The organism is Butyrivibrio sp. NC2007 (assembly GCF_000421405.1).
Taxonomy (GTDB): domain Bacteria; phylum Bacillota; class Clostridia; order Lachnospirales; family Lachnospiraceae; genus Butyrivibrio.
The window spans coordinates 1-57,671 of the sequence record NZ_ATWY01000017.1 but is presented as its reverse complement, the minus strand read 5'-3'; the positions used below and the strand labels follow the sequence as shown (position 1 = coordinate 57,671).

General features: G+C 45.1%; 51 protein-coding genes, 2 pseudogenes and 1 riboswitch (1 of these 54 running past the window's edge). Of the genes and pseudogenes, 8 read left to right on the top strand and 45 right to left on the bottom strand.

What is annotated here, in order from left to right; all coding sequences use genetic code 11:
* From feoB to G632_RS20140, 9 genes are all read right to left on the bottom strand, one after another.
* Positions 1–1,923, bottom strand: partial view of a ferrous iron transport protein B gene (gene feoB, locus G632_RS0113520; protein WP_022769884.1) — the 5' portion only. 93 nt of this gene lie to the left of the window's left edge; the window shows 1,923 of its 2,016 coding nt (coding positions 1–1,923); its start codon is at positions 1,921–1,923; its stop codon lies off the left edge, out of view.
* A complete protein-coding gene (locus tag G632_RS0113515; RefSeq protein WP_022769883.1) occupies positions 1,920–2,147 on the bottom strand; it encodes a FeoA family protein in 228 nt (75 codons plus the stop codon). The genes feoB and G632_RS0113515 overlap by 4 nt, the downstream gene beginning before the upstream one ends.
* A 36-nt stretch (positions 2,148–2,183) precedes the next feature.
* A complete protein-coding gene (locus G632_RS0113510) occupies positions 2,184–2,810 on the bottom strand; it encodes a class I SAM-dependent methyltransferase (protein ID WP_022769882.1) in 627 nt (208 codons plus the stop codon).
* Positions 2,811–2,832: 22 nt separating this feature from the next.
* Positions 2,833–3,597 carry a class I SAM-dependent methyltransferase gene (locus G632_RS0113505; RefSeq protein WP_022769880.1) on the bottom strand — a complete coding sequence of 255 codons (765 nt, stop codon included), beginning with the start codon at positions 3,595–3,597 and terminating at the stop codon, positions 2,833–2,835.
* A 98-nt stretch (positions 3,598–3,695) separates the two neighbouring features.
* Positions 3,696–5,231, bottom strand: coding sequence for a methyltransferase domain-containing protein (locus G632_RS22525; protein WP_022769879.1), 1,536 nt, complete (start codon positions 5,229–5,231; stop codon positions 3,696–3,698).
* A gap of 52 nt (positions 5,232–5,283) precedes the next feature.
* A complete protein-coding gene (locus tag G632_RS0113495; protein WP_022769878.1) occupies positions 5,284–5,976 on the bottom strand; it encodes a DUF6796 family protein in 693 nt (230 codons plus the stop codon).
* The gene (locus G632_RS0113490; protein ID WP_196802293.1) at positions 5,973–6,704 is read right to left on the bottom strand and encodes an L-2-amino-thiazoline-4-carboxylic acid hydrolase; all 732 of its coding nucleotides are present in this window, start codon (positions 6,702–6,704) and stop codon (positions 5,973–5,975) included. Before G632_RS0113490 ends, G632_RS0113495 begins: the two co-directional genes overlap by 4 nt.
* A gap of 11 nt (positions 6,705–6,715) precedes the next feature.
* Positions 6,716–7,315 carry a class I SAM-dependent methyltransferase gene (locus G632_RS0113485; RefSeq protein ID WP_022769875.1) on the bottom strand — a complete coding sequence of 200 codons (600 nt, stop codon included), beginning with the start codon at positions 7,313–7,315 and terminating at the stop codon, positions 6,716–6,718.
* Positions 7,316–7,341: 26 nt separating this feature from the next.
* Positions 7,342–7,719, bottom strand: coding sequence for a heavy-metal-associated domain-containing protein (locus G632_RS20140; protein WP_022769874.1), 378 nt, complete (start codon positions 7,717–7,719; stop codon positions 7,342–7,344).
* 104 nt (positions 7,720–7,823) lie between these two features.
* Between G632_RS20140 and G632_RS0113475 the strand changes: the two genes are divergently transcribed.
* Positions 7,824–8,246, top strand: a complete 423-nt coding sequence (locus G632_RS0113475) for a flavodoxin (protein ID WP_022769872.1) — start codon at positions 7,824–7,826, stop codon at positions 8,244–8,246.
* Positions 8,247–8,335: 89 nt separating this feature from the next.
* Here G632_RS0113475 and G632_RS22015 read toward each other — a convergent pair whose 3' ends face one another.
* The 33 genes and pseudogenes from G632_RS22015 to pfkA all read right to left on the bottom strand — a co-directional run bounded on the left by G632_RS22015 (position 8,336) and on the right by pfkA (position 39,958).
* Positions 8,336–8,485, bottom strand: a complete 150-nt coding sequence (locus G632_RS22015; RefSeq protein ID WP_155828892.1) for a hypothetical protein — start codon at positions 8,483–8,485, stop codon at positions 8,336–8,338.
* 8 nt (positions 8,486–8,493) lie between these two features.
* A pseudogene (locus G632_RS0113465) lies at positions 8,494–8,679 on the bottom strand (ATP-binding cassette domain-containing protein); the annotation flags it as partial.
* A gap of 42 nt (positions 8,680–8,721) precedes the next feature.
* Positions 8,722–10,260: an ABC transporter ATP-binding protein gene (locus G632_RS20135; protein WP_051154950.1), complete on the bottom strand. Its 1,539-nt coding sequence runs from the start codon at positions 10,258–10,260 to the stop codon at positions 8,722–8,724.
* Complete coding sequence (locus G632_RS0113455; protein ID WP_022769867.1) at positions 10,257–10,958, bottom strand: energy-coupling factor transporter transmembrane component T; 702 nt, start codon at positions 10,956–10,958, stop codon at positions 10,257–10,259. Before G632_RS0113455 ends, G632_RS20135 begins: the two co-directional genes overlap by 4 nt.
* A complete protein-coding gene (locus tag G632_RS0113450; protein WP_024865489.1) occupies positions 10,959–11,546 on the bottom strand; it encodes an MptD family putative ECF transporter S component in 588 nt (195 codons plus the stop codon).
* 29 nt (positions 11,547–11,575) lie between these two features.
* On the bottom strand, positions 11,576–13,312 hold the full coding sequence (locus G632_RS0113445; RefSeq protein ID WP_022769864.1) for an ABC transporter ATP-binding protein: 1,737 nt from the start codon (positions 13,310–13,312) through the stop codon (positions 11,576–11,578).
* A complete protein-coding gene (locus tag G632_RS20130; RefSeq protein ID WP_022769863.1) occupies positions 13,313–15,091 on the bottom strand; it encodes an ABC transporter ATP-binding protein in 1,779 nt (592 codons plus the stop codon). It lies immediately after the preceding gene.
* A gap of 98 nt (positions 15,092–15,189) precedes the next feature.
* Positions 15,190–15,309, bottom strand: coding sequence for a cation transporter (locus tag G632_RS21775; protein ID WP_207640362.1), 120 nt, complete (start codon positions 15,307–15,309; stop codon positions 15,190–15,192).
* 285 nt (positions 15,310–15,594) lie between these two features.
* The gene (locus G632_RS0113435; RefSeq protein ID WP_022769862.1) at positions 15,595–15,888 is read right to left on the bottom strand and encodes a hypothetical protein; all 294 of its coding nucleotides are present in this window, start codon (positions 15,886–15,888) and stop codon (positions 15,595–15,597) included.
* A 2-nt stretch (positions 15,889–15,890) separates the two neighbouring features.
* A complete protein-coding gene (locus G632_RS0113430; protein ID WP_022769860.1) occupies positions 15,891–16,958 on the bottom strand; it encodes a DUF6017 domain-containing protein in 1,068 nt (355 codons plus the stop codon).
* Positions 16,959–16,982: 24 nt separating this feature from the next.
* Positions 16,983–17,969 carry a ParB/RepB/Spo0J family partition protein gene (locus G632_RS0113425; protein WP_022769859.1) on the bottom strand — a complete coding sequence of 329 codons (987 nt, stop codon included), beginning with the start codon at positions 17,967–17,969 and terminating at the stop codon, positions 16,983–16,985.
* 11 nt (positions 17,970–17,980) lie between these two features.
* A complete protein-coding gene (locus G632_RS0113420) occupies positions 17,981–18,763 on the bottom strand; it encodes a ParA family protein (protein ID WP_022769858.1) in 783 nt (260 codons plus the stop codon).
* Positions 18,756–19,061, bottom strand: a complete 306-nt coding sequence (locus tag G632_RS20125; RefSeq protein ID WP_022769856.1) for a DUF6462 family protein — start codon at positions 19,059–19,061, stop codon at positions 18,756–18,758. Before G632_RS20125 ends, G632_RS0113420 begins: the two co-directional genes overlap by 8 nt.
* Positions 19,058–19,330, bottom strand: a complete 273-nt coding sequence (locus G632_RS20120) for a DUF6462 family protein (protein ID WP_022769855.1) — start codon at positions 19,328–19,330, stop codon at positions 19,058–19,060. The genes G632_RS20125 and G632_RS20120 overlap by 4 nt, the downstream gene beginning before the upstream one ends.
* Before the next feature lie 13 nt (positions 19,331–19,343).
* Complete coding sequence (locus tag G632_RS0113405) at positions 19,344–19,544, bottom strand: hypothetical protein (RefSeq protein ID WP_022769853.1); 201 nt, start codon at positions 19,542–19,544, stop codon at positions 19,344–19,346.
* 232 nt (positions 19,545–19,776) lie between these two features.
* Entirely contained in the window at positions 19,777–21,345 is a 1,569-nt protein-coding gene (gene lysS / locus G632_RS0113400; protein WP_022769852.1) for a lysine--tRNA ligase, read from the bottom strand.
* Positions 21,346–21,432: 87 nt separating this feature from the next.
* A complete protein-coding gene (gene greA, locus G632_RS0113395) occupies positions 21,433–21,918 on the bottom strand; it encodes a transcription elongation factor GreA (protein ID WP_022769850.1) in 486 nt (161 codons plus the stop codon).
* An 87-nt stretch (positions 21,919–22,005) separates the two neighbouring features.
* Positions 22,006–22,998, bottom strand: coding sequence for a tRNA dihydrouridine synthase DusB (gene dusB, locus G632_RS0113390; protein ID WP_022769849.1), 993 nt, complete (start codon positions 22,996–22,998; stop codon positions 22,006–22,008).
* Between the two features lie 13 nt (positions 22,999–23,011).
* Complete coding sequence (locus G632_RS0113385; protein ID WP_022769847.1) at positions 23,012–23,482, bottom strand: DUF6145 family protein; 471 nt, start codon at positions 23,480–23,482, stop codon at positions 23,012–23,014.
* A gap of 12 nt (positions 23,483–23,494) precedes the next feature.
* Positions 23,495–24,310: a type III pantothenate kinase gene (locus G632_RS0113380; RefSeq protein ID WP_022769846.1), complete on the bottom strand. Its 816-nt coding sequence runs from the start codon at positions 24,308–24,310 to the stop codon at positions 23,495–23,497.
* A gap of 15 nt (positions 24,311–24,325) precedes the next feature.
* Positions 24,326–25,201, bottom strand: a complete 876-nt coding sequence (locus G632_RS0113375) for a biotin--[acetyl-CoA-carboxylase] ligase (RefSeq protein WP_022769845.1) — start codon at positions 25,199–25,201, stop codon at positions 24,326–24,328.
* Complete coding sequence (gene argF, locus G632_RS0113370; protein WP_022769843.1) at positions 25,201–26,190, bottom strand: ornithine carbamoyltransferase; 990 nt, start codon at positions 26,188–26,190, stop codon at positions 25,201–25,203. Before argF ends, G632_RS0113375 begins: the two co-directional genes overlap by 1 nt.
* Before the next feature lie 153 nt (positions 26,191–26,343).
* Entirely contained in the window at positions 26,344–27,462 is a 1,119-nt protein-coding gene (locus G632_RS0113365) for an SH3 domain-containing protein (RefSeq protein ID WP_022769842.1), read from the bottom strand.
* A 143-nt stretch (positions 27,463–27,605) separates the two neighbouring features.
* Complete coding sequence (gene proC, locus G632_RS0113360; protein ID WP_022769841.1) at positions 27,606–28,400, bottom strand: pyrroline-5-carboxylate reductase; 795 nt, start codon at positions 28,398–28,400, stop codon at positions 27,606–27,608.
* Between the two features lie 5 nt (positions 28,401–28,405).
* Positions 28,406–29,221: a TrmH family RNA methyltransferase gene (locus G632_RS0113355; protein ID WP_022769839.1), complete on the bottom strand. Its 816-nt coding sequence runs from the start codon at positions 29,219–29,221 to the stop codon at positions 28,406–28,408.
* A 261-nt stretch (positions 29,222–29,482) separates the two neighbouring features.
* Positions 29,483–30,676, bottom strand: a complete 1,194-nt coding sequence (gene mmsB / locus G632_RS0113350; RefSeq protein ID WP_035776176.1) for a multiple monosaccharide ABC transporter permease — start codon at positions 30,674–30,676, stop codon at positions 29,483–29,485.
* Positions 30,666–32,219: a multiple monosaccharide ABC transporter ATP-binding protein gene (gene mmsA, locus G632_RS0113345; protein WP_022769836.1), complete on the bottom strand. Its 1,554-nt coding sequence runs from the start codon at positions 32,217–32,219 to the stop codon at positions 30,666–30,668. The genes mmsB and mmsA overlap by 11 nt, the downstream gene beginning before the upstream one ends.
* Before the next feature lie 113 nt (positions 32,220–32,332).
* Positions 32,333–33,475, bottom strand: coding sequence for a multiple monosaccharide ABC transporter substrate-binding protein (gene chvE / locus G632_RS0113340; protein WP_022769835.1), 1,143 nt, complete (start codon positions 33,473–33,475; stop codon positions 32,333–32,335).
* Between the two features lie 214 nt (positions 33,476–33,689).
* Positions 33,690–34,745 carry a sugar ABC transporter substrate-binding protein gene (locus tag G632_RS0113335; protein WP_022769834.1) on the bottom strand — a complete coding sequence of 352 codons (1,056 nt, stop codon included), beginning with the start codon at positions 34,743–34,745 and terminating at the stop codon, positions 33,690–33,692.
* Positions 34,729–36,339 (bottom strand): helix-turn-helix domain-containing protein, encoded by a 1,611-nt coding sequence (locus G632_RS0113330; RefSeq protein WP_022769832.1) that lies wholly within the window; start codon positions 36,337–36,339, stop codon positions 34,729–34,731. Before G632_RS0113330 ends, G632_RS0113335 begins: the two co-directional genes overlap by 17 nt.
* Positions 36,327–37,814 (bottom strand): sensor histidine kinase, encoded by a 1,488-nt coding sequence (locus tag G632_RS0113325; RefSeq protein ID WP_022769831.1) that lies wholly within the window; start codon positions 37,812–37,814, stop codon positions 36,327–36,329. The genes G632_RS0113330 and G632_RS0113325 overlap by 13 nt, the downstream gene beginning before the upstream one ends.
* The gene (locus G632_RS0113320) at positions 37,807–38,892 is read right to left on the bottom strand and encodes a substrate-binding domain-containing protein (protein ID WP_022769830.1); all 1,086 of its coding nucleotides are present in this window, start codon (positions 38,890–38,892) and stop codon (positions 37,807–37,809) included. The genes G632_RS0113325 and G632_RS0113320 overlap by 8 nt, the downstream gene beginning before the upstream one ends.
* A 97-nt stretch (positions 38,893–38,989) precedes the next feature.
* Positions 38,990–39,958 (bottom strand): 6-phosphofructokinase, encoded by a 969-nt coding sequence (gene pfkA, locus G632_RS0113315; RefSeq protein ID WP_022769828.1) that lies wholly within the window; start codon positions 39,956–39,958, stop codon positions 38,990–38,992.
* A 179-nt stretch (positions 39,959–40,137) separates the two neighbouring features.
* On the opposite strand from pfkA, the gene G632_RS0113310 reads away from it, so the two are divergent.
* On the top strand, positions 40,138–43,677 hold the full coding sequence (locus tag G632_RS0113310) for a DNA polymerase III subunit alpha (RefSeq protein ID WP_022769827.1): 3,540 nt from the start codon (positions 40,138–40,140) through the stop codon (positions 43,675–43,677).
* Positions 43,678–44,192: 515 nt separating this feature from the next.
* Here G632_RS0113310 and metK read toward each other — a convergent pair.
* The gene (gene metK, locus G632_RS0113305; protein ID WP_022769826.1) at positions 44,193–45,383 is read right to left on the bottom strand and encodes a methionine adenosyltransferase; all 1,191 of its coding nucleotides are present in this window, start codon (positions 45,381–45,383) and stop codon (positions 44,193–44,195) included.
* A gap of 147 nt (positions 45,384–45,530) precedes the next feature.
* Positions 45,531–45,663, bottom strand: a riboswitch (SAM riboswitch).
* An 851-nt stretch (positions 45,664–46,514) separates the two neighbouring features.
* On the opposite strand from metK, the gene G632_RS0113300 reads away from it, so the two are divergent.
* Complete coding sequence (locus G632_RS0113300; RefSeq protein ID WP_022769824.1) at positions 46,515–47,306, top strand: hypothetical protein; 792 nt, start codon at positions 46,515–46,517, stop codon at positions 47,304–47,306.
* 1,221 nt (positions 47,307–48,527) lie between these two features.
* Here G632_RS0113300 and G632_RS20115 read toward each other — a convergent pair.
* Positions 48,528–50,933 (bottom strand): annotated as a pseudogene (locus G632_RS20115) (Tex family protein); the annotation flags it as partial.
* Between the two features lie 207 nt (positions 50,934–51,140).
* On the opposite strand from G632_RS20115, the gene G632_RS0113290 reads away from it, so the two are divergent.
* The 4 genes from G632_RS0113290 to G632_RS20110 are packed head-to-tail and all read left to right on the top strand — an operon-like array spanning position 51,141 to position 54,784.
* Positions 51,141–51,491 carry a hypothetical protein gene (locus tag G632_RS0113290; RefSeq protein WP_155828891.1) on the top strand — a complete coding sequence of 117 codons (351 nt, stop codon included), beginning with the start codon at positions 51,141–51,143 and terminating at the stop codon, positions 51,489–51,491.
* Between the two features lie 31 nt (positions 51,492–51,522).
* Positions 51,523–52,047: a hypothetical protein gene (locus G632_RS0113285; protein WP_022769820.1), complete on the top strand. Its 525-nt coding sequence runs from the start codon at positions 51,523–51,525 to the stop codon at positions 52,045–52,047.
* Positions 52,048–52,083: 36 nt separating this feature from the next.
* Positions 52,084–52,815, top strand: coding sequence for a DUF975 family protein (locus G632_RS0113280; RefSeq protein ID WP_022769819.1), 732 nt, complete (start codon positions 52,084–52,086; stop codon positions 52,813–52,815).
* A 13-nt stretch (positions 52,816–52,828) separates the two neighbouring features.
* A complete protein-coding gene (locus G632_RS20110; protein WP_022769818.1) occupies positions 52,829–54,784 on the top strand; it encodes a glycoside hydrolase family 2 protein in 1,956 nt (651 codons plus the stop codon).
* Between the two features lie 36 nt (positions 54,785–54,820).
* Here G632_RS20110 and G632_RS0113270 read toward each other — a convergent pair whose 3' ends face one another.
* Entirely contained in the window at positions 54,821–56,188 is a 1,368-nt protein-coding gene (locus tag G632_RS0113270; protein ID WP_022769816.1) for an MATE family efflux transporter, read from the bottom strand.
* Positions 56,189–56,347: 159 nt separating this feature from the next.
* Here G632_RS0113270 and arcC point away from each other — a divergent pair, with 159 nt between their 5' ends.
* Positions 56,348–57,286, top strand: coding sequence for a carbamate kinase (gene arcC / locus G632_RS0113265; protein WP_022769815.1), 939 nt, complete (start codon positions 56,348–56,350; stop codon positions 57,284–57,286).
* The last annotated feature ends 385 nt before the right edge of the window (positions 57,287–57,671 follow it).

The window sequence follows — 57,671 nt, the reverse complement described above, 5'->3', positions numbered from 1 at the left end:
TGAATGTGTCTCCTGATATGTAGCCGCGAGGGCAACGACGCAAGGCATGTTGAAGGTCATGGCAAAGATAAATGCTAAGGCCTCCGGCTTTGTTACGTTCGCAAGAAGAACAGAACTAAGATTTGCGGTAGTTCCTGCACCACTCATAGCCTCTGTAAATGCTGTGCTATATGAACCACCACTATAAAGTGCACTTATGACACCGATAGCACCTTCTTTTCCAACAGCAGATGCAATGTAGGAAAGGAATAACTGCCATGGCATTCCGAAGAACTTTGTGACAGGCTCTATTGCTACACCGATTGTGTAAAGGATTCCTCCTGTTCCGGATGGAGAATAGCTAAGAAGCCAGAATACTCCGCAAACAAGTAGAACCACCTTTGTTACTCTGATAAATGTTTCCTTTGTTCTTCCGAATACATATCTGAAAAGAGCTCCCCACTTTGGTTTGTGGTACGGAGGAAGCTCCATGATCATTCCGTAGCGGTCTTCCTTCTGAACAAGCTTAGCTCCAAAGACTTTGGCCGTGACATACATGTGCAAGAGCATAGTAAGAAGGATTACAGCCACCACAAGAACTGCTCCTGGACCGAAGAAAATAGATGAAAGCATAGGAATGGTTGCCCAGGCTGCGCCGCAAGGCACTGCCCATGCCAGAGCGATCGTGAGAACCTTCTGTCCCCAGTTATCTATAACTCTTGCGCCCGCTGCGCCTCCCATGGTACATCCAAAGCTTACCAGGAATGGCATGACTGACTTTCCCTGAAGCCCAAGCTTACCCATGGTGTTGTCAAACACATAGGAGATACGGGCCATGATGCCCACTTCCTCAAGAAGTCCGAATACAAGGGTTACACCAAACACAAATCCCAACATCTTGAAAATATATGAGAATGACTGAATTATTACATCTGTAATGATGAGCATAACGAATTCAGGACATCCTATAGCTGATAATCCTGCAGTAATCGGAGCTTTAGTCATAAGAACCAGCTCGCCCAGAAACATGGGCGGAAGAGCAGGAACAAATGAAGCAATAAGACCTAATAGAACAGTAAGTATAACCGCAGGCTTTCCCCAGACTTTACTTGTATAGATACGGTCAAGTTTTCCAAGGGTTACCTTTACAGACTTAGATTGGATTGCACCGTCTATCACATCATCGATCCAGGCGAATTTGCAGCCGCCGACAGCCACAGCGCCCTGGGATGAATCTTTGATACTTTCAATTTCTGAAAAAACAGATGCATCCAGTGTATTTTTAAGCTTCGCAACAACTACCTTGTCATTCTCAAGCACCTTTGAAGCAAGCCACATTGAAGAATAGCCGGGAATAACGCCTTCAGGAATCAGGTTGCAGATTTCCTGAAAACCTTTGATACTCTCGTACTGTTCTTTTAGCTTGGAAACATCAAGCCTTGAGTCTTTCTTGATAGCCTTTTCAAGAGTTTTATAGAACTCGTCATAAGACTTCACATCTGTCGCAGAAAAAGGGATGACAGGAATGCCAAGCTTTTCCTCTATAGCCTTGGCATCAATCTTTTTTCCCTGATCGGCGGCTACATCTGCCATATTGAGCAATAAAAAGCATGGTGCATTTATTCCCGCATAATCAGCCAGCATGAAAAGGCTTCTCTGAAGCTGTGAACTGTCAGCAAGGATGCAGACAACATCAGCTTTTCCTGATGTAATAAAATCTCTTGTGATAACCTCTTCATCTGAATTGGCAGAAAGGCTGTAGGATCCCGGAAGATCCGCCACATTGTATTCTTTTCCTGCATAGGTAAAAGATCCTTCTTTTTTCTCTACTGTCTTGCCTGGCCAGTTTCCCACATGCTGGCGAAGTCCGGTAAGCGCATTGAATAAAGTTGACTTGCCCGAGTTAGGCTGTCCAAGGAGGGCTATAGTTGCAGCTGCACTCATGCTGTCACCTCCTCGACTGTAATACCACTGCACTCCTTACGGTTCAGTGCGATCATGGTATCTCTTGAATAAACCAGCATAGGTCTGTTCTTATCGTTCTTGATAACGCTAACCTTACAGCCCGGTGTAAGTCCTATCGAGGTGATACGGCTCATAAACCTTGTATCGCCTTGAATAGCTGTGATCACTGCATCTTTGTTTTCCCTTACTTCACTTAAACTCATAACACTTCTCCTCTCATATACTTTGTTTAATAAACTTTATTTCTCTGCCATTACAGTAATCCATGGCTTAGATTCATGGTGATCTGTCCTCACTTTTGAAAAGCCTGCGCTTTTTAAAGCTTTTTCTATCTCATCAGGAGTATGACACCTCATCCCATCGATGATCTTCTCAAAGCTCAGGCTCGCTTTGTCTGTACCATCTGATTCGTTTACAATCATGAAGGTTCCACCCGGCTTTAAAACCTTTGCCACTTCTGAAAAGCATTTCTCCAGTCCCGGCCAGAAATATATAGTTTCAAATGCAGTTGCCAGATCATACTTTTCTTCCGGAAGAGTTAGATTTGATACATCTCCCTGCTTAACCTGGCACCTTCCTTTATCGATCATTACCTTGTTGTATTCTGTTGCTTTTTCGACAGACAGCGGCGAGTAGTCAATTGCTGTCATATTTGCCGAAGAGTATTTTTCCATGAGTACCCCGGCATTTCTTCCCCCACCACAGCCAAGTTCGACCATCTCTTTGGGTGCACTGACTTCAAGATGTGATATTCCCCAGTCCGCCATCTTAGCATGACCACTGTTCATACCATTGATCATCATTTTCCCGAGAACCCCTTCCGGTTTTCTTGTCTGACTTACATAATTCTTGAATAATCCCATCATTGTATCCTCCTCATCACTCATTTTATTTTTTACCCATAAGAATCGTTGATCCACTAAGTCCCATCCAAGTGGCTTCAAACTTATTCATGAACATTCCGCTGGTAGTATCAACAAGCCGCACTTCCTCGTAGCCCATGTCTTTAAGCTTTTTGGCAAAACTCTCTATATCTCCGTATTTGCTCTTTGACATGATGTCATGGATAGCAAATGTTCCACCCTTTTTCAGTGTTCTCAGCGTCTCCAGGAGGATAGCCTGCCTGTCCCTGCTGGGGATGTTGTGATATACATAGTTGCTTGTCACTGCGTCAAAAGTCTCATCTTCAAATCCAAGCTTTGTAGCATCTCCCTGACCAAAAGAAACATTTGCTGCTCCTTCAGCTTCTGCATTGCTTTCGCAAAGAGTCTTGCTGAATGACGCATATTCTTTTCCCCATCTGTCTATTCCAACCATCTGTGCATTTGGATTCTTCTTGGCACATGCGATTGTAAGCGCGCCGCTGCCACACCCGACATCCAGTCCTTTCCCTCCATCAGGAATCTTCACATAGGCTGAAACACCATCAATTATCTGCCTGGACATCTGCCTTGAGCCATTGTAAGAAAATGCCCTGTGCATCAGAAACATCCAAAGCGTCATTAGCGCAAGAACTATAGTTATTACCAATAGTACCTTTCCAACTATTCCTTCCACGCCAAAGATCAAGGTCAATATAAGTGCCCCACCGGTAGCTCCCAAAAATCCATATACCATCCCATTTGGCACCCAGTTCTTATAGTCCGGTTTCATTACTTTTTTTCCTCCTCTTTTCTGATTAGTCATTTATATAAAGTTAGCATTTGCTAACAGCACATCAGACTTCATTCATGTTTTTACGATGCTACTCTTCATTCATTTAAAGATCTGCTCTTCACGCATTTAAAATACACCATAGAACCATCCACATGATATTCAACCTGAGAATATAGCTTATGAAGAATACGAAGCAGCTGATCTTCTGTAGGAAATGGCGGTGTAAACCAGCCCTTTTTAGATAGAATGTTCTTTACAAGCCAGTCTGTTCTCTTGGATTTACCCTTGATATAAAAGCATGCTACAAACATTCCACCTTTCTTAAGAACGCGGAATGTCTCCTTAAAAGCCTTCTTCTTATCGGGGAAAGCATGAAATCCATTCATACTCATGACTATATCCTGGCTGCCATCAGCAAGAGGAAGTTTTCCCACATCTCCCTGAATAAATGAGATATTCTTACAATCCTCAAGCCTTTTCTTTGCCTGTTCCAGCATATCGACGCTGTAATCAAGGCAGGTAATACCAGCTTTTGAAAGCCTTCTCCACTTCTTTTCTGTAAAAACCGCAGTTCCTACAGGTACATCAAGTAGTGTCCCGGAGAAATCATCTGGAACATAAGCAAGTATTTTCCTTGCTATTTCATTGTCATCAGTACCGCTCCAGAAAAAGCGAATGTACTGCCTGCTAAGGAAACTTCCCTGTGTCAGAACATCATCATAGATATTTTTTGAATCATGATAGGCGCTCTGGATTCTGTCAGATACAGGAACTGCCTTTTTTAGCCGTTCGGTTCTTGCCCTCTCTTCGTTATCTTCCCTCTCGTCATATCCATCATAAGGAGCATTAGGATCATGAGGTTTTTGTCTCTTCAAACTATTGCAGATCTGGTCTCTGTGCGCAAATACAAAATCCAGATCATCAGACCATCCTGTATGGCCTGTTATCACCTTCGGCCTGATACCCCTGTCGCGAAGTAGCTTCTCAAGCTTTGCCAGGGACTTCTTTGACAGTTCGTTATCCTCTGCCAGTGCGTTTATAAAACTGTAGCCGCCATCTGCGCCGAACCAGATCGTGTCTCCGGTGAAAAGATAAGCGTCATCTACCAGATAGACCATATGCCCCCAAGTATGACCCGGAACCAGGATTGCTTCCACCTTGATGTCCTCAATGTAAAACACATCGCCATCTTTAAGAAGTTTTCTCTCATTATCACTTTTAACCATCGGAAGCTTATACAGCCCAAAGATTACCTTGCGCCGCTTCTCGCCAGTCATATATCTATTTTCAATTTCACTGATATACAGTCTGGCATTCCTGAACAGTCCATCAGAGTCTCTCTCCACAGCGCCGACATGATCAGTATCCTGATGTGTTATCAGGATGTCTTTTATGCTCGATGGCTCTATATCAAGCCATTTCATCTTCTCTGCAAGCCGCTCATAGTTATATCCGGCATCAATCATGATTGTTGTGCCATTCTTGGTATAAAAGAAGATATTGGCAATCCATTCCCGGACACAAGCCACATTTTCATCAATCCATCCCGTATTCAGCGGTTTAAATATTTCTTTTCCGCGATACCCCCAGGACATTACTACTTTCTGAAAATTTGATGCCTTTTTAGACATAAAGCTCCTCCAAAAATCTCCCTCTTAATAGAAATACATTCCGCCTACTATCTCATTTCCCTCTGGTCATAATGAGCAGCCCGCCCATCATCCATAAATTACCAACGCTGATCCATGCTGCAGCAAGAGCATTGGTAATTGGATAATCTCCTACGACTCTCATTAAAACAATCCATGGTATCCCAATCATAATATTAAATACCCAGCACCACTTCGGTAATGGCGTGTTTCCTTTGATGAATGCTCTTATCTGAACTACTGCTGTAAGTATAAAGAAGATCAGAAATATCATTGTCGCAGGTAACAGGAACCAGATCAGAAATGGTTTCATGTTTTCGACCACAGTATCAGGATTCAATTGATAGAATCTCTTCAATAAAAAAACCGCCATGCAGCATGGGACATGCACTCCACATCCTCCAAACGCAAGGCATCCTATGAGCCCAGCTCTGTAATCATGTGCATTCTTTTCAGAAAAGGGCTTTATCATGCGATAAACAGCAAACCAGCACAGACATTCCAACGGAATCCCTATAAGCCCCAGAAGCGCTGATGCAATTATCCTTCCATCTGATACTAAAAGGAATCTTGCCCACATGGGTGGAAGACCGGGTACATCCCTGTAAAATGTTCCCCATCCCAGAATCATATCCGCTGCCAATACCATTAATGCTGCAAAACATCCAACCTTTAACAGATGCCTTATTCTTTCCCAATCAATTCTTTCAGTTTCTCCGCTAGTCATTCTGCTTTAAACTCCACCCGTCTACTTACTACAAATCCGTCCTTATCGGTTACCGTCTCATATTCGGATGCCAAGGGGTTCTTATCCCCTATTACAAGATAATCGCACCTCGAACTGTTTCCGCAGGTACCTTCCCTGACAAGCTTTCCATGTATTTGTGATATTCCATAAAAATCACAGTTACACATAAGCGGAAGTACATGTAATAACCCATATCTCTTTGCGATTTCAGCGTTAGGGCATTGTGTAAAGTAATATCTCGAAGCAAGATGTTCTTTATCATAACCTTCCGTTACATTTATGAAACCATCCGGGTACTTTAATATATCTTTCCTATCCCTGTCCCCAACCCTGGTAAACACATAGTTTATGAGCTTCATGTAAAATGGTTTATTAAGATCTACCACCTTACCCAGTTTTGTAAACGGCTCCATGAAAAGATTTTGTACGAAGTCCTGCAATTCTTCTATCTTCGGTTGATCTGGCAGGGCCTGATACAATGAAAAAATCAGAAAACCTCCATATATCGCTGATGCATGTCCGTTTTTCGCACCGCCATAATCCGGAAGTTCATTCAGAAACCGAAGATAGTTTTCCTGAAGGCACCCCCATATTCTTTCAGCCTTATCCTTACCATACCTTTCAACAAGCCATTTCTTCACTTTCTCGTTATATTTCCTGGGATATAATCCTTTTGTACTTCTACTAAAACCAGCTTTATCATTCATAATAATCATGTTTACACCTTTGTGATCACCGCAATAGCGCATGGCATTCTGCCATCAACTACTGTGTACTCCACGCCCTGATATCCCAGGTTCTCGAAGAATTTCTTGTAAGAATCAAGATCAAACTGCTGCTTAAAGTCTGCACCGAGCAGCGTGACAAACTTTACTGCCAGTCCTGCAGACTGTTTTGACTTATTGATGTATGTTGGGATGATTATCTTGCCTCCCGGTTTAACCACACGCCACAGCTCAGCAAAAGCCTTTCCCGGATCAGGAAGCAAATGGATCACGTTGCCCGCAACAACCTTATCAAACCATGAATCCCTGCATTTGATATTTGTGATATCTGCTTTTTTGAAATAAACATTATTATAAGTACTGCATTTCCTGGAAGCCTGTTTTAGCATTCCGGATGAAAAGTCTGTAGCAATCAGCGTCTTACAATTCTTCGCAATATAAAAACTGATAGCTCCTGTTCCGCAGGCACACTCCAAAACCTCATCGGTGCTCTCTATGAAGTCAGCGACTCTTTTTCCTGTGTCAGCGTATACCTTATGATTATAGATATTCTCAAAAAGATCATATAAAGGTGAAATCTTATCCCAAAACATATTCGACTAATATCCCTCTCTTGACGTTACTTTTGAGCAAAACTCATTATTGTATACGGAAGTTCTTTAACATACCCAAGCACTTCTTCTTTGCTTAGCGCTCTCTTGGCATGAATAACTGCCTTTTTATTTCCCAGATCGGCCTTTGCATAAATGCCCTCATTTCCGTTAAGAGCGTTCTCTACTCTCGTAGCACAGTTACTACATACCATGCCTTCAATACTCACTTCATAATGATAGTCGTAATGACTAATATTCTTATCGGCCACCTTCACTTTAGATTCAGGCGCTTCATGTCCTCCGCAGCATGAGCCTCCATGAAGAAGCTTTTTCTTCATCATGATTATTAAAAGAATTATTGCTGCGACAAATATAGCAGCTGCAACTATTGTCTGAATATCCATAGTCTGTCACCTCTTGAGACATTTTCTCAGTGATAAATATTGACACTGTAGCACTGTCAAATACAATGTTAGCATAAGCTAACTTAAACGTAAAGGAGGAAAGTATGAGTAAAATAGCAATTGTTTATTGGAGTGGTACAGGAAATACTCAGTCAATGGCTGAGGCAGTAAAAGCAGGTGCTGAAAGCAGTGGTGCTTCAGTCGATATGTTCTCACCTTCTGAGTTCAATTCTTCCCTCGTTTCAGGTTACGATGCAATAGCATTCGGTTGTCCTGCAATGGGAGCAGAGGTCCTTGAAGAAACTGAGTTTGATCCAATGTTCACATCAGTAGAAAACTCTTTATCCGGTAAAAAGGTAGTACTTTTCGGTTCTTATGGTTGGGGTGATGGCCAGTGGATGCGTGACTGGGAGGAAAGATGCAAATCCGATAACGCAAATCTTGTAACAGACAGCGTTATTGCCAACAATGCACCTTCTGATGATGATCTGAAGAACTGCTCTGCGCTTGGAAGAGCCATTGCATAAATCATTCTCAGAAAACAAATTGAGGCAATTATCATATGATTGCCTCAATTTGTTTTCGTATCTATTTTAATTGGCGACAACTATAAGCCTCACTCAATGTTCTTAAGCGCCACATCCAGTGGTATCCGTTTAATTCTCCTAAAGTCAATCAGTGATACGAATGCATATCCTATCAGCATATAGACTACTGACATCACCATCGATTCCCTGCTCATGAAGAATGCGAAATAACCATCCATCTGCATCAGGAATCCGGGGTATCGATTCCACCTATGATATTAAGCAGCGTAGACTTTCCGGAACCGGAAGGACCAAGGAGGACACAAAACTCTCCTTTTTTTACAGTAAAATTCATGCCCCTGAGGACATCCTGCCTGGCTTCACCACTTCCAAAGCTCTTTTTTATATCATTAATCTCAAGAAACTCTTTCATAACTTCTCCTCTTTATGCAGTTTTCATTCTCTGCCAATACAACTATACACTTTCTTTAATCTCATTTCTTTTCAGAATTTTCTCTGCTATTCCGCCAAACGACTCTACTCTGCCATTTTTTATGTACAATTCGTAATCACAGCATTTCTCTATAAGCTCCGGATCATGTGTTGATACCAATACAGTTTTCCCCGACTGCGCCAGCCCCTTCAAGAGCAGTCCAACTTTCATCATATGATCAAAATCAAGCCCTGAGGTCGGTTCATCAAAAAGAAGGATCTCTGCACCTGCAGCTATAGCAGACGCTATTGCAACCCTCTGCTTCTGTCCGCCTGATAGCGCCATTGGATGTGTGTCTTTATACTCAATTAGGCCAAGATTTTTAAGTATTTCATGGCATCGTATCTCATCCTTATCACTCATAGAGAGCAGCACTTCACTCTCTACACTGTCTGTAAAAAGCTGATGGTTCACGTCCTGCATGACCATATAGCTTAGCCCGATCCTGGCATTTCCACGATATACTTTTCCATCTGTTTCTATGATTCCTCTACAGTCCTTCTCTAAGCCACATAAACATCTAAGAAACGTCGATTTTCCTGTTCCGTTTTTTCCAACTATTCCTATTACTTTCCCCTTAGGCAGTTTAAGCTCAGGAATGCAGAGTTCGAGTCTATCTCCATCACTCTCCGCGAAATGTCTTTTTCTAAACAGATATGGCGAACTTCGATACGAGAAAAAGAAATCCTGCAGTAATATACTATTTGACATGCCTGACTCCGATGTCTCTTTTTCACTGCTCCTTTCATTAAAAAGCACCGAGAAATATGAGGGCACTTCCAATGGTCTTAGCTTCAAATTCTCTATAGTGGCAGTGTCGAGCTTCAAAAACTCTTCCTTACTCCACTGCTTCTTAATCCTGCCTTTGTCCATATATATCACGCGATCAAACAAATCTTTTAAATACCAGAGTCTGTGCTCAGAGATAATGATTGTTTTGCCTTGCTTTTCCCACTTAAGAATAATGTCATGGAGCTTTTCTATGGCATCACGGTCAAGGTTTGATGATGGTTCATCAAGAAGTATAATCCCAGGTAAAAGAGCTGCCACCGAAGCACAGGCTATCTGCTGCTTTTCGCCGCCGGATAATTCAAAGAGACTTCTCTCCATAAGCTTATCTATTCCCATCTCATTGATGATCAGTTCTTTTCGCCTCTTTATCTCTTCCGGTTCAAGGCCAACATTCTCAGGTCCAAATACAATCTCTCCATCTGTATCAACTGAGAAAAACTGGCTTCTCGGATTCTGAAAAACTGTGCCCACAACACCGGCAAGCTCATATAACGGAGTTTTTGAGATATCCCTTCCCGCAACCATAACTTCTCCCGTAAGCTCACCTTGATAATAATTTGGAATCAGACCATTTATAAGTCTTAATACTGAAGTCTTACCTGAGCCCGATGCTCCGCACAGCAAAAGAGTTTCGCCCTCCTTTATGTAAAGCGAAACATTCTGCAGTGATTCTTTTGCCCCTTTATAGTGAAACCTGACATTTTTAATCTCTATAATATTCTTCATCATTTCATGTATTTTGAGGCCACAAATATCACAGCCGCAGCAGTAAAAACGAAAATAAAAACGTAATCCAGTGCCTGCATTTTAAGCTGCTCTATACTGGTTCTCTTAACCTTTCCTCCAAGACCTCTGGTGATTGCCGCAGCGGACAGTTCATCGCCAATATTCACGCAGGAAAACAAAAGAGGTATCATCCTGTACTCCACCATTTTCACTGCACTGCCTCCGCCCAGCATAACGCCACGCATTTTCATGGCATCCCGTATGGATGCATACTCTTCCTTGATGGTTGGAAAAAATCTCATCACTACCGCCAGGGAAATTGTTATTCCATCGGGCACATGCATCTTTTGCATTGCTGATATAAACTCATCTATCTTAGTAGTCCTGACCACATACCATGCGGTTATCATTGCAGGCATAAACTGAGCAACAATACTGCAATAGCCCACAAGAAATGCCGTCAGAAATCCGGTGGCTTGTGCCGTAAGATAGTAGAAAGTAAGCCCTAACGCAGCCAAATACAATACAAGAAAACGCAGCGCTGATGCATATTGTTTTTCCACTATCAAAAGAGCTATTGGAACCATAGTTATTGCTATCCTTAGCCCCCATAAAAAGGGCGTAGTTGCACTCATCATTACAACTGCCGACACAACAAATATCATATACAGTTTTGTCCTTGGGTCTAGTTTTAATTCCATTTATGCAATACCGGCTTTCTCAAAATGCTTTCTGACCACTGCTTTTCCAAGGAAAGCTCCAAGAAATCCAAATAACAAACAAAGGACAAGCAAAACTGCAATGGTTTTTGAATTGATAGCTCTAAAGAGACTGTCGCAATACTCAGCAGTGTATCCCCCATCAAGAAGATCCTGTCTGTATGATTTAGCGCTTACGATCACAGGAAAATAGTTAGCACAGATCCAAAGACAGAATATTCCATAGCTGATGGCAATCTTCTTAAAATCCTTATAATCTCCGCTTTTGGCAACGAAATCAGCTATCACTCCTGCCGCGATGATAAGTGGAGCTCCAAGATACCCCATCCCGGTGACAAACATAATAATAGCCAGAAGAACTGACATTATACTGATCATTCCAAACTTATCGATCTTTGTATAGAAAAGCATCATCGGAATGGCACCTACCAATGGGATCATCACCACGTATGATGCTACGATATAAGGGTGTATAAATCCGAGGATTCCACATGCAAACTCAACCACAAATAACAGTGCTGTAAAAAGTCCTACGGTAATAAAATCTTTAGCTTCCAATTTCTTGTTCACTTTTTTCTCCTCCACAACTCCTCTAAATTTCATGCAATCTTCCAGCTTACTGCCTGTTTTCTGCCGGTAATAAAGTTCTTATATATACCATCCTGTTCCATTAGTTCTTCGTGTCTACCCTTCTGGACGATCTTGCCCTTATCGACAACGATTATCTGATCTGCATTTCTTACAGTTTTAAGTCTGTGCGCGATCATGATTATCGTCTTTTGCTTGGTAAGATTCTCAATTGCCTGCGTAAGCTCTTTTTCATTCTCCGGATCCACGTTGGCTGTAGCTTCATCGAGGATGATGATCGGAGCGTCCTTCATAATGGCACGGGCGATGGCTATTCTCTGCTTTTCTCCTCCTGAAAGAGTAGCTCCGCCTTCACCTACTACAGTTTCATATTTATCCGGAAGCCCCATGATAAACTCATGGCATGCAGCTTTCTTGGCAGCTTCAATGACTTCATCCATTGTCGCCTCAGGCTTTCCAAAGCGAATATTATTGGCAATTGTATCTTCAAAAAGATATACTCTCTGGAATACAAAGCTGAAATTTTCCATAAGGCTGTCAAAGCTGTAGTCCTTAACATCCCTGCCACCAAGTGTAACCTTACCCTCCTGAACATCCCAGAAGCGGGCGATCAAGGAAGTGATGGTCGTCTTTCCACCTCCCGAAGGTCCTACAATAGCGGTAGTCGTATTCTCTTTTATATCCAGAGTTACATCGTCGATGATCTTTCGATTCTCGTAAGCAAATCCTACATGTTCCAAATGGATATCCCTGTTTTCAGGCTTAAAATCTGCGCCATCAATATCCATCTGCTCGATATTTAGGATCTCATTGGCAAGATCTACTCCCTTACCGATTACCTTGAGAAGCGCAGTGTAAATACCGCAGGTATCCAGTGATTCAAAGATCATGAAGGAGCTAAGGAGCATGACGATTGTATAAACAAGCTCCATAGTACCTGTCAGGTAGAAATACACAGATACGCCGGCAATCACTACTCCGATAAGTTTGCAGATAAGATTCTGTACTCCAACTGCCGGGATTGCTGCGATTTCAGCTGCTATATCAGCTTTCTTTTTTCTCTCAATAGACTTTTGAACTTTGGACTGATTCTGTCCTATGATGTTATAATTCCTGATCTCGGCAATGCCCTGAATATACTCAAGGATCACTCCAACCATCTCCCGGTCAGCAGAAAGCTTCTCATCAGCAACTCTTGCAACGCTAAGATTTGTCCACTTGTTCACCAGGAAAAAGACTCCTATGCCGGCCACTGATATAAGTCCAATCCTCCAGTCAAAGGCGAACATGAAAAGCGCAATAACTATAGTTGTCAGTCCGCCCTGAAGTACCAGCATTATTGCTCTTGTAGCAATATCACCGGTCTGCTCCATGGTATTTGTTGTCACAGAAGTGATATGTCCAAGGCTGGTATCGTTGAAATATCCCATAGGAAGATACCGAAGATGCTCACCTATCTCGATTCGTTTCATGGCGCAGGTATCATAGCCTGCTTCCGTCTGAAGCATATATGCAAAGCGGTTTATGACCATTTTGCCAAGAGTACTGACAAGCATGAGTCCGATAACTGTGAGTATTGTAGTGTTTGTAAGATTGTTCTCAAGAATTGCCTTGATTGCTACAAAAGCTGCAGGTATCTTCATTGCAGCAAACATTGCATCTATTACTCCAAGTACAACTGATTTATAAAACTTATTCCTGTTCTTTTCATTGCAGAAGTCAAAGAACTTTTTTACCATACTAAGCATTTAGGCCTCCTTCCTGGTCAGTTCCTGACCTGATGCATTCTCTATATCTTCATCTTTCGACATGATGTGAGCATCCCACATCTTTCTGTAAAGTACGCATGACTTAAGGAGTTCCTCCTGTGTTCCGCAGGCTTCCACGTTACCGTTATTGATCACGAAGATCTTATCAGCATCCACGATAGTTGAAAGACGGTGTGCAATCACAATAAGGGTTCTGCCCTGAACGAGCCTCGCTACACTGGCCTGAACCAGCGCTTCATTCTCGGGATCTGTATAGGCAGTAGCTTCGTCAAGAATTACTACAGGAGCATTCTTGAGCATTGCTCTGGCAATACAGATTCTCTGTCTCTCGCCGCCGGACAGATGACCTCCTGCTCCGCCAACCACTGTGTCATAGCCGTTTTCAAGCCCCATAATGAAGTCGTGGCATCCTGTTGCCTTCGCGGCATTTATCACATCTTCGTCTGTGGCTCCAGCTCTGCCAAGTCTTATATTTTCTTTTACAGACAGATCAAAGAGGTAGTTATCCTGCGCAACGTAGGATATCTGTCCCATGTAATAATCAAGAGGCAGTTCTTTTATATCGACTCCACCATAAGTGATGGTTCCCGAATCAGGATCCCACAAAGAATCAATGAGCCTGGCGATTGTGCTCTTTCCTGAACCTGAAGGGCCAACCATAGCAACAACTTCGCCCTGATTAATATCCATGTCGATTCCGTGAAGAACTTCTTTATCTTTGTAAGTAAATCTCACATTCTTAAGACAGATATCAGACCCCTGAGGCTTTTTGGTTATTGCAGCCGGTCTCTCCATGTCTTTTCTCTCAAGGATTTCAGTAACTTCTCCAAAGATTGTTCCCATCTTCAGGATGTCATCCATGTAAGAGAATGCGATCACAAGCGGTGTGATAAGTCCCGCAGACAAAATGATTCCTGTTATAAACTTTTCCGGAGTAATAGCGCCATTCTTTACCAGTAAAAGACCTATCGGAAGAACTCCAAGGAAAGTTGCAGGCAAAAAGGCCATCATTCCAGCCTGAGGCCAAATGCATTTTCTCATCCAATCAATGAAGCAGTCCGCACCTTCTCTTGCAGCAACTACAAACTTTTCGTAGGAACTGCCTGTTTTACCAAAGGCCTTTATTACTTCTATTCCGTTGATGTACTCTACTGCAGTATCGTTGAGCTTCTTTGTCTTTTGAACAGAGACCTCATATCCGCCACGGCTCTTTATCATCATCACCGTGCAGAACACAAGACCAATTGCGGCTCCTACAAGGTTGCTAAGGCCAAGCCTCCAATCCAGAGTTAGCAGATAGATAAACATAACTGCAGGCAACAGAATATTTGCCGTGAACTCCGGAACAATATGTGCCAGAGTGGTCTCCATGGCATCTATTCTTTCAACTATGATGTTCTTGTAGCTTCCACTGTTATCATCGAGAACCGAGCCAAGTGGAATTGTCGCAAGCTTTTCGCAGACCTGCTTTCTAATTGTTCCAAGAACAGTAAATGTAGCTATGTGTGATAGGGATGTTGACACAGAATGCAGTGTCACTCTGAGAATCCAGCAGACGCCCATGATAATGGTCTGCGTCAGATAAAAACTCCAGTCTTTGTTTCCTGATAAAAGTTCTGAAACAATCCTGGCAATAATAAGATAAGGTGCAAAAGATGCAGCTACTCCAAGCATAGCAAGAAGTACACTTCCGACGAAGAACACCCTCTTTCTTCCGGCAAACTCAAGCACCCAGGATATAACACTTCTTTTTTTCATGATACCCTCCTCATATAAAGTTACCTAATGCTAACACGATTATAGTACGTTGTAGTCTGGTTAGCAATAGCTAACTTTTAGAGGGTTCAGTCTTCGACTTATATTCCTCTCTTGGCATGAATAACAGCCTTTTTATTTCCCAGGTCGACTCTGGCATAAATACCATCATTTCTGTTAAGAGCGTTCTCTACTCTCGTAGCACAGTTACTGCACACCACGCCTTCAATGCTCGCCTCAGAATCCCGTGAATGTCTTCTGATGAAGGTAATATTTGAAAACTGTCACTGTTACTCGAAAGCTTTTAGTTCGTATTATGGTGAATAATGCGAACCATCGAGGAAGGAAATTATATTCCAATATAACACGCCAACTTCAGCCCGAAACCGGAATTTATCAAGCGCTATTCCTAAACAGGCAGCTCGACAAACACCGATTTGTCTTTCTCAGTTATACCGCAAGATATAATTCCGAGATATCGTTTCACAGCACTTCCACTATTACCTTTATGATGCTAAAAACTCCCCAATCTTATCTCCAATCCCTTCAAGGGCCATTCCCACAGCCACAGCTGAGAAGCTTACAAGGAATGCCGCAAAAGACATTCCCAGAGCAATCATCACGCACTCCCACATATGCTGGCAGGCATACATGATGATAATTGCCAGCATGATGAGGTAGAACAGTCCCAAAATCACGCAGCCGATCTTTGAAAGAACACCTACCCAGGTCCTGATGAAGCAAACCATCAGGAACACCGGGAACATTATTATCTTCGCAAGTAACTTGATCATAAACATATTCAACCCTCCATATACTCGTCATCATCTGTGTTATTGGTTTCTTCCACGCTCCGGAAGTTATTCCTGGCGTCTTTGTTTATCACTGCCTTAAATTGCGCATCAGCTGTTGTTGATACGTTGTAAAGCATTGCCAGGAGATACTGCCTTGGATTTATTGGCGGCTCTGCAAGTTTGTTCCAGTTATCAAGAACGTCCTCGATGTGGAATCTTGTGAGCTTCATGAATCTTCCCTTAACCACATTGGTGCTCCTCTCTTCACCTCCAATGACCATTTTCTCCTTGGATGAAGTCAGGACATCAACCATGAGATCAGCTATTCCTCTGATAATCCCTGCGTTCCCAGGATAATTCCGGCAAAGAGCTTCCGTCTCGATATTTTCATCAACACACTCTCTATATGCCCATGCATCTTCATCCAATCCTATCCCATCAACCCTTTGTTTATTACTGTTACTGGGATAGATAGGGATGAGATTATTATTAATATTTTTTATATTTTTATTATTATATGGGTCCAAATTTTGAACGGGTTTAGATTCAAAATTCACACTACCCCCATCCAAATTCTGTACTCCATAGTTTAAATTTTGGACTGGTGTGAAGTTATCCACATCTGTAGATCCAGCAGATTCAAGGATTCTCTTTTTATCAATCGCTCCAAAAGTTTGTTTTTTGTACTTCTGCATATCGTTGATAAGGAAGTTTTTCACATAGAATCTTGAGACACTTCCTGGGCATCTTGTATCTTTTTCAATCATCCCTCTGGCCTCAAGGCTCTTAAGAGCTGTTATAGCTGAGCTTCTTTTACAGTGGCCAAATTGCTGTGCCATTTCCAATGAACAGTAGACATATGCTCTCCCCAGTTCATCATGTCCGCTAATATTTCCGCCCAGCTTCATTCTTTCAAGGAGGCTTGAATATATCAGAATCTCTGATAGCTTAAGCCCTTCATATTCCTTGTCATACAGAATTGCTTTGGGAACCATGAGAAAAGCATATGTCTCCGACTCCTTTCCATTGAAATACTTCAAATTCAGTTTTTTGATTTCTTCTTCCTTGTAACCCACTTGGATCTTCCTCCCATTTCCATATTATTGTTCATTTTCCTGTTGCCACTTCTCCAAAAGCCCCAGGATAACCATTTCTCTCTCCTTAGCACTAAAGTGTGGAGGGAAATACTTATCAAGTTTTTTCTCTGACAGTGAAACCTTTCTTGATGGCTTATTCTCTGGAAGTGCATCTCTCATAATCTGTGTCATGACTGTATGAGAAATGTTTTCTACATTCTCAGTATTCTTAAGTGCTTCTATCTGAACAGGCCTTAAGAAACCTGTCTCACTGTAGTATTCATAAATCCAGTTCTGCAGTTCTCTGTCAAAATGAGAAATATCGACAGCGGTATTTAAACCTATTTTCTTGGCATCCACTAAATCAAGAAGATCAGGAATAAGTTCTGTAAGGCTAATGTATTTTTGTACCTGACGGCCGCTTATGCCTGCTTCCTTTCCAACTGTGTCCCTTGCTTTCTTATTCTCATGTTCTAACTTGTGGAACTCGGTTCCACATGTTACTTCGTCCTCATATATAGCATCAAGGTCTTCATCATCTTCTGACTTGTGGAACTCAGTTCCACAAGTTAAGTCATTTCTCTTTCCCTGCTTTTTCAAAACGTCATATTTCATCTTGAAAGAAAAGGCTCTTTCACTAGGTAAAATCTCTTCTCGCTGTACATTAGAATCAACCATTGCCACAACAGCGGTATCATCATCCATTTCCTTGACAACAGCAGGAATCGTTTTTAGCCCTGCAAGCTTAGCGGCATGCATTCTTCTGTGCCCAGAAACCATCTCGTAACCGCCATCAGCACAGGGTCTAAGCATTACCGGAGTAAGAACACCATTTACTGCAATACTTTTTACAAGATCTTCCATACGACTATCATCAATAACCTTGAAAGGATGGTCCTTGAACGGTCTGATCTGACTAATCTGTATTTCTTCTGTAACATCTTTTGTAATAGGAGCACCAAGAAGCTCCTCAACTGACTCAAAATGTATTTTCTGTCTCTTTGCTGCCATAATGCTCCTCCTTATGAATTCTTCATGACAACCTCTGTAAGTGTCGAATAGGCTGCTGCTACTTTTCCTTTGGGATCATATTCAAAAATGCTCTTACTCATAGCGCTGGTCTCTGTAGCCCTTACTGAAATCGGAATTTGAATTGGAAATACCGGAATACTTTTTCCATAAACCTCATTAACCTCTGCTATAATGTCTTTAGCGTAGTTTGTTCGGTTATCTACCATAGTTAGGAGAATTCCCTCAATCTCCAGTTTTGGATTGAGCCTGCGTTTTACTGTGTAGATAGTTTTAATAAGAGCCTGTAATCCTTTCACAGGAAGGAATGCTGCCTGAACAGGAACGAGACAGGTGTCAGCACATGCCAACGCATTAACAGTCATGACACCAAGTGAAGGCATACAGTCGATAACAACGTAATCATAGTTTTCTTTTACACTTTCGATATATCCCTTAAGAACCAGCTCACGGCTCATTACGTTTACAAGAGAAACTTCAGCGGCAGAAAGACCTATATTAGAAGGAAGAAGGTCTATATTCTCGCTATGACGGATTATTGCATAGCCATCAGGTATTTCTTCCTCATTTACAAGCTTTTCGATAATATCCACGATAGTAGGCTCCAGCTTATCCGGTTCCTGCTGTCCCATACATATGGACAGACTTGCCTGAGGATCAGCATCTATGACCAGGACCTTATTCCCCATATTTGCGAGGCCTGCTGCTAAATTTACTGTAGTTGTGGTTTTTCCCACACCACCTTTCTGATTTGCGATTGCAATAACTTTACTCATACGATTCTCCTTCCACCTCTTTAGCGAGGGCTTTTAATAATTTGTCTTCATCACCATCAATAAGATCTTCAACAATCTTCTGATGCTGTCTTAGATACTCTTCAAAGATGTCACGCCTTATCAGAACCTTTTTGCCGATCTTATAAACCGAGCCTGAGGCCCAGGCCATTCTGATAATAGGTTTCATTCCAAGTCCGTAATAATCCTGGGCCATTCGATACGACACCATGCATTTACGACTGAACATGACATCTTCATCATCCAAGTACTGGGAGAACTTCCAAATAATTCCGCTCATTTTTTACGTCCTCCGGTCTTTGTCATTTTAGGTGGCTGATGAAAGGTCTCAAGAAATCTCTCAAATATTTCCCTTTCAATGAGAACAAATCCATCAACCCTGTAAATTGCTCCAGCTTTATCAGCAAGCTCCAGAAGCTTCTTGTGCTCGATACTGTAAACATATTCTGCTTCCTTGTACCTGAAGAACTTCCTGCGAAGCTTCCTCACACCCCTCGTTACTTCATCTTTTCTCTCAATATCCATGTACTCATCAACAATGTTACTCATCCGATTGCTCCTTTCAGTTTGCAGGGCTAAGATCAAAGAATCTTTTGAGCTTTTCATAGTCGTAGTAAACAGCTCCATTGACCTTCCTCTGGGCATCACACTGTTTGGCAATAACACGAACAGTGTCTTCACAACAGTTAAACTTGAATACCGCCTGATCAATCCTTATATAATCAGGATCACCGAACTCTCTTGGCCTTTTAATTCTTCCCATGTCTTGCCTCCTTATTTTGTTGTTGATGAACGCCCTACTACATGTCATGGCTTCTGAGTAAACAAAAAGAGCCATCTTTGAATTTCTTCAAAAATGACTCTTAATTCCATTATATTTTATTTGCCAAATCACAAAACGTACTGTATTTTACTACATTGCACGCTCTATATGCTGTCAAATTTGCTGTCAAATATCATTTCAACTCTTGAAACCCGCATGAACACTGAGTTTTTTACTTCATGCTCTTAAGTGTCGGGAACAGCAGCACGTCTCTGATAGTAGCACTATCAGTCAGCAGCATGCAAAGTCTGTCGATACCGTAGCCAATACCACCTGTAGGAGCCATACCAACTTCGAGGGCATTGAGGAAGTCCTCGTCTGTGTGCTCAGCCTCTTCGTCGCCGGCTGCTGCGTTGGCATCCTGAGCTGCGAAACGCTCACGCTGATCGATAGGATCGTTGAGCTCTGAGTATGCGTTGCACATCTCCCATGTGTTGATGAAGAGCTCGAAACGCTCAACCTTCTCAGGATCTGTAGGCTTCTTCTTGGTAAGAGGTGAAATAGCAAGAGGATGATCCATGATGAATGTAGGCTGGATCAGGTTCTTCTCGCAGAACTCCTCGAAGAAAAGATTGATGATGTCGCCCTTGGTGTGGCGGTCCTCAAACTCGATGTGGTGCTCCTTGGCAAGAGCCTTGGCTTCCTCATCTGTCTTAACTGTATCGAAGTCGATGCCTGCGTACTTCTTGATGGCATCGTTCATTGTAAGACGCTCGAAAGGCTTGCCGAGGTCGATCTCGTTGTCACCGTACTTGATAAGTGTTGTACCGCAAACCTTCTCAGCGAGGTAACGGAACATGGACTCTGTAAGCTCCATCATTCCTTCATAATCTGTATATGCCTGGTAGAGCTCCATAAGTGTGAACTCAGGATTGTGTCTTGTATCTACACCCTCATTTCTGAATACACGGCCGATCTCATATACTCTCTCAAGGCCGCCGACGATAAGTCTCTTAAGGTAAAGCTCAAGAGAGATACGAAGCTTACGCTCCTCATCCAGGGCATTGTAGTGTGTTACGAATGGTCTTGCAGCTGCTCCGCCTGCGTTCTCAACAAGCATAGGAGTCTCAACTTCAAGGAAGTCACGCTCTGCAAGGAAGTTACGGATCTCACGAAGGATTGCACTTCTCTTCTTGAAAGTCTCCTTAACCTCTTCGTTCATGATAAGGTCAACATAGCGCTGTCTGTATCTGATCTCTGTATCTGTAAGTCCGTGGAACTTCTCAGGAAGTGGCATAAGAGACTTGGATAAAAGAGTCAGCTCTTTTACATGGACTGAAATCTCACCGGTCTTGGTTCTGAAAGCAAAACCCTTAACACCGATGATGTCACCGATATCCATCTTCTTGAAATCAGCATAAGCCTCATCTCCAAGATCGTTTCTTGAAACGTAGAGCTGCATGCGTCCGTCTCTGTCCTGAAGGTTGGCAAAAGATGCCTTACCCATTACACGCTTGCTCATCATACGACCTGCCAGGGATACAAGCTTATCTGCAGGGATATCTGACATAGGAACTACTACTGCCTTGCCTTCTTCGTCTACAGGAGCTACAAACTCGAGAGCCTCGAAGTTATCTCTTACCTGCTGTGTGTGATGTGTCTGGTCGTATTTAACGATCTGGAAAGGATCTCTTCCCTGAGCCTGGAGCTCAGTAAGCTTATCTCTTCTTACCTGACGAAGACGTCCAACGTCCTCTGCAGGTGCATTCTGCTGATTGTTCTGCTGATTATTCTCTGCCACCTTTTTTCCTCCGTAATATGTGTCTTTCATATTGTACAAAGAGCCGACGAATTGCTATCGCCGGCTCGTGTTATCTAAAGTCTCTTATCAGACCTCTGATCTCTGAATGCCAAGTACCTTATACTTGAAGACGCCAGCCTGTGTCTCTACAGAAACTGTCTGTCCCTTCTTGGCACCGATGAGCGCCTTACCAACAGGTGACTCGTTTGAGATCTTGCCCTTAAGGCTGTTTGCCTCTGATGAACCAACAATCTTGTATTCAATCTCCTCGTCGAACTCAAGATCTTTAAGCTTAACTGTGCATCCGATGCTGATCTTGTTTGTGTCAACATCTGAATCATCAATAACTTCTGCATTCTTGAGGATCTTCTCGATCACTTCGATCCTTGCTGCGATATCACGCTGCTCATCCTTAGCTGCGTCGTACTCAGCGTTCTCTGAAAGATCGCCCTGCTCTCTTGCTTCCTTGAGCTTCTCAGCAACCTCTTTAAGCTTGACTGTCTTGAGCTCGTGGAGCTCTTCCTCGTACTTAGCAAGTCCTTCTTTAGTTAAAATGTTCTTTTTAGCTTCCATAATACTCTGCCCTACCCTTCATAAAAAGATATATCTGAAAAATAGTTAATTTCATTTTTTAACTTTGCTATTATACTGTTATTTATTTTATGTGTCAACACTAGGCGGGAGCATTATTTTAGCGCATGCTTCTTTGAGTGTATCCATGTCCGTCATCTGGTTTATCTCGTTTCTAAACCTCGCACTTCCGGGCATCCCATAGGTGTACCAGGACACGTGCTTACGCATCTCGCGGATTCCGATGTACTCACCCTTGTACTTGAGCTGCATATCGGCATGCCTTATGACTGTGTCGTAGACCTCTTTCCTGCTTGGCCTCTCACAGGCTGCGCCTTTTTCAAAAAAGCTTTTGATCTCCCTGAAGATAAACGGATTGCCCTGGGCTGCCCTTGCCACCATGACTCCGTCGCACCCTGTCTGCTCAAACATAGCCTTGGCGCTCTCTCCGTCAACCACGTCTCCGTTACCTATAACGGGGATCTTCACAGACTCTTTTACCTGTCTGATGATATCCCAGTCGGCCTTTCCTGAGTAGAACTGCTCTCTGGTCCTTCCGTGAACAGCCACAGCTGCTGCCCCTCCGGCTTCTGCTGCCAGGGCACACTCAACGGCGTTAACGCTGTTTTCGGTAAAGCCCTTTCTTATCTTAACTGTAACAGGCCTGTCAGAAACCTGAACCAGTGCCGACACTATTCTTTCAATAAGAGCCGGATCCTTCATAAGAGCAGAGCCTTCACCATTGCTTACAACCTTCGGCACGGGACACCCCATGTTGACGTCCAAGATGTCGTAGGGCCTGTCCTTTATCATCTCAACTGCCTGCTGCATTATCTCGGGCTCTGAGCCAAAGAGCTGCAGCGAAACCGGATGCTCATCCGGATGGATCTCCAGCAGCATGTTGGTGTTTCTGTTCTTATAAATAATAGCCTTGGCGCTGACCATCTCCATGCACACAAGGCCGGCTCCCATCTCGCTGCAGAGCACACGAAAAGGCAGGTCGGAAACGCCTGCCATGGGTCCTAAGATTATGTTGTTATCAAGTGTTACGCTGCCAATCTGCAGCTTACCATATCCTGCCATAAAGTCTTTCTAATTAAAACGCGCCGTTTTCTTCTTCCTCATCCAATGCATCTGCAGCCTTCTCGCCCAGCACATAGATCTTATAATATATTCCCAGCGCCTCGAACAGGTCCTGTCTCTTTCTCCTGACCTCTCCCACTAAAAGCCCTGCTGTGATCTCATCGTAGGTGATATCCTCTTCATCAGCATTGGTCTCGATTGAAACGCTGCCGTCCTCCTCAAAGACAATGGTAAAGATACCGCCTGCCTCCTGGGTAAAGAGGACGCTGATGATGTTGAGCTCCTTCTTGATGCTGTCAGGGATCTGCTTGAACAGCGGGTTAAAATAATACTTCTGCTCGTAGGCGTTGGCTCCGCACAGAACTATCCTTCCGCCTGCTGCCTGCTCAAAGACGCGTCCCTTGTTGGTCTTTTGCATCTCATCTATATGGAGGTCTTCCTCAAACTCTTTGTTATATTCTTCTTCAAATTCCTTGGCACTCATTAAATAAACTCCTTATTCGGGCTGATTCTGATCATCAAATTCCTTGTTCTGTGGCTTGTTCCTACGGTTCTTTTCATAGAGGATCTGAAGGCCCCTGAGGGTCAGTATAGGATCGTAGATATCGATCTCCTCCGTAAGCTCTGAAATAAGCCTTCCAAGGCCGCCCGTTGCCACAACCTTCATATCCTTAAGGCCTGATTCTCTCTTCATCTCTTCGATGATGTATTTGGACTGGCCGATCTGTCCATAGATAAGTCCCGCCTGCATACTGGAGATGGTCTCCCTTGCAAGGATTGAATCGGGCTTTTTGATCTCGATCTCAGGAAGCTTGGCTGTTCCCTCCCAGAGGGCCTTGGCTGAAATCCTGATTCCCGGTGATACAACACCCGCGAAGAACTCGCCCTTTTCATTGATCGGAACATAGGTAGTTGCTGTACCGTAGTCAACCACAAGCACAGGTCCGCCGTAGATCTCATAGGCAGCAACTGCGTCAACAATAAGGTCAGGTCCGATCTCTCTTGGGTTATCGGTTGTGATCTTGATGCCGGTCTTGATTCCGGGGCCCACAATATAAGGCTTCCTGCCTATGTATTTAACGATGGCATTGACCAGAGCGTGCATGACCTGCGGAACAACGCTGGCGATCATAACGCCCTCTATCTGCTCCTTATCAATGCCGTTATGGCCCATCATCTCCAGCATCTGAATTCCGTACTCATCCGAAGTGTGATCGGTCTTGCTCATCATACGGAACGAGCTCTTTAGCTCCTCTCCTTCAAAAACGCCGAATGTAATATTCGTATTTCCTACATCAACGACTAAGATCATATCCATAGCCTCCTGTTATACATATCCGTACAGTCCTCTGACAGAAACGTCCCCGGCGGTAACTTCGCGCACCTCTCCGGTATCCATTCTGACAATGAGCTCGCCCTTATCTGTTATTCCAAGAGCTTCTCCCTGCTCATTTTGGGGCTCTGCAAATTTTTCTTCTACTTCTTCTCTGCCTTTTACTTCCGAAGGCTTTTTGGTATCAAGGAGCATCACTCTCTGTCCCTTGTTTACCAGTCTCTTTTCATATTGATCCTTAAGAAGCGATAAGTCATGGGTCTTTTCAAACTTCTCGTAGTTCTCCTCAAACCTCTCCATGACCCGGGCCACCACAAGGCTCCTGTCGATAGGACGTCCGCATCCGGTCAAAAGAGATCCTGCCACATCCTTAATTTCTTCCGGAAAGCGCGCCATGTTGACGTTTATGCCAACACCTATGACCACGTCCGACATCTCGCCCGAAGGCTCCATGTGAAGCTCCGTCAGGATTCCGCAGATCTTCCGCTCCGCCAGGATCACATCATTGGGCCATTTTATATTACAGGTAAAAGAGCTTTCGGAGATGCTCTCATTTATGGCCTGCTCTGCGCCTTCTGCCACGGACAGTCCCATGACCAGAGTGAGCATTGATACGCACTCTATGGGTACCTTGGGACGTACTATAAGGCTCATGGCGATATTGGCTCCGGCGGGAGTCTCCCAGCTTCTTCCGCGTGAACCTCTGCCCTGTTCCTGCTTGTCTGCAACCACCAGCATTCCGTGGGGCGCACCTTCTTCTGCAAGGCGCTTTGCGTCATCGTTGGTGGAGTCCGTTATGTCTTTATACCAAATGTTTGCAGCTGCCCATCTTGTGTGCAGCTGCTCGCTTATATGTTCTTTACTTAGCATTATTTCTTGAGGGTCGCATACATTACTGCCTTGATGGTGTGCATGCGGTTCTCAGCCTCCTCAAATACGATAGAGCGATCTGATTCAAATACTTCATCTGTAACTTCCATCTCGTCAAGACCATACTTCTTCTTGATGTCTTTTCCAATGCCTGTGTTGAGGTCGTGGAAGGATGGCAGGCAGTGCATGAATACGCAAGAATCTCCGGCGTTCTTCATTATGTCCATAGTTACACGGTATGGCTCAAGGTCTTTTATCCTCTCCTCCCATACGCTGTCGGGCTCGCCCATGGATACCCAGATGTCGGTGTAGATAACATCAGCGCCCTTGGTTCCCTCGATGGCATCCTCGGAAAAATCAATTACTGCACCTGTCTGTGCTGCGATCTCCTGACAGATCTTAACAAGATCCTCAGATGGGAAGTACTTCTTGTTGGATACTGCTGTGAAGTGCATGCCCAGCTTAGCACAAAGAACCATCAGTGAGTTACCTGTGTTGTATCTTGCATCACCCATGTAAACCAGGTGGATTCCCTTAAGGCGTCCGAAATGCTCTTTTATTGTAAGGGCATCAGCAAGCATCTGTGTTGGGTGGAACTCGTTGGTAAGACCGTTCCATACCGGCACCTTGCTGTGCTTAGCAATAGTCTCAACTATCTCCTGCTCAAAGCCCCTGTACTCGATTCCGTCGTACATGCTTGCAAGAACGCGCGCTGTATCTGCGATGCTCTCCTTCTTGCCGATCTGGGAATCTGTGGGATTAAGATAGGTTGAACCCATTCCAAGGTCGTGAGCTGCAACTTCAAAGGAACATCTTGTTCTGGTACTGGTCTTCTCAAAAATCAGGGCAATGTTTCTGCCTCTTAGCTCGTCGTGAAGAATACCGTTCTTTTTCTTGTCCTTGAGCTCTGCAGCCAGGTCAATGAGGTACTCTATCTCTTCAGTGGTAAAATCCAGCAGTTTCAGAAAATCTCTTCCGTACATATTCATGATGCTCCTCCTCCAAATATAAAAATGAGCCCTTGACTCCGTCCCTGGGGGTCAAAAATGAGCCCTTGACTCCGTCCCTAGGGGTCAAAAAGGGGATTGCGCTTAGCAATCCCCTACATTCTATCATATATGCTTTATTTAGTGCACCCCAAATTACCAGAATACGTGTGCTCCGATGATGATTCCTTCTCTTCCGTTTACACGTCTGAAGTGAAGTGCTCCGCCTACGGTTGTCTCACCGTTTATGGCTGCCTGAGCTGCCTGGTAATTGGAATCGCTGATCTTGCCTGAGTTGTAAACTCTTGCAACGGTTCCGTTAAGAGCAGGTGTGAACTGACCTGATGCATAGATTACACCGTAAATACTGCTCGGGTATCCGCCTGACTTAACACGGTTCATAACTACCGCACCTACAGCGACCTTACCTTCATAAGGCTGGTTACCTGCCTCACACTGGATAAGAGCTGCCAGGAGCTTGACCTCATCTGCATCTGCACTGACTGCTCCGCGGTTCTTGGTAAGTGCTGCCTTCTTCTCAGCTTCCTCACGAAGCTTGATGGCTGCTATGGTCTCACCGGAGTCGATCTTGAAGGTTGATGTAACATAATCAGCCTGAACATATCCGGTATCATCGTTGTAATCAACGGCGATCCATCCATCGCCTGTATCCTCGATAAGGTCTACGAAGGTGTTCTCTGCAAGAACGCCGACAACCTCGGCATCTGATGAAGCCTCAGCCCTGATGTTAAGAGCTGTTCCGTTGCTGGTAACTATCTGCTTACCAACGTCCTGAGCAAGTGCCTCAGCATCCTCATCGAATAAAAGATACTCATCCTTGGCCCATCCGATAAGATCACCGGACTGAACCTTGGTCCATCCGTCCTGTCTGTCTAAGATTTTACCTCCGCAGTCCTTGTAAAGAACTCCGACCTTAGCGCTGTCTTCATTGGGCTCTTCCCTGACATTCATCACTCTGCTGACATTGGCCATCACGAGATTTGATGATTCGCTCTCTGAAGCACCCTCTGTGCTGCTCTCGGATGCTGCAGACTTCTCTGCGTTCTCGGCAGCCTTAACCTCAGGGGCTTCGCTGTCAATTCCAAGTGGAGCGATGGGACTGATAATATTTGTAATTCCTGTAGCAAGTTCTAAATAGTTTGAAGTGCGTCTTGCCTCTACTGTTATACTCTGGGTAAAAGACATTACCACAACCAGGAAAAGTACTGCCATGGTCTTAGTGGCCCCGGAGAATAACTTTCGTGAGTTATCCATACAGATTGCTATCCTCTTTTTTATTTAAATTTGTTACAAAGATATTGCAACATATTAAGATTTAAACAATTCGGAGGTAATAATAGCAAAGATGAGCCATTTTGTCAAATTTCTATTAAATTTGTGTCAAAAAAGTGTGAAAATTACAGGCTTTTGCTCTTGTCGATGCACGCTGTTACAGCATCCATCACGGTTCCTCTAAATCCTGCTTCCTCAAGTACTCTCACAGCCTCGATTGTAGTGCCTGCAGGTGAGCATACCATGTCCTTAAGTTCTCCCGGGTGCTTACCTGTTTCAAGGACCATCTTGGCACTGCCAAGTACTGACTGGGCAGCGAACTCATAAGCCTGCTTTCTTGGCATTCCGCCTGCTACTGCTGCATCTGCCATAGCTTCGATGAATAAAAAGACATATGCAGGTGATGATCCGCTTACGCCGACCACTACGTCCATCAGTGACTCAGGCACGGTATATGCCTTACCAAAGCTCTCCAAAAGCTCTTTTACGAAGTGATAGGAATTGTCGTCCACAAGATCGTTCCTGCAAACAGCAGAGCATCCTTCGCCTACAAGAGCAGGTGTGTTAGGCATTACTCTGATGATCTTGGTGGGCTTTTCAAACTCGTTCTCGATCCATGCAATGGTCTTGCCTGCTGCGATGCTGACGATGACCTTGTTATCATCCATGCTGTCCATGATATCTGCGATAACAACCTTGAGATACTGAGGCTTAACGGCAAGAACGATGATGTCTGCCTCCTTGGCAACTGCAGCGTTGGAGTTTCTTGTCTGGATGCCGAACTTATCCGCTGCCTTACGGCAGGTCTCCTCTGTGTTGGCTGAGCCTATGATCTCGTTTGGTCCCATGAGGCCTTTCTGCAAAATGCCGCCGATCATTGCCTTTGCCATGTTTCCTAATCCGATAAATCCTACTGTCATTTCCTTTACCCCCTCCTCTGTCTGGAAGCTTCAAATGTAAGTATTGCTGATGATGTGGCTGCGTTCATGGATTCCACCTCTCCCTTCATGGGAATGAGGACATAGATCTCAGCCGCATCTGCAGTCTCTTTGGTCAGTCCGTTTCCTTCGTTACCTATAAGAAAAGCTGTTGGCTGTGTGTAATCAAACTCGTCGTAGTTCTTCTCCCCTTTAAGATGGGCTGCATAGGTGTGTACGCCCTTAGCCGTCAGCTCTTTTACCAAAGGAGGAACATCTTCTACATATATATATGGCATCCTGAAAATGGAGCCCATGGTGGACCTTATTACCTTGGGATTGTATATGTCGGCGCAGCCCTTGCTGAGGATAACGCCAGTTACTCCCGCACCTTCGCCTGAGCGGAGCATGGTGCCAAGATTGCCTGGATCCTGGATGTTCTCAAGAACCAGAAGGAGCGGAGCATTCTCTTTTCCAGATTCTGCTGCCTCCTGATTGTAGCCCTCGATGACCTCTTCTAAGGTGTAGGCATACTGCCTTATTACCGCAAGAACTCCCTGAGGTGTCTGGGTGTCGCTCATCTTCTTCATGACTTCCTCGGAAACCTCTTCTGCGCCATATCTCCAGAGAATTTCCTTGTCCTCTTCGCTTGCGCCGGAGACAAACTTCTCTGTGACATACACTTCGGAGACCTGAAGAACAGGAGCTTCCCTGAGCATCTTCATTCCTTCTATTACAAAGACGCCGTCCTCGCGACGGGCCTTGCTCTTTTCTACGTAGCTTACGACCTTCTTGACGCGGTCGTTGGATGTACTTGTGATCATGGTGATACCTCTTTTGAAACATTTGGGTAGTAGATTATAGTATAGCACATTTGAGGGAGAGTGGGGGAGTCAGTGGGGACGGTTCTGTGAGTCAGTGGGGACGTTTCAGTTTGACTCATTTTGCGAACCAAAATGAGTCAAACTGAAACGTCCCCACTGACTCACAGAACCGTCCCCACTGACTCCCCCACTCTCCCTCAATAAAAAACCGGGGCAAGAGTGCCCCGGTTCTATACCCTATTGGAAATACCTTTTCTAAAATCAGTTCTTTACAACGAACTTTCCGCCACGCTTTGATACTACGTCGAAGATAACGGCTGCAAGAAGAACGATACCTTTTACAACCTTCTGCATGTTGGCATCAACGCCCATAAGTGACATACCAAGGTTGATAACACCCATGAGAACCGCACCAACGATAACGCCGGGAACTGTTCCGATTCCACCGTAAGCAGATGCTCCACCGATGAAGCAGGATCCGATAGCATCCATCTCATAGTTCTGGCCGTATGTAGGCTGAGCTGATGTAAGTCGTGCGATTGTGATCATACCTGCAAGTGCTGCAAGGAATCCCATGTTTGTGTAAGCAAGGAAGTAAACCTTGTTTGTATCGATACCTGAAAGCTTTGTAGCCTTCTCGTTACCACCTACTGCGTAGAAGTAACGTCCGATTGTTGTATTGCTTGTGATGTATCCGTAAACAAATACTACGATGAGTACCCAGATAAGAACTGAAGGAATACCCTTGTGCTGAGCAAGTCTGTAAGCAAATGCTACAAGTACTGCTGCCAGAACTGCTGTCTTAATTGTGAATGTAACAATGTTCTCAAGCTCATATCCGGAGTTCTTTTTCTTGATACGTCCTGTAACCTGAAGAAGCACATAGATTGTTGCTCCGATGATTCCGGCAAAGAGACATGTAAGGTTAAGTGCTCCGCCACCTAAGAAATCAGGGATGTAGCAGTTAGCACCACCACCGAACAGATTTACAAAGCTTGTCTGATCCTTGATTGAAACTGTAAGACCATTAAGTACTACGTTTGAAAGTCCTCTGTAAATAAGCATGCCTGCCAGTGTTACGATGAAAGGAGGGATACGAACAAACGCGATCCAGAAGCCCTGGAATGCACCGATTGCTGTTCCGATAGCAATCATGATAATGATTGCAAGCCATACAGGAACACCAAAGTTCATCATAAGTGTTGCGCCAACGGCACCAACGAAACATACTACTGAACCAACTGACAGATCGATGTTACCACCGGTCAGGATACAGAGCAGCATACCTGTTGCAAGAACAAATACGTATGCGTTCTGTGAAATAAGGTTACTTACATTCATGGGAAGCAGGATTGCTCCGCCTGTCATAAATGAAAAGAACGCTAAAACTATTACAAGAACGAACACCATGGTGTTCTTTTTCAAAAATCCTAAAATTTGATCTTTATTCATGATTCTCCTCCTCGTTTCCAGATGACTGTAAGATATAAGTCATAATTTTTTCCTGGGTTGCATCTTTTGCATCAAGCTCCCCGACCATCTTTCCTTCGTTCATAACATAGATTCTGTCGCACATACCAAGGATTTCAGGAAGCTCTGAAGAAATCATGATGACTGATTTACCTTCAGCTACCAGCTGGTTGATAATGCAGTAGATCTCGTACTTAGCACCTACGTCGATACCTCTTGTGGGCTCGTCAAGGATAAGGATTTCAGGATCTGCAAACATCCATTTTGCCAAAAGAACTTTCTGCTGATTTCCACCGCTGAGGTTTCCAACATTCTGTTCTACTGTAGGACATTTGGTCTTTAGCTTTTCCTTATACTCTACTGCTACTGAGTATTCCTTGTGCTTATCAATAACCTTTCTATTACTTACTTCGTCAAGGTTAGCCAAGGTTGTATTGATCTTTATGGGATTAGACAGGATAAGTCCATTTCCCTTTCTGTCTTCTGTAACATATGCAAGTCCGTTCTTGATTGCCTGACTTACAGTATTAAGATGAACTTCTTTTCCATCAATAAAAGTCTGTCCGGTAATGTTTTCCCCATAGCTTTTCCCAAATACGCTCATGGCAAGCTCTGTTCTGCCAGCTCCCATAAGACCTGAGATTCCGAGAACCTCGCCCTTTTTAACATATAAGTTAACATTGTCAACGACTTTTCTTTCTTTATAAAGAGGATGATAAACGTTCCAGTTCTTTATCTCCATCTTTACCTCTCCGATATGAGGCTCTCGCTTAGGGAATCTGTCTGAAAGTTCACGACCAACCATTCCCTTGATGATCCTTGCTTCGGAGAAATCATCCACTCCCTTTGTAAGAGTCTCAATTGTTGAACCGTCACGGATAACTGTGATCTTGTCGGCAACATATGAAACCTCGTTAAGTTTGTGGGAAATAATAATAGAGGTAAGACCTCTTTCTGCCTTCAGCTTAAGGAGCAGGTCAAGAAGTGCCTTTGAATCTGTCTCATTAAGTGAAGATGTGGGCTCGTCAAGGATAAGAAGTCTTGCATCCTTTGAAAGAGCCTTCGCAATTTCTACAAGCTGCTGTTTACCAACACCGATGTCCTTGATAAGAACCTGTGTGCCCTCTTTAAGGCCTACGATGTCGAGATACTTTCTGGCAAGTTCATTGGTCTCATGCCAGTTGATCTTAATCTTGTTTCCTCTCTCGTTTCCGAGGAACATATTCTCAGCGATTGTCATATAAGGGATAAGAGCCAGTTCCTGATGGATGATAACTATACCCTTTGACTCACTGTCTTTGATCTGATTAAATTGACAAACCTCTCCGTCATAAACTATATCACCCTCATATGATCCGAAGGGATAAACTCCACTAAGGACATTCATAAGAGTGGACTTTCCAGCACCGTTCTCTCCTACCAGCGCGTGGATTTCACCTTCTTCAACCTGAAGGTTTACGTTATCTAAGGCCTTTACGCCAGGGAAGGTTTTGGTGATATTCTTCATTTCCAGTAATATCTTTGCCACGATGCCCTCCTCCATTTCCGTGCAATCATTTTAGGGCGAACATAAGGCGGGTCATTTACGGCCCGCCTATGTTCAATTTGGGAAAACGTAATTGTTAAATTACCAAGTTTAAATTACTTGAGCTGATCCTCTGTGTAGTAACCGGAATCGATGAGGAGCTCTTTGTAGTTGTTAACGTCTGCGAATACAGGCTCGCAAAGGTATGAAGGAATGATACCTGTTCCGTTGTCGTATGTCTTTGTATCGTTTACAGGAGCCTCTGAACCCTTCATGATAGCGTCAACCATCTCTACAGTCTTAGCTGCAAGAGTTCTTGTATCCTTGAAGATAGACATTGACTGCTTACCAGCGATCATGTTCTTAACGTTAGCAACGTCACAGTCCTGACCTGTGATGATTGGCCAATCACCTGTGTAGTTAGCTTCAAGTGAGTTTGTAACACCGAGTGCTGTTGAGTCGTTTGAGCAAAGAACTGCATCAAGCTTTGTGCCATCAGCGTAGTTAGCTGAGATGATAGCATCCATTCTTGACTGAGCGTTCTCTGTTGCCCAGTTAGCTGTAGCAACCTTATCAAAGTCAACCTGACCGGACTTAACTACGATCTTGCCCTCGTCGATGTAAGGCTTAAGAACGTCAATAGCTCCGCCGTAGAAGAATCTAGCGTTGTTGTCACCAGGGTCACCAGTGAAGATTTCCATGTTGAAAGGACCTGCTGCATTCTTGAGGTCGAGCTGCTGCTCGATGTACTCGCCCTGCTTTGTTCCTACCATGTAGTTATCGAATGTTGCGTAGTAAGAAACAGCGTCTGAATTCATGATAAGACGGTCATAAGCGATAACTGAAATGCCAGCTTCCTTAGCCTGTGCAAGTACTGTGCCGAGTGAATCACCATCGATAGATGCGATAACGAGTACCTGTGCGCCAGATGAGATCATGTTCTCGATCTGAGAAACTTGTGTAGCGATGTCGTTAGAAGCGTACTGAAGGTCAACTTCGTATCCGGCTGCCTTAAGCTGCTCTTCCATGTTGGCACCGTCCTGGTTCCATCTCTGAAGGTCCTTGGTAGGCATTGCTACACCAACCTTGCCTGTTCCGGTTGCTGCGGGCTCTGCTGCTGGCTCAGCTGCAGGTGCTTCTGTTGCTGCAGGCTCTGCTGCAGGAGCTTCAGTTGTTGTCTGTGCAGCCTGTCCACATCCTGCAAGGAGTGAAGCTGCCATAACAGCTGAAAGGATACCACTTAAAATCTTTTTCTTCATTGCAATAATCCTCCCTATAAGGTTTGAATAGTTTATGCAGACCAATGTCTGCGCTTTACAATAGTAAATTACCATAGAATCCATAGGAATAAATTGCGACATCAAGCATATTTTTAACCTGGAACAAGACAAAAAAGAAGCCGTGCTAGCATTTTTTTGCTGGCACGACTTCATATGAAACAAATTTGTGCTATAACGACACCAAAATGAAATTTTATCCCTTGACATTAAGGTAGACGTCTTCTCTTAAGTGGAATCCACTGTTGATTATGACTTCATCAATGTTGTCTTTGGTGACTCCGATGGGCTCGATCTTAAGGTAGGGGATCTTCTCACTTCCGTCTCTCATTTCTGAGAGGCCCTCGTCCTCGATCTCTTTTCCCTCTGCGAGAGCCACTGCTGCCTCTGCTGCCTTCTGGGCCAGCTTCTCAATGGGCTTATACACAGTCATGATCTGGGTTCCCTCAACAATCCTCTGACAGGCCTCAAGGTCCGCATCCTGTCCGCATACGAGCTTCTTACCTGCAAGTCTCATTTCAGCAAGGGAAAAGACAACACGGCTGGCCAGGTCATCGTTGCCACACATGATGCCGTCCGCTTCCTTGACCAGTTCCGGATAGCTGTAAACATAGCCACTGGCCAGTTCAGCCTTCCAGCCGTCGCAGTAATACTCATCAAGTATCTCTACGCCGTTCTTTCTCATAACATTCCTGAAGCCCTCTCTGACCATGGGAACGTTCTGATCCTTGGGAGATCCGTTAATCATAAGCACCTTACCACCTGCAAGTCCTGCCTTTACCATGGCTTCTCCCATTAGCTCACCGACTTTTTCATTGTCAAAAGACACATAGAGATCAACGCCGGCATTCGGAATAGGCCTGTCGTAAGCAATAACCTTAATTCCCGCATCGTGAGCCTTCTTGATGCTGTCTACAAGTTCCTCCGGATCGATGCAGATGATAACTATGACGTCCACATCCTTCTTTATAAAATAGTCGATCTGCTGCTTCTGCTGTTCAACATCGCCGTTGGCGTTCTGAATGTTGACTTCCGCCCCAAGCTCTTTAGCCGATGAGACAAAGACATCACGGTCCCTCTGCCACCTCTCGATAACAAAGGAATCAAAGCACATTCCTATCTCAATCTTGTCAGTTTCTACAGCGCCGTCGGCATTGCCATTGTTTGTTGTTGCTCCGCAGCCGCTAAGCACAGCCCCCATTAGAACTACAGCCAGCGCTCTCCCCAATAAACGCTTAACCCTTTTGTTCATACAACTTCTCCTTATACTCAGTAGGAGTTACCCCCACGTTCTTCTTAAAACTCCTGCTGAAATAGTTGGGATCCGTATATCCACAGGAAACACAGATCTCCTTGATTGACAGATTGCTCTTCTCCAAAAGCTCTTTTGCCTTATCAATCCTGATGTTGGTCAGGTATTCTATAAAGTTAAGTCCGCACTCTTCCTTGAAGACCTTGCTGAAATAGTAGGGCGAGATGTTTACCACCCTTGATACATCGTCAAGTGAGATATCCTTGTCGAAGTGGTCCTCAATGTACTTTCTTGCTGTCTTTATGATATCGCCGCTTCTCTCCTGGCGCTTGCTTACTACGTTTCTGCAGGCATTCATCACCTTGTCGGTAAACCAGTCCCTGATCTCGTCCGGGCTATTAAGCTCCATGATCTGCGGTAGATAGTCTTTTCTCCCCGAGTAGTGATAGGTCTGACCTCCGTTCTGATAGGCCAGGTGCTCAGCGTATAGCGCAAACTCAAGGGCTTTGAGCCTCATGGACATCAGGTCTCCGTCCATGGCTCTCTGGCACATCCAGTCGGCGTACTTCTCAGTCATTACCTGGGCTTCGTTGAGGTCTCCCTTGGAGATTGCTTCGAAAAGAGGCTTCTCCATGCTCTTGGGATAATCCTCCTCATAGTCGCAGTTTATGACAAGATCGTCTACATGCGCAACAGAACCTGTTGTGGCGATAAGTGCATTCAGCGCCTCTCTGTAGGAATCCCCAAGTTCCCTAAGGGGCTTGACTCCGCCGATTCCGATTCTGAAGCTGATGTCCGTTTTCTTGCGAAGATACCTAGCCAGCTCCCTTGCTCTGTCTATAAGCTCGGTTCTCTCGTTATACTCTAGCTTTGGCTCACTGCAGGGAATGAGCACCGCGATCTTGTTAGCCATTACGTTTCCAACTTTTCCTTTGAAAAGAGATTTCACTCCCTCGCGGATTTCGTGATAACGGCCGGAGATCTTGACTGAGCTTCCTACCGCATTGGTCATGTGGTTTCCAACCTGGGAATCTCCGCAGACCAGTGCCAGCATGTAACCGTAGTTCTCGGTTATGCCAAGGATCGTTCTGTAGCTCTCGATATCCTCGTCGAAATGCTCCTGCAGAAGAATGTCGTAGATAAGTCCGTTTTCGATGATGGGCTCTACGGTCTCGAGCTTCTCTTTAATAAGAAGATCGTTGCTTCGCTTTTCTCTGTCACCGTCAATCTGGGCCATAGCTCTTTTAAGGACAGATACGACCTTCATCTTCTCCATGGGCTTGGTTATGTACTCCATAACTCCCAGGGCGATGGCCTCCTTGGCGTAGTCGAACTTATCGTAGGCAGACATTACAATGAAAATTGTATTAGGGCAAAAGACCTTCATCTCCTTGATAGCTTCGATGCCGTTAATTCCGGGCATATGAATATCTATCACTGCGATGTCCGGGCGAAAGCTCTCTGCAAGCTCTATGACGCTCCTTCCGCTCTTTGCGCAGGCAACCTCACAGGCTCCGCCAAACTCTTTTTCTATTATGAATTTCATGGAATCGATGACGATACCTTCGTCATCACAAACCATCACTCTATACATTCTTTGCCTCCCATGGGAAGTATGATCACTACTTCGCAGCCCTTGTTCTCGCCGTGGCTGATGATGTTGATGGCATCATCGTCCTCAGCAAATATCCTGACTCTGGAGATTACATTGTCCATACCGATTCCATTGTTGTCATAGCTGTCCTCGATATGGCTGAAGCTTCCGTTAAGCAGCTGATCTATGGTCTCCTGGCTGATGCCCTTACCATTGTCGCTGATGCTGATGCAGACGCTGTCGTCCTTTCTGTAAACCTTAAGGGTGATGCGACCTGCTCCGGCCATTTCTCTGATGCCGTGATTTACCGCATTCTCGACGATGGGCTGAAGGATCATGCTGGGCATTACAAGGTCAAGAAGCCTTTCATCAACCTGCTTCTCATAGCCGATGTCACCGGAAAATCTTACGTTAAGGATCTGGATATAGTTGTCCACCAGAGTTACCTCATCCCTGATGGTTACATCTCTCTTCTGACTCTGTACATTATACCTGAAAAAGTCTGCCACGGTCTGCACGTATTCGTAGGTCCTGTCAGCACCTTCCATCATGGCCAGCTGAGCGCCGGCGTTTAGGGTGTTGAAGAGGAAGTGCGGATTGATCTGGGCCTGCAGGTACTTGAGCTGCGCGTCCTTAAGATTGGCCTCCATGATAAGCTCTTTTTCCTGCATGTACCTCTCGTGGGCCATACTCTCTTTTAACTTCTCAATATAATCCTTGATGCTGACAACCATCTTGCCAAAGGCATTGATAACTATGCCGACCTCATCGTGATACATGGCAGGTGGAATTGTAGCATCAAAGTTTCCTTCCGATACCTCGTCCGCAGAATCTGCCAGGTTCTTAAGAGGCATGATCATGGTCCTTACGAAGTTGGTGATAATAATTACGTTTCCGATCATTACCAGCGTCATAACGATTACGCCTACGACTTCAAAGCGTCTGAAAGCCTTCAGAATAGCCAGGTAATTACCGGAGTTTACAGCAAAGAGCTCGATGTTAAGGCTGGTGATGTACTCATCGATATCCTCATAGAGTCTGGTGCTGCTCTCGTAATAGTTCCTGTATTTCTCTACGTTTCGGCCACGCTTGGCCTCGATGGTCTGGGCAACCTCCTCCAGATAATTCTGGGACATGTAGCGAATGTTGCGCTCCATGCGGCTGAAAGTCAGGTCTGTGACGTTGTCATCAAGAGCCTGGGCAAGGTCCGAAAAAGCCTGAGCATCGCGGTAGTACTCCTCAAGTGATTCACTGGTCTTGGAACTTAAGTACTCAGTCATTGAATCCTGAACCTCTGTAAGAGCCTCAGACAGGCGGTTTAGGGAGAGGTTATCCTGATATACCATCTCCATGTCTTTTGACATGTTGTTGATCCCAAGGATCATGAAGATATTTACCACGAATATGATCAGGTTTGCAAAAACGCAGACGCTGATGATCTTGAACTGAAGGGGGCGGTTTAGGAATTTATTCATCTCCGTCCTCCTCTTTAAACTGCTCAACGTTGTCCTGATTTATTAGGGTAACGTCCGCAAGGTAGTATTCACTTATGTTTCCGAACTCATGATAGTCGGTAAGAGCAGTAACGCTGTACTCGCCCATCTGGGCTGCATCAATGGAAACAGTGGCATAGACACCGCCTCTTTCAATGGCATTGACAATCGCCTCGGAGTCATAATATCCGAGGATGCTCACTTCTCCTACCATATTAAAGTCGACTACAGCCTGATAGGTGCAGACTGTGCTGAGCTCATTAAGGCACACGATAACATCGGGAATCTCCTCCCCAAGGAAGATATCCCTGATGGACTCCTCAACCGAGAAGCTGTTGGTATTATCTACGGTTACGATCGAAACCAGATACTCGGAATCTGTTACGTTGTCCTGATTGATGGTCTCCTGGATTCCGGAAATGATGATGTTCTGGCCGGTATCCTTAGTATCTGCGTTTGCCAGGACCGTTATCTTGATCTGGCTTCTGTCCTCGATGGTCTCGGACTCGATGAGCTCCTCGCGGCGCTTCTCCTTGATGATGTCGATGATCTGGCCGCCGTACATCTTACCTATACTATAGCTTCCGACTCCGATAAAGCTGAGTCTGTCAGACCTTGTGCAGTCGCCGTATAGCGTAACTACCGGAATTCCGGCATCAACGGCCTTATTGATAACATGAGACATCTCAAGGGTTTCGTTAGCATAGACTATTATGCCGTCAACCTCTGATGCAATGGCTATCTCCATCAGCTCTTCCACGGAGTAGTCCTTACTGAACTGCTCACCGAAGAGATCCACATAGATATTGCTCTCCTTGGCCTTTTCAAAAGCTCCTTTATATACTGACTGCCAGAAATCCGACTTGTAGTTGTCGGTGATCATGACATAGTACTTGTCATAGACATTGGACTCCGCCTGTGAAACCATGCCTGTTCTGTAGAATCTGAAAAACAGGCCTCCGGCCACGAGGGTAGCAAGCATCAATATAAGTGTTACAACAAGCAGAAGATACTGCCTTACTATTCTCTTTTCATAACTGACTTGTTTTTGATTTTTCATAAGCAGATTTTAGCAGATGCGCACAAATAGAAAAAGTGGACTTTTTTGTTTTGTGCTAGACAAACACAAAAAAGTCCACTTAATGCTCTCTTTATGATCAGATTGTTCTTGCGATCTCGTACATGTACTCGTTGATGTTCTTGCTCATTGCAAGAGCCTCATCGATGTCGTAGTCTACGAACTGACCGTTTCTGTAACCTACTACTCTGTTGGTCTTGCCAGCTGCAAGAATGTCTGCTGCATAGCATCCCATCATTGAAGCGTATACACGGTCCTTACAGGTTGGGCTACCACCACGCTGCATGTAACCAAGGATTGAAGCTCTTGTCTCAAGTCCTGTAGCAGCCTCGATACGACGAGCCATTGATGTTGAATGTCCGATACCCTCTGCATTAACGATGATGTGATGAGTCTTACCCTTCTTACGGTTATCGATGATGTTATCGATAATGCGCTGCTCGTTGTAGTCGTATTTCTCAGGAAGAAGAATGTCGTCTGCGCCGTTGGCGATTGAACACCACAGTGCGATGTATCCAGCGTGACGTCCCATAACCTCTACGATTGAAACTCTCTCGTGGGATGATGATGTATCACGGATCTTGTCGATAGCGTCCATAGCTGTGTTGATAGCTGTATCGAATCCGATTGTATAGTCTGTGCAAGCGATATCAAGGTCGATGGTTCCGGGAATACCAACTGTGTTGATGCCCTGAGCTGAAAGCTTCTGAGCTCCACGGTAGGATCCGTCTCCTCCGATAACTACCATTCCGTCGATGCCGTGCTTACGGCAGATTTCTGCGCCCTTAGCCTGGCCTTCCGGTGTTGTGAACTCCATGCAACGAGCTGTTCCAAGGATTGTACCACCTCTCTGGATGATATCTGAAACGCTTCGTCTGTCCATCTCTACGATCTCTTCATTTAAAAGACCCTGATAGCCTTTCTTGATACCAACAACCTTAAGTCCGTTGGCAAGAGACTTACGAACAACCGCACGAATCGCTGCGTTCATTCCGGGTGCATCGCCACCGCTTGTAAGTACGCCGATAGTCTTGATCTGCTTAGCCATAATAATATCCTCTATATTTCCTCTAAAAAAGTAAATCGTTACATTATTAACGTTTCCTAATCTATTATACTACCGCAGCGTCATAAAATCTGCAATGGAAATGTTTCCGATTTAGTTATTTTTAACATTTTTGTGTAGAAAATGTTATAATTTCACTATCACTTTGGGGGAGATTTACAATGTCATTTACGCATCTGCACGTCCATACAGAATACTCTCTTTTGGACGGTTCCAATAAGATAAAAGAATATGTGAAGCGCCTTAAGGAGCTTGGCATGAATGCCGGCGCCATCACCGACCACGGCGTTATGTACGGAGTCATTGACTTCTACGAGCAGTGCCAGAAGGAAGGCATCAACCCCATTATTGGATGTGAGGTATATGTAGCACCGGGCTCGCGTTTTGACAAGGAGACTTCCGTAAGCGATGACAGGTATTACCACCTGGTCCTCCTTGCTGAGAACAATGTCGGTTACGCCAACCTCTCCCATATCGTAAGCCGCGGCTTTACAGAGGGCTACTATTATAAGCCACGAGTTGATATGGAGATCCTCGAGAAATATCACGAGGGTATCATCGCTCTCTCTGCTTGTCTTGCCGGCGAGATTCCAAGGAACATCTTAAAGGGAGCTCCCGATAAGGCCAAGGAAGCTGCCATGCGCCTAGATAACATCTTCGGCCACGGCAATTTCTTTTTAGAGCTCCAGGACCATGGAATTCCTGAGCAGCGCCAGGTAAACAACACGCTCATGGCTCTGTCTCAGCAGCTGGATATTCCTCTGGTTGCTACCAACGACTGCCACTACACCTACGCCGATGACGCAGAGGCACACGATCTTCTCCTTTGCATCCAGACCGGCAAGAAGGTTTCAGACGAAGACCGCATGCGCTATGAAGGCGGTCAGTACTATATAAAGAGTGAAGAGGAGATGAAAGCTCTTTTCCCCTATGCTCTTGAAGCTATTGAGAACACGCAGAAGATTGCCGACAGGTGTCATGTGGAGATCGAGTTTGGCGTTACCAAGCTCCCGCACTACGAGGTTCCTGAAGGGTACGATTCCTGGACTTACCTCAACAAGCTGTGTATGGATGGCCTTCACGAGAGATACCCCGATGATGATGGCAGGTTAAAAGAGCGTCTTGACTACGAGCTGGGCGTCATAAAGCGCATGGGTTATGTTGATTACTTCCTTATTGTATGGGACTACATCAACTACTGCAGAGAGAACGGAATCGCTGTAGGTCCCGGAAGAGGCTCTGCTGCCGGAAGTATCGTCTCCTACTGCATGCACATAACCAACATTGATCCTATCAAGTATGATCTTCTCTTTGAGAGATTCCTTAATCCTGAGCGTGTGTCCATGCCCGATATCGACGTGGACTTCGAATACGAGCGCAGGCAGGATGTAATAGATTATGTTACCGAGAAGTACGGCGCCGACAAGGTTGTGCAGATCATAACCTTCGGTACGCTGGCAGCCAAGGGTGTTATCAGGGATGTGGCAAGAGTCATGGACCTTCCCTACAGCTTTGGCGATCAGATTTCCAAGATGGTGCCGACGGAGCTCAACATCACTCTGGATAAAGCTCTTGCTATGAACCCGGAGCTTCGAAATCAGTACGAGTCTGACCCGACAGTCCACAAGCTGATCGATATGTGCAAGAAGCTCGAAGGTCTTCCAAGGCACACGTCGATCCATGCAGCCGGTGTTGTTATCTGCCAGTCTCCCGCCGAGGACCTGGTTCCGTTATCAAGGTCTGCTGAAGGTAACATCACGACGCAGTTTACCATGACAACCATTGAGCATCTGGGGCTTCTTAAGATGGACTTTTTGGGTCTTAGAACCCTTACAGTCATCAAGGATGCTACCGAGTTCGCCAACAGGTCTTTGGGGGCCAAGCCCGGTGATGCCAATTACATTAATATAGATGAGATTGATTACAATGACCCTGCGGTTCTTGATTCCATCGGATCAGGCCACTGCGACGGCGTATTCCAGCTGGAGTCTGCGGGAATGCAGTCCTTCATGAAGGAGCTTAAGCCTCAGTCCTTAGAGGACATCATAGCCGGAGTTTCGCTCTACCGCCCGGGTCCTATGGACTTCATTCCGAAATATATCGCCGGCAAGAACGATGCAGGCGCCATCAGCTACGCTACCCCCGAGCTTGAGCCGATCCTTAAGCCCACCTACGGCTGTATCGTCTACCAGGAGCAGGTTATGCAGATTGTTCAGCAGCTGGGCGGATACACGCTGGGACGTGCGGATCTGGTTCGCCGTGCCATGAGTAAGAAGAAACAGGAAGTCATGGAGGTTGAAAGAGCCAACTTCGTAAACGGTAATGCCAATGAGGGCGTTCCGGGATGCGCATCCAAGGGCATCTCAGCAGAGGTCGCCAACAGCATCTACGACTCCATGATGGACTTTGCTAAGTACGCTTTCAATAAGTCCCACGCTGCCTGCTACGCGGTTGTTGCACTGCAGACAGCATGGCTTAAATACTACTATCCCGTCGAGTTCATGGCAGCTCTTATGACTTCCGTCATCGATAACCCCGGCAAAGTTTCGGGCTATATCATGACCTGTCGGAACATGCATATATCTCTTTTGCCCCCTGATATCAATCAGGGTTATGACGGATTCTCCGTGGCAGAGGTAGATGCAGCGGAGGGCGAGACACCTATTCCCGGATCAGTTGTGACCAGCGCTCCGGGCAGGAAAAAAGCTATACTGTATGCCCTTACTGCAATAAAAGGCGTCGGAAGGCCTGTCATAGCCGCCATTGTTCGCGAGCGAAAGGCAAGAGGTCCATTTAAGGATCTCAATGATTTCCTGACCAGAATGGATTCCTCCGACACCGATGTCAACAAGCGTGCCGTGGAGAACTTCATAAAGGCCGGCGCTCTGGACTGCTTCCCCGGAACCCGTAAGCAGAAGATGCACATCTACGGCCAGATCATGGACAAGCTCCACAACTCAGGCAAGAACTCCATGGCAGGGCAGATGTCGCTGTTCGATATCGCCGGCGAAGAGAACAAGAGTCAGTACCAGATCCCAATGCCGGATGTCGGTGAGTTCGACAAAGAGCTGATGCTTGAATTTGAAAAAGAGGTTCTGGGCTTTTATGTCAGTGGTCATCCTCTTGAGGAATACGCTGACATGTGGAGAAAAAAGATCACCAACATCACCACGGACTTCTATCTTGATGAAGAGACCGGTGTTCCGAAGGTTCATGACGGAGCAAGGGCTACAATAGGCGGACTCATCGCTGACAAGAAGATCAAATACACCAAGAACGACCAGGTGATGGCCTTTGTCACACTGGAGGACATGGTCGGAACAACAGAAGTCATCGTGTTCCCCAAAGCCTACGAGGGCAATGCGCCAAGGCTTAATCAGGACGGAAAGGTCTTCATCGAAGGCCGAGTGTCTGTTGAAGATGAGCGTGATGCCAAGCTGATAGCAGACAAGGTGCTCACCTTTGACGAGGTACCAAAGACTGTGTGGATAAGGTTTGCGGATAAAGACAGCTACGAAGCAGCTTCTGCAGATCTAAATGAGCTTATCAAGGCAAGTGACGGTAATGATGAAGTTGCTATTTTCCTTTCATCCACTAAGCAAATCAAGAAGCTCGGAAGGGCATTTGCAATAAAAGCTGATAAGGTAATGATGGAATCTCTGGAAAAAAGATTCGGCAAAGAGAACGTGCAGATCAGATGATCTGCACGTTTTTTCATTTCATATGTCTGAAGCACCTGTTGGAGCGAATATATGAAGTACCCTTTTCGTTTACTGTCGGAGCGAATATTATGAAGTCCCCTTTTCGTTTACTGTCGGACTGAAAATTATAATTTGAGTACTTAAGCCGATTTTATCAGTGCTTTTGGGAAAATTGGAAGCGTAAATATAATGGAGAGTCGGACCATGATGTTTATAACCTTTATTTGGTCCGCCATTTTGACCGGAAATCAAATGAAAATGCAATAAAAACAACTGATTTGTCGGACTTACAGTACTGATAGGGTGATGTTAGGCCGATTATTGTGTTTTTAATGAGTTTGAAAAAGCTATTTTTCAATGAAAAAGTCGTATCAAATAAGACAATATGAATTCTTTGAGCCGACACCCATGAAATTCAATAATATCGATGATTCTGATCAATCAAAAAAAGAAGATACATCCGATGAATACTCATCAAATGTATCTTCTTCGTAAATGTCTTTTAACTGATCAGATTACTGAACGGCTGCCTTTAGCTCTTCAACCTTATCAAGCTTCTCCCAAGGAAGGTTAAGGTCGTTGCGGCCGAAGTGACCGTAAGCTGCTGTCTGCTTGTAGATAGGACGACGAAGGTCGAGCATCTTGATGATTCCTGCAGGACGAAGATCGAATACCTTACGAACTGCCTCTGTAAGCTTCTCATCTGAAACCTTACCTGTTCCGAATGTATCTACAAGGATTGATGTAGGCTGTGCTACACCGATAGCGTATGAAAGCTGGATCTCAGCCTTATCTGCAAGGCCTGCTGCTACGATGTTCTTAGCAACGTATCTTGCTGCGTAAGCACCTGAACGGTCAACCTTTGTGCAGTCCTTACCTGAGAAAGCTCCGCCGCCGTGACGAGCTGCTCCGCCGTAAGTATCAACGATGATCTTACGTCCTGTAAGTCCGGCATCACCCTGAGGTCCACCGATTACGAAACGGCCTGTAGGATTGATGTAGATCTTAGTGTTATCATCAACAAGTGAAGCATCAACGATAGGATAGATAACGTGCTTTCTGATGTCCTCGTGGATCTGCTCCTGTGTAACCTTCTCATCATGCTGAGTTGAGATAACGATAGCCTCAAGTCTCTTTACCTTACCGTTCTCATCATACTCAACTGAAACCTGGCTCTTACCATCAGCGCGAAGGTAAGGAAGTGTTCCGTTCTTTCTAACGTCTGTAAGTCTCTTTGTGAGCTTGTGCGCAAGGCTGATTGCGTAAGGCATGTACTCTTCCGTCTCGTTTGTAGCATAACCAAACATCATACCCTGATCGCCGGCACCGATTGCCTCGATCTGCTCATCTGTCATCTGGTTCTCTCTAGCCTCAAGAGCCTTGTCAACACCCATAGCGATATCTGCTGACTGCTGATCAAGTGCTACAAGAACAGCACATGTGTTGCCATCAAAGCCCTTCTCTGATGAATCATAACCGATCTCGCATACTGTCTCTCTTGCGATCTTAGCGTAGTCAACTACTGCCTTGGTTGTGATCTCACCTGTGATAAGTACGAAACCTGTGCAAGCTGTTGTCTCACATGCAACACGGCTCATAGGGTCCTGTGCCATGCAGGCATCAAGGATCGCGTCTGAAATGTTATCACAAATCTTGTCGGGATGTCCCTCTGTTACTGATTCGGATGTGAAAATAAATTTATCCATTCTAAATTTCCTTTCTGGCGCTTCCTGCGCCGATGCAATATGGCAGATCAGAGATCATTGCGGATCTAACGTTTGCCATACATAAGAAAACCGCTTGTTTGGTGCGTGCAGGACACAAACAAGCGGAACTGATTTGGGTTTCAGATCCTCTTATTGCTCGTTGTATCTCGGCCTTACGGCCTCGAAAGTTGCACGCTCAGGTTGGCACCTTCCTGATCTTACGTCAAGGGGTTGCCGTGGCTTCACAGGTCCTATGTACCTCCACCACTCTGAATAAGAGAACATTTATAAAATATGTTGTTACGCGGACTTTGGCACTTACGCCTAGTCCGTTAATGAATCATAACTCATAGCATAGAATAAATCAATAGGGCTAATTGAATTTTTTTCTTAAATTCGGGGATTTTGGGAATTTAATTACGGCGCAGGCGCGTTTGGTGAAATTCTTATTGGATTTGTTGTGGGTAGATTTGTCTATTAGAGGTGTTGAGTACTTAATCAGTGCTATCAATGACGGTACATGTCTTCTTTTGGTCAGGGTTTTTCTGCTTTTCTATACCCCAGAGCCACTTTATAACGTATATATAGAAAGCGCCTTTTGTGCAAATTTTTGATCTCCCGGGTTTCTATTACCTTGAGCAACTTTTCAACTTATATATAGAAATAGTCTCTTGTGCAATTTTTTGATCTCGCGCATTTCCATACCCTGAGGCTACTTCAAAGCGTATATATAGAAATATCCCCTTATGCAAATTTTCGATGCCTTGGCTTTCCATACCTCAAGGCTACTTCAATGCGTATATATAGAAATATCTCTTGTGCAAATTTCTCGACCATCAGCTTTCTATACCCCAAGGCTACTTCGAAGCGTATATATAGAAAAATTAGCGTAAGGACTTTTCATCGCCAAATTCTGATGAGTCCCCAATACAATCGTAATATCGCTAACTTCTTAAGATTTGTTTAAGATTGACTCATATCTATTTACATGTAACTCTTCTTTTGCTATATTTTCTAGCGACGCTTCATCAAAAGCATTCTGCTCAGATGGTGTCTTGATATCTACCTGCTCTCGCAGGGACATTTCAACCAGTAAGAAAGAAAAAATATTTATAGAAAGGAACTGAATAATTGGATCAGACTACTTATTTTATTGACCGAAAGAAAAAGCTTGAAGAAGACATTAAGAGAGTTGAAAAGAAGTTATCTTCAATGCCTGAGGAAAACTTATTGTGCCTGAGGCAGGTAAAAGATAATAAGACTTATAATCTTTTTTACAAGCAAAGAACAATAGATGGCAAGAAAGTTCACACCTACATTTCAAAGAAAGAGAATATAAAAGAAGCCAAGCTGCTTGCAAAGAAAAAGTATTTGAATAAATTGAAAAAAGACATGTGCAATGAGCTTAAGTGCATCAATTATTACCTAAATCACAGGATCGCTGATGATTGTTCCCAAATGCTTGGCCCAGACTCACCATATAGAGAGCTTTTAATTGATCAGCGTCATATCGCCAGCGAGTGGGAATACGCTCCTTACAATAAGAGCACTGATCATCCGGAGCACTTAACTCATCCTGCTCCAAAGGGGGAAATGGTGCGCTCAAAATCCGAAGCAAAGATTGCACAGGCTCTATTTTCACACAACATCCCATATAGGTATGAGGAAATACATGATATCTACGGCCATCCAATTGCAACCGACTTTACTATCATGCATCCCAAGACGCATCAGATCATACTTTGGGAACACTTCGGACGTTGTGACGATCCCAGCTATCAGCCTACTGTCGACTATAAAATGTATCGCTATATCAGAGACGGCTATCTTCCCGGGGTCAACATGATCACAACCTATGAAGATAGCAAGCATCCGTTAGACTTCTTGGAAGTAGAAGATATTATACAAAAGTTTTTTCTCTAAGCAAGTTGCTTGAACATATGCATACTGTCCTTGCTTCTTATCTACGGCGTTTCTATACCCCAGGGCTACTTATCTGTGTATATATAGAAGGTGCCATATATGCAAATTTTTGATCTTCCGGATTTCTATAACCTTAAGCTACTTTTCAACTTATATATAGAAATAGTCCCTTGTACAAATTTTTGATTCCGCGGATTTCTATAACCCAAGGCTACTTCAGAGTGTATATATAGAAATATCCCCTTATGCAAATTTTCGATACCTTGGCTTTCCATACCTCAAGGCTACTTCAGTGCGTATATATAGAAATATCTCTTGTGCAAATTTTTGATACCTCAGCTTTCCATACCCCGAGGCTACTTCAAAGCATATATATAGAAATATCCCCTTGTGCAAGTTTTCGATACCTCGGCTTTCCATACCCCGAGGCTACTTCAGAACGTATATATAGAAATATCCTCTTGTACAAGCTTTAACTCAGCCTAACGCCGAGGTCCAAACCTTAACACTCGGCGATATCTCCCCCAAAAAGCCCAGCGATAGTCCCAAAAGAAAAAAAGAAATCCCCGCGAGCCCATGGCTTCGCGGGGAAAAATTTGCATAAAGGGTGTACTCACAGTATCAGTCGTTGGCATTGCCCTTGAAGATTACGATGCCTTTCTTCTTGAACTTCTTAGGAGCCTCGGTGCCTGCAGAAGCGGAATCAGCGGATGCTGATGGAGCAGGCCTGCGTGCTGATGAAGTTGCAGGAGCATCTGCGTTTACAGGTCTTCTAGCTGAAGATGTTGCTGGTGCGTCTGCATTTACAGGTCTTCTAGCTGAAGATGTTGCTGGCGCATCTGCGTTTACAGGCCTTCTAGCCGAAGATGTTGCTGGCGCATCTGCATTTATCGGTCTTCTGGCTGAAGATGTTGCTGGCGCATCTGCATTTATCGGTCTTCTAGCCGAAGACGTTGCTGGTGCATCTGCGTTTACAGGTCTTCTGGCTGAAGATGTTGCAGGTACATCGTCGGCTGCCTTCTTGGCAGGAGCCTTGCGAGTGATGCCGGCTTCCTTGGCAAGCTGGTCTACGACTGAGACCTTCTTGGCTGCGGGCTTTGCATCGCCGGAAGCTGAAACACCTGACGCCTTGCCTGCGCCTTTTCCGGAAGCTCCGGATCCACCCTTGCCTCTCTCGGCAGCCTTGGCTGCTGCCTCGGCAGCTACCTTGGCAGGATCCTGAATCTTCATGGTAAGAGAGATCCTCTTCTTATCAAGCTCTACGTCAAGAACCTGAACATCTACGATGTCTCCGACACTGACAGCCTCAAGCGGATGCTTGATGAACTTGTCGGTGATGTGAGAAATATGTACAAGGCCGTCCTGGTGAACGCCTATGTCTACGAAACAACCAAAGTCTATAACATTTCTTACTGTTCCCTTTAAAACCATACCGGGTCTTAAATCCTTCATCTCAAGGACATCGCTCCTTAAGATAGGAGCAGGCATGCTCTCACGAGGGTCTCTTGATGGCTTCTCAAGCTCAGAGAGAATATCTGTGAGAGTGATCTCACCGATTCCAAGCTCCTCAGCAAGCTTCTTCTTGTCAGACTCAGACACCTTCCTGGACAGACTTCCTGCGCCAGCGCCTTGAGCGCCATTGCCACCTGTCTGAGCGCCGCCATTCTGAGCCTCCTTGCCTTTTCCGCCCTTAGCACCCTTTCCGCCAGAACTCTCGTCCTCTACAACTGCGAGGTTACTTCCTGCAAGTGCTGCAGCGAGAGCTGCTCCCATAGCAGTAGAAGTATTTCTGATAACAACCTGCTTGGGTTTCTTCTGTGGACGAGGCTTCTCCTCTGCCTTAGCCGCGGGCTTTTCAAGTGCAGCCTTGGCTGCGTTCTTCTGAGCTGCTCTTACATCATCAAAGGTAATTCCCAGCTTGTCCATGAGCTTTAAGGTAGCTTCATAGGACTCGGGATGTACGCTGGTTGCATCAAGCGGATTCTCGCCATCAGCGATCCTGAGGAATCCTGCGCACTGCTCGTAAGCCTTAGGTCCGAGCTTAGGTACATTTAAAAGGTCAGCTCTGCTCTCGAACTTACCGTGTTCTTCTCTGTAATCAACAATGTTCTTGGCGATAACCTTGCTGATACCTGAAATATACTGAAGGAGCGGTGCTGATGCAGTATTTAAGTCAACACCAACCTTGTTAACGCAGTCCTCAACTACGCCCTCAAGGGTTTCACCAAGCTTTTTCTGATTCATGTCGTGCTGGTACTGGCCGACACCAATGGACTTGGGATCGATCTTAACAAGCTCTGCCAGCGGATCCTGAAGTCTTCTTGCAATAGAAGCAGCACTTCTTTGTCCTACATCAAACTGAGGGAACTCCTCTGTAGCCAGCTTACTTGCTGAGTAAACAGAAGCTCCTGCCTCGTTAACGATGACATACTGAAGAGGTCTGTCAAGCTCGTGAATAAGCTCAACGATAACCTGCTCAGACTCACGTGATGCTGTACCGTTTCCTACGGAAATAAGATCTACATCATATTTCTCAATGAGCTTCTTGAGTTCAGCCTTGGACTCCTCAACCTTGTTCTGAGGTGCTGTGGGATAGATAACCTTGGTATCAAGCACCTTACCTGTGGGATCTACGATAGCAAGCTTACATCCTGTTCTGAAAGCCGGATCCCAGCCAAGAACTGTCTTGCCTGCGATAGGTGGTGCCATGAGAAGCTGAGTGAGGTTCTTACCAAATACAGTAATGGCGCCATCTTCAGCCTTCTCTGTAAGCTCATTTCTGATATCTCTCTCAATTGCAGGAGCAATGAGTCTCTCATAAGCATCCTGATTGATCTCCTCGATAACGGGAGTAGTGATCGGGTTCTCATTCTTAAGCATCTTCTTGTTGAGGAACTGAAGGATCTGCTCCTCGGGAGCTACAATCTTAACAACAAGGAATTTCTCTGCCTCGCCTCTGTTAAGGGCAAGTACTCTGTGGCCCAGAACCTTACTGATGGGCTCCTCGTAGTCGTAGTACATTTCATAAACGGACTGTGCCTTCTCATCCTTGGCCTTACTGGTAAGAACACCCTTCTCCATTGTTGCCTCACGGATGTAGGTACGGAAATCAGCGTTGTCGGAAACATCCTCCGCGATGATATCCATAGCACCCTGAAGTGCATCAGCTGCATTCTCAACGCCTTTTTCAGCGTCCACAAAAGCTGCTGCCTCGTCAAGAAGCGGCTTATCAGTCTCCTGAGCAAGAAGAATCTCTGCTAAAGGCTCAAGGCCCTTCTCTCTTGCCACTGATGCTCTTGTCTTTCTCTTTGGTCTGTAAGGAAGATAGAGATCCTCAATAGCTACCATTGTCTCAGCAGCCACGATCTTGGCTCTGAGTTCGTCTGTCATCTTGCCCTGCTCTTCAATAGAAGCAAGAACCTGCTCTCTTCTCTCCTCAAGGCCCCTTAAGTATTTGAGCCTCTCATCGAGATTACGGAGCTGCTCATCATTAAGAGATCCCGTAACCTCTTTTCTATATCGTGAAATAAAAGGAATGGTATTGCCTTCGTCGATAAGCTTGACTGCTGCCTCGACCTGCCATTTCTCAACATTTAGTTCCTCTTTGATCTTTAAAACGATGTCCATAAAACCCTCTCCATACCTGTATTTCTGTGAAGTGCGCATAAATACAGTAAGAAATTTAGCTTAATTTTTCATAAACAATGCGCACTCCCATATTATACCAAGCATTTCGGACACTTTTCAAGACTTGGCAATCCCGCGCAAACATTGAAAAAGGCGCGTTTTTAGTGTAATATCTATAGTAAGAATGAGGTTTTGTGAGGAAAAGTTTTGATGGGAAATGATGGGCATTTAGCTTTAGCAGGTACTGCTTTAGTGTTGGGGCTGGCTTCCATACCCCTTTGTTTGTTTTTGAACTTAGGCGTAGTCATTGGAGGCGTAGCTATAATTCTTGCCATATTGAGTAAGGGTACACTTGAGAAACTCCTTCCTCAGGCCAAGAAAGCCATCCTTTATGGATCAATAGGTATTGTAGTCGGATACGGCGTTTTCACCTACGACCTCTACACTGTCCTCACAGATCCGCAGTCCCGTGCACAGCTAAATACAATCTCGAAGCAGATGAACGGCGTAAGCTTTGACGAAATGCTTAAGGAATTAGGCGTACAGATAGACGGCTAATCCCCGGCACAGGCATAGAAATGAGGTGCCTATGGGTATCGGTGCAATAGGTGGATACAGTGCATATAACAGCTCTTATGCTATGGGAATGCAGAACGGCGCAATAGCAGCAGGTTCAGCAGCCGCAGCAGAAGGAGCCGGCAAAGCCATATTAAATCCGGGCGAGTCAACCAAGACCAATCCCGGCAAAAGAGTTTCTCCCGCAGAATGTGAAACCTGCAAGAACCGCAAGTATCAGGACGGTTCCGACGAGATGGTTTCTTTTAAAACTGCGCAGCATATAAGCCCACAAGCAGCAGCTTCAAGAGTCCGCGGACATGAGGCTGAGCACGTGAGCAACGCCTACAAGGATGCAGCCATGAACAACGGCAAGGTCCTTCAGGCTTCAGTTTCTATCAGGACCGCAGTATGTCCTGAATGTGGACGTACCTATGTGGCAGGTGGTGAGACCTGCACTAAGATTGCATACAGCAATGAAGAAAATCCTTATGTTCAGGCAAGGAAAGACCTTAACAGACAGGGCCTTTTGGGAGCAAATGTCGACATGGCCGGCTAAATGAACTATGGGGGAATTATTGGGGAGCATTTTACTTTGAACTACAAGTCATCGGCGGAGCTTAAAGCTATCGCAAAAGAACAGTCACTCGGAAAATACGGAACTCTGATCGGAGCAAATCTGCTTATCCTGGCTATCCAGCTTCTGGTCTCCGGTTTCTCGACCGTTTCAGGTACGGGAAGCATCCTTTTAATAATCATCAACAGTTTAATAACCATAATCATAAACATTCTTCTGGGTGTACTTGTGTCCGGAAGAGCTTATCTTTACATGAATCTTTTGTATTCACAGCCCGTGGCCACTGCAGATGTCTTTTTCGGACTGCGTCAGCAGCCACAGAAAGCCGTGACCATCCAGGCACTCTTCGTACTGGTTGATTTCATTGCCAGCGTTCCTGCGCAGCTCTTTGTGATCAGGTATTCTGCAACCAGAGCCGCAAGTGATGTGACGACTGCCTTCCTTCTTCTTGGAATCGGCCTGATCATCAATATCATCGTTGGTCTTATCTACTCCCAAGCGTTTTACATTCTCCACGACTTTCCTGACAAATCGGCAAAAGAGATTCTGGCAACCAGCAGAAGACTCATGAAAGGCAACGTCTTAAGGCTCTTTTACCTGAATGTGTCCTTCATTCCGCTCTATCTCCTGGGTGCGATCACGATGTTCATCCCGCTTCTGTGGGTCAGCGCATACAGAAATGCCACAAACTGCGCATTCTATCAGGATCTCATCGCAACAGCTGCAGGGCAGCAAACTACTACAGATTAAGAAAGGTGTTCCTATGGACCTCATTGATGCACTCAGAAGTATAGATAAGCCACATGAAGACGACGTCCTCAACAGGCTCTTTACCCCCTGGGGAGAAAACCTTGATAAGGGCCACGTACTTTCCGAGTATCCAAGACCCCAATTTGTCAGGGACAGCTATATAAACTTAAACGGCTACTGGGATTACTGCATTGTCCCGGCGCCGACGGAATTCGACAACAAGAGCCTTAATGACTCTTTCGCTTCTCAGATACCGTCACAGATGGACGGTCAGATACTTGTACCCTTCTCGCCCGAGGCCATGCTCTCCGGAGTTGAGAGGCGCCTTGAGCCGGACCAGTTTCTCTGGTACAAAAGAGCTCTTCCCACCATCAACAGAAAATATGAAGATTCCAGGATCCTGCTCCATTTCGGTGCTGTAGATCAGTTCGCCGACGTCTATGTAAACGGTGCCTTCGTTGCATCACACAAGGGCGGGTATCTTCCTTTTACCATCGATATCACCGACCAGCTGAATTTCTCTGAGGATAAAAGAGCTATCGAAAACAATATACTTTCAGTTAGAGTAGCCGACACCAGCGACTCCTCCTATCACTCAAGAGGCAAGCAGACACTTCGCCGCGGCGGAATGTACTACACCTGTCAGAGCGGAATCTGGCAGACCGTCTGGATTGAAGAAGTTCCGGCTACATACATTAAACAGATCAGGATCCGCCCCGAGAGCGATCTAAAGACTCTTTTCATCGAGGTTTCAACCAACCTTCCCGGCAAGGTATCCGTTAAATTCCCGGGACATGAAATGATAAAGTCAGCAGAAGCTTCAGGCGGTTATGAAACTAAATTTACGGAAGACTTGTCTTTTGCCTCAGATACATGTCCCTGCACGGTTGAAGGACAGAAAGCTCCCGAGCAGTACTACTACGGCTTTAACTTCACCATAGATGATGCGCATCTCTGGACTCCGGAGGATCCATATCTGTATCCTCTGCACATCCAGATTGGTGACGACCATGTCACTTCTTACTTTGCCATGAGAAGCTTTACCGTGGAGCCTGACAGCGAGGGAACTCCGAGGTTCTGCTTAAATCATAAGCCGTACTTCCTTATGGGAGTTCTGGATCAGGGCTACTGGCCGGACGGACTCTACACAGCTCCCACAGATGATGCTCTTATCTACGACATCAAGGAGATGAAGCGCCTTCACTTTAACATGATGCGCAAGCACATCAAGGTGGAATCCGCACGCTGGTACTACCACTGCGACAGACTTGGAATGATCGTTTGGCAGGATATGGTAAGCGGAGGCTCAAGCTACGCCAAGCCCGTGGTCTCCTATCTTCCGACCGCGTTCCCCAAGATCTTTGGCCGCATGAGCGATGGTCCTTCACATTACAAGACCTTCTCAAGGGGCTCTGCTGAGGGCCGCAGCGAGTGGCTCCAGGAGATGAAGGGCACCATCAGCTATCTCTACAACGTGCCGAGCATCGCAACCTGGGTTCTCTTCAACGAGGGCTGGGGGCAGTTCAACGCCGCAAGTGCCACCATTATGGCAAAAGAGCTTGATGACTCCCGTCCAATCGACCAGGCCAGCGGCTGGTTTGATGAAGGCAGCGGCAATTACAGAAGCGTCCACAACTACTTCAGACCTCTTGATGTTGAGAAGGAAAAAGAGCGCGCTTTCGTTATCTCCGAATATGGCGGACTTGCCTGCCACATCGACGGTCACAGCAGCGTAGACAGAATTTACGGATATAAAAAATACGACAACCTCGATACTCTGGGTGTCGCATATTACAATCTTATAAACGCAAGCATGAAACCTCTTATTCCAAAGGGACTCTGCGGAGCTGTCTACACACAGGTCAGCGATGTCGAGGAAGAGGTGAACGGTCTTATGACCTATGACCGCAAGGTCACCAAGATCAATCCCGATCTTGATCCGCACATGACAACTCATATCAATGAATGAAAAAATCGGAAACGCCACAAAGCGTTTCCGAATTATTTAGTAGATTTCCACCTGTCCCTTGAAGATACGGGCAAGTTTCTTTTTCACAGAAATGTAAGCCGGAATCAGGAATGCATCCGCAAGTACCCAGGCTATGGGGCTTGCAAAGCAAAGGGCAGGGAATCCGAATATAGGCACCAAAACCACCGCTACAATGGTTCTTCCAATCATCTCCATTACTCCGGCAAGTACTGCAAAGAGAGAAAATCCCATTCCCTGAATGAGGAATCTTACGATGTTCACAAGAGCCAGCGGTATATAGAAGGCACTGTTTATTATCAGGTAGAGATGAGCATTATCAAGACAAGCCACATCTCCTGCCTCCAGGAATATCATTGCAAAGCTTCTTCCAAAGAAATAAAGGACCACAAAAGCTATAAGCGAATAAGCACATCCCAGTTTGATGGCTGCAACTAGACCGTTCTGAAGGTGGTCAAGCTGCTTGGCTCCGACGTTCTGTCCGCCGTAAGTTGCCATCGTTGAACCAAGAGCATCAAAAGGAATACAGAAGAACATTCCTACCTTACCGGCTGTTGTGACTGCAGCCGCTGCATCTACGCCAAGTCCGTTGATGGCAGTCTGGAGGATCACGCTTCCGATTGCAGTGATTGAATACTGAAGTCCCATGGGAAGACCCATGTTAAGCAGGATAAGGAAATGTGAGTTGTCCAAAGCCCAATCCTCTTTTGAGAGCTGAAGGATCTCGATCTTTCTGATGATAAAGACAAGACACATAACTCCCGCAAGTCCCTGGGATATAACCGTTGCAAGGGCAGCACCTGTGATACCCATGTTAAGAGGTATGATGAACAGAAGGTCAAGACCGATGTTCACAATAGATGCAATGATAAGGAACTGCACAGGGTGCTTGGAATCGCCGAGGGCTCTGATGATACCCGAGAGCAGGTTGTACATATATGTAACCGGTATTCCAAGGAATATTACCAGGATATATTTGTAGGCGTAGTCAAGAACGTCCACCGGTGTATGCATGGCAACAAGGATCTGTCTGCAGAATATGCTGACAAAAAATGTCATGACAGATGCCAGGATAACGCATAAAATAATGGCATGGGATACAAACTTACGCATGCTCTTTAGGTCTTTTGCCCCAAATCTCTGAGCTACGGGGATGGCAAAACCGTTGCAGACTCCCATGCAGAATCCCATGATAAGGAAGTTGATGGCTCCGGTAGTACCTACGCCGGTGTAAGCCTCTTTTCCCAAAAACCATGAGACGATAGCTGTATCTATGATATTGTAGAGCTGCTGGAACAGCATTCCCCAAAAGAGCGAGAGGGCAAAGCCAAAGATAAGGCCCATGGGATTGCCGACTGTAAGGTCCTTGGTATTTGTTTTCTTCATATATTTCCGATCCGCCAATAAAAATGGCAAACAAAAATTAACGAGTTACCGACAAGGCTATATAATACAATTCTATTTTAAGAAATTCAATCATCATTTTGCACATATTATATCGATAAGCTAAAATGTTTTTATCTAAATAGCTCATAGGAGGATGAAATGGATAACATCAAAGCAGTAGTTTCCCTTGGTCACGAGGCACTGGGCGTAACAACAAACGACCAGCTCACAGCTACCAAGATCACAGCAAAGGCCCTGGCAGATCTGGTGGAGGCCGGATATCAGCTGGTGATCACCCACTCTAACGGTCCGCAGGTCAGCATGATACACAAGGCCATGACCGAGCTTCACAGGATCTATATCGACTACACTCCCGCTCCCATGTGCGTATGTAACGCCATGAGCCAGGGTTATGTCGGATACGATATTCAGAATTCACTAAAGACAGAGCTTTCAAGCCGCGGTATTTCAACTCCTGTCAGCACTATCCTGACTCAGGTTACCGTTGATCCTTATGACGAGGCTTTCTATGCACCCACAAAGGCCATCGGAAGAAACATGTCCAAGGAAGATGCGGATATTGAGATAAAGAAGGGAAATTTTGTAAGAGAAGAGCCCGGAAACGGCTATCGCAGAATAATCGCAGCTCCAAAGCCCATCGACATCGTTGAGATCGACGCCATCAGAGCACTGGTTGACGCCGGCCAGGAAGTAATCTGCTGTGGAGGTGGCGGAATTCCTGTAATCCAGCAGGGTCATGTACTTAAGGGTGCATCTGCAGTCATCGAGAAGGATGCTATCGCCGGCAAGCTCGCTGCAGACCTTAAGTCAGACAGGCTCATTATTCTTACTTCAGTGCCTTATGTTTATAAGAATTTCGAGACACCTGAGGAAGAGCCCATCACTAAGATGAATGTTGCTCAGGCAAAAGAGTATATCGCTGCCGGTGAGTTCGGCGAGGTTGATATGCTTCCGAAGGTTGAGGCAGCTATTGAGTTCCTTGAGGCTAACCACAATGGTTCGGTTCTTATCACATCCATTAGTACTGTTGGGGATGCGCTTAAGGGCAAGGCAGGAACGTTTGTGACATTTGAGTAAACAAAACGTCCCCACTGACTCACACGAAAAAAAGGACCCCTTAACGGCAATGTCATTAAGATAAGATGACGGAATAAGATCTCTATATCAGAAATGGTATAGAGGTCTTTTTTTATTAAAAAATAGTTGACAGATGACTGAAAAAGTGCGGCCGCTTTCGCTACGAATTGTATTTAGAAGTAGCGAAAGCGGCCCTTGAAATTAAAGACAAATCTTTTTTCAAGGAGGCACTAAATGAACTATTCTAAAACTGTTAAAAACAAGCTGCTGTCAATTATTGATCAAATGGACCGAGTTCATTGGCTATTTACCCGGAACCCAAATACGGATTTTTGCCGCACTAAGAAATGGTCGTTTACAGATATAATGAGATTTATCTTAGCCA

Bases quoted from the DNA above. Each gene is read 5' to 3' on its own strand.
- G632_RS0113420 (WP_022769858.1), bottom strand. From the start codon at position 18,763: ATGAGTAAAGTTATTGCAATCGCAAATCAGAAAGGTGGTGTGGGAAAA.
- G632_RS0113495 (WP_022769878.1), bottom strand. From the start codon at position 5,976: ATGACTAGCGGAGAAACTGAAAGAATTGATTGGGAAAGAATAAGGCAT.
- G632_RS20130 (WP_022769863.1), bottom strand. From the start codon at position 15,091: ATGAAAAAAAGAAGTGTTATATCCTGGGTGCTTGAGTTTGCCGGAAGA.
- G632_RS0113505 (WP_022769880.1), bottom strand. From the start codon at position 3,597: ATGAAACCGGACTATAAGAACTGGGTGCCAAATGGGATGGTATATGGA.
- G632_RS0113490 (WP_196802293.1), bottom strand. From the start codon at position 6,704: ATGAATGATAAAGCTGGTTTTAGTAGAAGTACAAAAGGATTATATCCC.
- metK (WP_022769826.1), bottom strand. From the start codon at position 45,383: ATGGATAAATTTATTTTCACATCCGAATCAGTAACAGAGGGACATCCC.
- G632_RS20110 (WP_022769818.1), top strand. From the start codon at position 52,829: ATGGACCTCATTGATGCACTCAGAAGTATAGATAAGCCACATGAAGAC.
- chvE (WP_022769835.1), bottom strand. From the start codon at position 33,475: ATGAAGAAAAAGATTTTAAGTGGTATCCTTTCAGCTGTTATGGCAGCT.
- G632_RS20140 (WP_022769874.1), bottom strand. From the start codon at position 7,719: ATGGATATTCAGACAATAGTTGCAGCTGCTATATTTGTCGCAGCAATA.
- G632_RS0113515 (WP_022769883.1), bottom strand. From the start codon at position 2,147: ATGAGTTTAAGTGAAGTAAGGGAAAACAAAGATGCAGTGATCACAGCT.
- G632_RS22015 (WP_155828892.1), bottom strand. From the start codon at position 8,485: ATGGATGGTTATTTCGCATTCTTCATGAGCAGGGAATCGATGGTGATG.
- G632_RS0113285 (WP_022769820.1), top strand. From the start codon at position 51,523: ATGGGTATCGGTGCAATAGGTGGATACAGTGCATATAACAGCTCTTAT.
- G632_RS0113330 (WP_022769832.1), bottom strand. From the start codon at position 36,339: ATGTATAGAGTGATGGTTTGTGATGACGAAGGTATCGTCATCGATTCC.
- G632_RS0113365 (WP_022769842.1), bottom strand. From the start codon at position 27,462: ATGGATAACTCACGAAAGTTATTCTCCGGGGCCACTAAGACCATGGCA.
- G632_RS20125 (WP_022769856.1), bottom strand. From the start codon at position 19,061: ATGAGCGGAATTATTTGGAAGTTCTCCCAGTACTTGGATGATGAAGAT.
- G632_RS0113355 (WP_022769839.1), bottom strand. From the start codon at position 29,221: ATGATCACAAGTACATCCAACGACCGCGTCAAGAAGGTCGTAAGCTAC.
- G632_RS0113485 (WP_022769875.1), bottom strand. From the start codon at position 7,315: ATGTTTTGGGATAAGATTTCACCTTTATATGATCTTTTTGAGAATATC.
- G632_RS0113405 (WP_022769853.1), bottom strand. From the start codon at position 19,544: ATGGGAAGAATTAAAAGGCCAAGAGAGTTCGGTGATCCTGATTATATA.
- argF (WP_022769843.1), bottom strand. From the start codon at position 26,190: ATGAATATGTACGGAAGAGATTTTCTGAAACTGCTGGATTTTACCACT.
- proC (WP_022769841.1), bottom strand. From the start codon at position 28,400: ATGACAGTAGGATTTATCGGATTAGGAAACATGGCAAAGGCAATGATC.
- G632_RS20135 (WP_051154950.1), bottom strand. From the start codon at position 10,260: ATGATGAAGAATATTATAGAGATTAAAAATGTCAGGTTTCACTATAAA.
- G632_RS0113510 (WP_022769882.1), bottom strand. From the start codon at position 2,810: ATGATGGGATTATTCAAGAATTATGTAAGTCAGACAAGAAAACCGGAA.
- G632_RS0113380 (WP_022769846.1), bottom strand. From the start codon at position 24,310: ATGATCTTAGTCGTTGATGTAGGAAATACGAATATTACATTCGGCGTT.
- G632_RS0113320 (WP_022769830.1), bottom strand. From the start codon at position 38,892: ATGAAAAATCAAAAACAAGTCAGTTATGAAAAGAGAATAGTAAGGCAG.
- G632_RS0113455 (WP_022769867.1), bottom strand. From the start codon at position 10,958: ATGGAATTAAAACTAGACCCAAGGACAAAACTGTATATGATATTTGTT.
- dusB (WP_022769849.1), bottom strand. From the start codon at position 22,998: ATGGCAGGATATGGTAAGCTGCAGATTGGCAGCGTAACACTTGATAAC.
- G632_RS0113385 (WP_022769847.1), bottom strand. From the start codon at position 23,482: ATGAGTGCCAAGGAATTTGAAGAAGAATATAACAAAGAGTTTGAGGAA.
- pfkA (WP_022769828.1), bottom strand. From the start codon at position 39,958: ATGGCTAAGCAGATCAAGACTATCGGCGTACTTACAAGCGGTGGCGAT.
- G632_RS0113325 (WP_022769831.1), bottom strand. From the start codon at position 37,814: ATGAATAAATTCCTAAACCGCCCCCTTCAGTTCAAGATCATCAGCGTC.
- arcC (WP_022769815.1), top strand. From the start codon at position 56,348: ATGGATAACATCAAAGCAGTAGTTTCCCTTGGTCACGAGGCACTGGGC.
- G632_RS22525 (WP_022769879.1), bottom strand. From the start codon at position 5,231: ATGTCTAAAAAGGCATCAAATTTTCAGAAAGTAGTAATGTCCTGGGGG.
- G632_RS0113375 (WP_022769845.1), bottom strand. From the start codon at position 25,201: ATGCTAAGTAAAGAACATATAAGCGAGCAGCTGCACACAAGATGGGCA.
- G632_RS0113270 (WP_022769816.1), bottom strand. From the start codon at position 56,188: ATGAAGAAAACAAATACCAAGGACCTTACAGTCGGCAATCCCATGGGC.
- G632_RS0113445 (WP_022769864.1), bottom strand. From the start codon at position 13,312: ATGCTTAGTATGGTAAAAAAGTTCTTTGACTTCTGCAATGAAAAGAAC.
- G632_RS0113310 (WP_022769827.1), top strand. From the start codon at position 40,138: ATGTCATTTACGCATCTGCACGTCCATACAGAATACTCTCTTTTGGAC.
- G632_RS0113475 (WP_022769872.1), top strand. From the start codon at position 7,824: ATGAGTAAAATAGCAATTGTTTATTGGAGTGGTACAGGAAATACTCAG.
- G632_RS0113425 (WP_022769859.1), bottom strand. From the start codon at position 17,969: ATGGCAGCAAAGAGACAGAAAATACATTTTGAGTCAGTTGAGGAGCTT.
- G632_RS20120 (WP_022769855.1), bottom strand. From the start codon at position 19,330: ATGAGTAACATTGTTGATGAGTACATGGATATTGAGAGAAAAGATGAA.
- G632_RS0113335 (WP_022769834.1), bottom strand. From the start codon at position 34,745: ATGAACAAAAGGGTTAAGCGTTTATTGGGGAGAGCGCTGGCTGTAGTT.
- greA (WP_022769850.1), bottom strand. From the start codon at position 21,918: ATGGAAGCTAAAAAGAACATTTTAACTAAAGAAGGACTTGCTAAGTAC.
- G632_RS0113435 (WP_022769862.1), bottom strand. From the start codon at position 15,888: ATGTTTATGATCAAGTTACTTGCGAAGATAATAATGTTCCCGGTGTTC.